This window comes from Kitasatospora sp. NPDC024654 (assembly GCF_055559155.1).
In genome coordinates this window covers 40,275-95,575 of sequence record NZ_JBVHLF010000015.1, presented here as the reverse complement: position 1 = coordinate 95,575, position 55,301 = coordinate 40,275, and the positions used below count along the sequence as shown (strand labels likewise).

The window sequence follows — 55,301 nt, the reverse complement described above, 5'->3', positions numbered from 1 at the left end:
GTTCGCCGACGACTACAACGGCCGTGACGCCGGCGGACATTACCGCAACGAGCTGGACGCCTACGCGGCGATCACCTGCGCGGACCACAGCGGCGAGGGCACCCCGTCGGACGGTCAGGTCCAGCGGGCGGTGCAGCAACTGCACGAGCAGGCACCGCTGTTGACCAAGCACTACACGACGGACGACCTGTTCGACCCGGACTGCCGCAACTGGCCCTTCAAGTCCACCGCGCAGCCGCACGCGATCAGGGCGGCCGGCAGCGCGCCGATCCTGGTGGTCGGCTCGACCGGGGACGACGCCACGCCGTACGCCTGGGCGCAGAAGCTCGCCTCGGGCCTGGCCAACGCCACCCTGCTGACCCGGGACGGCGACGGGCACACCGGTTACGGCAAGAGCGCCTGTATCCAGACGGACGTGAACGCCTTCCTGCTGGACGGGACCATGCCGCCGGCCGGGACGCACTGCCCGACCAGCTGACTGACGCGCGACACCCCCCGCCCGTGGTGGGCGGGGGTGTCGCGCGCGTAGGGGGTCAGTCCTCGCGGTGGTACAACGATGCCGGGATCGCCCGGTGGGTCCGGTCGGGCCCGTGGGGCCGGTCGGGACCTGGTTGTAGTGCTCCTCGTGCCCGCCACCCTTGCCGCCGTTGGCCTCCTGGCCGACCGGCCCACCCTTGCCGTGGTCCTCGCAGCACTGGTCGTCGCCCCCGCCGCGCGGCGGGTCGTGGTGCCCGCAACACTGGCCGTCGTCGCCTCGCCCGTCGACCGGGCGGAGCCGGCTCGTCCCCGCCAGCAGGTGAAGACGGTCCATGGAGGGAGTGATTGACGCGGTCGGCCGGCGGAACGAGCGATGGTGCAGCCCGTCACCGGAGTGGCCCACTCGAACCACGCGTTCGGACCAGCGCCCGCCGGCTCGTCCGACCAGGGAGAACCACCATCGTCGGAATACGATCAGCGACTGTGCGGCGGCTCGCCGAAATTCCCCTTCTCCGGCGCTAGACCTGCCCCCCTGCCGACCACCCCGACCACGGATCGAGAGGTACCGGTGGCCCGACCGAAGCCGTCCATCTCTCTCTGCGTGATCGTCAAGGACGAGGCCAGGGTGGCGTTGCCTGGCCCCCGTGCGCGATCCGGTGGACACCTGGGTGATCTCCGACACCGGCTCGACGGACGGCACCCAGGAGCTGATCCGCACCGCGCCGCACGGGATCCCGGGCGAGCTGCACCAGGAACCCTGGGTGAACTTCGGGCACAACCGCACGCTGAACATCCAACACGCCTACGGCAAGGCCGACTTCCTGCTGCTCATCGACGCGGACATGGTGGTCGTGCGGGACGGCGAGCTGCCCGCGCTCACGGAGCCGACTCCTATCTGCTGCGGCACGTCGCCGATCTGGAGTACCGGATCAAGCGGTTGGTCGGGGGGCGACCTCCACTGGCGCTACGAGGGTGCGACGCACGAATGCCTGACCACCGACGACCGGGACGTCTCCGCCCATCTCGCCGCGCTGGTGATCGGGCACTTCGCCGACGGCGGTTCGCGCTCCGACAAGTTCGAGCGCGACGCGCGACTGCTCCGGGCGGATCTGGACCGGGATCCCGGCAACACCCGCGCGGTCTTCCACCTCGCGCAGACCATGCGCGACCTGCGCAACACCACCGAGGCCATCGAGCTGTACAACCGCCTTGCGGGCATGGGTGGTTGGGTCGAGGGGGTCTACTACGCGCTGCTCCAGGTCGGGATCCTGAAGGCGGAGAGCGGCGACTGGCCCGGTGCGCTGGACGCCCTCGTCCGCGCCTGGGGGACCCGGCCGCAGCGCCTGGAGGCCTGCTACGAACTGGCTTCGCGGCTGCGGCCGATGGGCCGCTACCAGGTGGCGCACGTGTTCGCCCGGGCCGGCCTCGATCGCGACATGCCAGACGGCTGGCTGTTCACCCAGCCTGGGTCCACCGCTGGGGGATGTTGTTCGAGTACTCCATCACCTCCTACTGGGTCGGCGACCTGAAGGGCTCGCTGGAGGCCTACGGCCGGCTGCTGGCCCTGCCCGACCTCCCCCGCCAGTATCCTGAACAGACCACCAGGAACCGGGTGTTCGCGGTACGAGGCGCCTAGCGACCGAGGAACCGTTCGCCTCGTCGCCGCTGGCGGGCCCGATCGTGGCCCTGTCGCGCCGCAACCGCCCGGCGGCGCCTCCGCGCGGTCGGCTGACGTAGGCTCAGGGGCCATGCGCACTCTCATCGCTGGTGGACACGGTCAGATCGCCCTTCGGCTGGAGCGGTTGCTCGCCGCGCGTGGGGACGAGGTCGCGGGGATCATCCGCCGCCCGGAGCAGGCCGGGGACCTGCTCGCGGCGGGGGCCGAGCCGATCGTCTGCGACCTGGAGTCGGCCTCGGTGGCGGATGTCGCGCGGCACCTGGAGGGCGCGGACGCGGCGGTCTTCGCGGCGGGAGCCGGCCCGGGCAGTGGTGCCGCGCGGAAGGACACCGTGGACCGGGCGGCGGCGAGCCTCTTCGCGGACGCGGCCGAGGCGGCCGGCGTGCGCCGGTTCGTGGTGATCTCCGCGATGGGTGCCGACCGCGAGCCGGCCGAGGGCACGGACCCGGTCTTCGCCGCGTACCTGCGGGCGAAGGGTGCGGCGGACGCCGACGTCCGGGCCCGGCCGGGCCTGGACTGGACGATCCTGCGGCCCGGCCGGCTGACCGACGACCCGGGCACCGGGCTGGTCGCGCTGGCCGGGACGACCGGGCGCGGCGACGTCACCCGGGACGACGTGGCCGCGGTGCTGGCCGAGCTGCTGCTCGAGCCGGGCACCGCCGGGCGGACGCTGGAGCTGATCGGCGGCGAGGAGCCGGTCGCGGAGGCGGTCCGGGCCGTGGCCCGGAGGTGATGCTCAGACCGGCTGCGGCACGGTCAGGTGCTTGCCGAGCCAGCCCAGCGCCGGCGGGATCTCCCGGTTCCAGGTGTGGAAGTTGTGGCCGCCGCTGTCCAGGGTGATCGTGGAGAGCTGGGTCGGCGCCTTGAAGGCGGCGACCATCTCCTGGGTGTCCTTGTAGTTGTCCTCGTTCGGGCTGGTGGCGAGCAGCAGCGAGACCGGCGCCGCCGGGGCGTTCCGCAGTCGCCAGATCAGGTTGTTCTCCTGCTTCAGCTGCTCGCTGCCGCCGAACAGGTCACCGGTGGTCGGGTCGTTCGAGACGCTGTAGTCGGCGGAGAGCGCGATCGCCGCCCGGTAGGCGTCCGGCTTGCGCAGCGCGAACTTCAGCGCGCAGTAGCCGCCGGTGGAGTCCCCGATCACCGCGTGCGCCGAGGCATCCGGGGCGACCCGGAAAACGCTCTCGACGGCCTTCGGCAGGTCCTCGGTGAAGAAGGTCTCCACCTGCGGCCCGCCGGGGATGTCCATGCACTCGGTGTCCCGGTTGCCGACCACGGTGGGCGTCATCATCACCAGGACGGTCGGCGGCAGCTGCTTGTCCTGGATCGCCTGGAGCGTGCTGGTCGGGTACTGCATCAGCGAGATCAGCTTCTCGGCCGAGCCGGGGTAGCCGGAGAGCACCAGCGCCATCGGAAACCGCTGGTTGGCGTACGCGGGCTGGAAGTACTGCGGCGGCAGGTAGACGTAGCCGGGGTGGCTCAGGCCGGACAGCGCGCCGTGCACCTCGATCTTCTTGATCACCCCGGAGCGGTCCTCGGCCGAGCCCAGCGTGGAGTAGACCTTCTGCTGGCTGGTGACCGAGAGCGCGTTGCTCGGGGTGTGGTCCACCACCGTGCCCGGCCCGCCGGCGGTGCCGAGCAGGTCGGTCCAGGTGGTGTAGAAGCCGAAGTACGAGTTGGCGACCAGGCCCATCGCCACCAGCACCATCACCTGGGTGGCGAAGAACGCGCCGATCCGGCCGAGCAGCGCCCGCCAGCCGCGGCCGCCCAGCCTCGGCCACAGCCAGATGGTGGCGACGAAGGTGGCCACGGCCAGCAGACTGGCGATGATCTGCAGCGGGAGTCCGGTCAGCGCGAGCATTGGCTGATATTAATGGACGAAATCTGGAAGGTTTCGATCGCCCCCGAGTCTCCTGGGTACCCCGTGTGCGCCAGCTGTGCGCCTGATGAGCGCCTCCGGCGCGCCGTTGACCGGCTCGCCCGGGCGCGGGACCATGTTCAGCCACGACCGAACACCGCGCGTGGGCTCGGGTGGGACACGCACGAACCGCCGGGGGGGCGAGTCTTGCACGGTTCAGACTGTTCAGACGTTTCAGCGGCCAGACGCGCGCCCCGGTACGGCCTGCTCGCGCTGCCCGTCGCCGCCGCGTTGCTGGTCGCCGGCTGTACGTCCGGCTCGTCGGGGGCCGCGCCGGCGCCGGTCAGCCAGGCCCCGAGCCCGACGCCGACGCCGTTCGGCAGCACGCTGGCGCTCTGGCTCGACCCGGTCGACACCGCGCTCGGCCAGCTGGCCTCGGCCGGCAGCATGAACGACTTCGGCAGCGACCTCAGCACCCTCCAGCAGGCCACCTCGGCCGCCGAGCAGGGGCTGCGGCCCGGCGACGCGCCGGGACCGGTCAGCGACGCGACGAGCCGGCTGACCGCCGGACTGACCCAGCTCGACACCGATCTCTCCCAGGTGCGCAGCGACATTTCCAGCCAGAAGGTCTGCGCGCCCTCCGCCGCGCTGGTCGACACCGCCGGTTCGCAGGGCCTCCAGCAGATCTCCGGGGCGCTGCAGGACCTGGCGACGGCCGGCTACCCGGTCACCTTCGACCCGCCGCAGGCCGGTCAGCAGCAGAACCGGTCGCTGGAGAACGGCACGCTGGTCCGCGCGGGCGAGCGGGACGGCCTCGGTGAGCTGGAGGTGGACAACGGCGGCGGTTCCTCGGACGCGGTGCTCACGCTGACCCGGAACGGCAACGCCGCGTACTCGATCTACGTCGCCAAGGGCCGGACCGCCAAGCTCACCGGCGTCCGGGACGGCCACTACGACGTCTACTTCTCCGGCGGCACCGACTGGGACTCGAACGCCCGGCTGTTCACCCAGGACTGCGCCTTCACCAAGTTCGACGACGGCCTGGACTTCTCCACCACCGACACCACCTACTCGACCTGGACGCTGACCCTGCAACCGGAGGTCGGCGGCAACGCCAGCACCAGCGACGTCCCGGCGGGCTCCTACCCGGCGCCCTAGACCGACCAGGTCGGCCCCGGTTCCCGGGCGGGCTCAGCCCGCGCTGCGCGGGAAGCGCCGCTCCCAGTCCCGTTCGAACACCACCGCGCCCGCCTCCCAGCCGGTCAGCCGGTGCACGGCGGTGAACGACGTCGCGTCGCAGCTGAGCTCGGCGCTGGTCCGGAGCGTGACGTCCCAGCCCTGGTCGGGCCGCTGGAACCGGACGGTGCGCTCGGCGCGGGCGGTCGCGCTGAGCGGGTCGTCCTGCCGGATCCGGTAGCTCTCCCGGACCTCGTCGGTGCGGATCACGCCGTCCGGGTGGCTGTGCGCGCCGCCGAGGTCGGGGTCGGCCGCCAGTCGCCACTCGCCGGTCGCGAACTCGTGCGTCGCCAGTCGCTCCGGCCGCGCGTCGGTCCGGTGCGCCACCAGCACCTCCAGCGGCGCAGCCTGCTCGGGCGGCCCGAAGGTGATCGGCGCCCGCCCGATGTCGGCGGCCAGATGGCGGACGGGCAGCGTCAGCACGCCGTGCCCGGGGTCCACGCCGAACCCGGCGTCCGGCGGCTGCGGCCAGATCCAGGGCCAGTAGGCGGAGGAGAGCGCCAGCCGGATCCGGTGGCCCACCGGGAAGGCGTGCGCGATCGCCGTCAGCTCGACCTCGACCTCCTCCACCGCGCCCGGCTCCCAGGGCACCACCTGGTCCCGGCCGTGCCGGGCGGTGAGGTTGAGTACGCCCCGGGTGACCAGGGCGGACGAGCCGTCCGGCGCCACGTCGCAGAGCCGCGCCACCACCTGCCCGCGGGCGGCCGTGCCGCGCAGCCGCAGCCGCACCACGGGCCCGCCGAGGATCTCCACCCGCTCGGACAGCGGCGCGCCGTCGAAGCAGACCGACCGGCCGTCCTCGGCGCGCTGGTCGGGCGGCAGGTCGGCGGGGGAGCCGGTCGGGCACGGGCGTCCGGCGTCGATCCCGGTCTGCTGGGGCGAGCGGACCGGGACGTAGCGCTCGCCGGACGGGGTGCCGGCCGTGCGCAGGGTGTCGGCCAGGTCGTAGTGGATCTCCCGGACGTCGTCCGAGGGCCAGCCGTCCTCGCCGATCCACCGGCCGTCGCGCTCGGCGCCGGGCTCGTCGGGCGGCTCGGGCATCCAGCTGCGCAACGCGGGTTCGGCCAGCACGCCGGTGTCCAGGTCCTTGAGCCAGTGGTCCCACCAGCGCAGCGTCTCCTGGAGGAAGCCGATCGGGTGCCGCCGGTCCCGGTCCGGATAGTCGTGCGCCCAGGGGCCGATCAGGCCGCGCACCGGCGCCTCCAGCCGCTCGACCAGGCGCAGCACGGTGTCCCGGTGCGGCTCCGCCCAGCCGCCGACGGCCAGCACGGCGGCCCGGATCGCCCGGTAGTCCTCGGCGACGCTGCCGCGCCGCCAGTAGTGGTCCCGGGTCTGGTGGGCCAGCCAGCGGTGCAGCGGCGGCTCGACCGCGGCCAGCCGGGCCAGCCAGGCCTGCCGCCAGTCCGCGTCCGTGCCGGCGTACCGGGGGTCGGGCGGGGCGGCGGCCAGCGCCAGCAGCTCGGCCGAGCGGGCTGGCGGCCCCTCGGCGAGCAGCGAACCGCCGAGGTGGTGGCCGTCGTTGCGGTACCGGTCGTCGGTGGCGCAGACGGCGACCACGGCCCGCAGCGGTTCGGGGGCCAGCGCGGCGAGCTGCAGGCCGGCGGTGCCGCCTCGGCCGAGCCCGAACAGTCCCACCCGGCCGTTGCACCAGGGCTGCCGGGCCAGCCACTCGATCACCGCGACGCCGTCGGTGAGCTCGTGCGGGGCGTACTCGTCGCCGGCGAACCCGGCGGAGTTGCCGTGGCCGCGGGCGTCCACCCGCAGGCTCGCGTAGCCGTGGCCCGCGTACCAGGGGTGCCGCTCGGCGTCGCGGGTCGCCGTCCCGTCGCCGAGCCGGGCGGGCAGGTACTCCAGCAGCGCGGGCACCGGTGTCTCGGTGACGGGCCGCCAGAGCCGCGCGTGGAGTGTGCCGCCCTCGGGGAGCGGGATGCGTGGCTCCTCGCGGGTGATCCGGTTGGGGTACGAGCTCGGGTGCTGCATGCGGGCTCCGTGCGGCGGTGCGGGATGCCCGGCGGGCGGCCGGTAGAAACCGACAATAGTGGACATTTCACTGCACACGCCTGTTCGCGTGCGCGGCCTCCCGGCCGGACTCGCCATTGGCGCGTAGTTGCAAGACATTTGCAATTCGACTTGGCGGAGGGAAGGATGGCCCGGTCGCGCCGCCCCCGTACGCCCGAAAGAGGTCGCCGCCCATGAGCAGCGCGTCCGCGGCTCCCGCCGCCCGGTCCCGATGGACCGCCAGACTCACCCGTGACGAGTGGATCCGGCTGGCCGGCATGGGCGGCTTCATCCTGGCGCTGCACGTGATCGGCTGGTTCACCCTGCTGGCCGTCATCGCGCCCGAGCACTACCGGATGGGCGACCAGGTCTTCGGTGCCGGGATGGGCCTGACCGCCTACACCCTCGGCATGCGGCACGCCTTCGACGCCGACCACATAGCGGCCATCGACAACACCACCCGCAAGCTGATGGGCCAGGGCAAGCGGCCGCTCTCGGTCGGTTTCTGGTTCTCGCTCGGCCACTCGTCCATCGTCTTCGGCCTCTGCGCGCTGCTCGCCTTCGGCATCCGCTCGCTGGCCGGCGCGGTCGAGGCCGACGACTCCGCGCTGCACAAGACCACCAACCTGATCGGAACCAGCGTCTCCGGCGGCTTCCTGCTGCTGATCGGCCTGGTCAACCTGGGTGCCTTCAATGGGATCCTGAAGGTCTTCCGGAAGATGCGCGGCGGCCACTTCGACGAGGCCGAGCTGGAGCGTCAGCTCGACAAGCGCGGCCTGCTCAACCGGATCCTGGGCCGGGCCACCCGGGCGGTCAGCAAGCCCTGGCACATGTACCTGGTCGGCCTGCTGTTCGGGCTGGGCTTCGACACCGCGACCGAGGTCTCGCTGTTGGTGCTGGCCGGCGGTGCGGCGGCCTTCGCGCTGCCCTGGTACGCGCTGCTGGTGCTGCCGGTGCTGTTCGCGGCCGGGATGAGCCTGCTGGACACCATCGACGGCTCGTTCATGAACTTCGCCTACGAGTGGGCGTTCTCCAAGCCGGTCCGGAAGATCTACTACAACCTCACGGTGACCGGGCTCTCCGTGCTGGTCGCGCTGGTGATCGGCGCGATCGAGCTGATCGGGCTGCTCGCCGACCAGTACGACATCACCAGTGGCCCGATCGGCTGGATCGGCTCGCTCGACCTCAACCTGGTCGGGTACGCGATCGTCGGGCTCTTCGTGCTCACCTGGGTCGGCGCGCTGGCGTTCTGGAAGTTCGGCAAGGTCGAGCAGAAGTGGTCGGCGGGGATCCGGGAGGACGCGCCGGCCGCGGCTGCGGCTGCGACTCCCGCTCCGGCCTCGGCCTGCGCCGAAGTCGACTGAGGCTCGGCGGTCTTCCGGCCGCCGAGCGTCGACTCCGCTTCTCCATCGATTACTTGAGCGCGGCCAGGACGGCGTTCGCCATCACCTGCTCGCCGGTCGCGTTCGGGTGGAACGGTACGGCGGGCTGCTCGGGCAGCGCGCCCTCGATCCAGCGGTCGTCGGAGCAGACGTCGTGGCCCTGGGTCGGGGTGGCGGTGTCCACGTAGGTCGCGCCGTTGGCGGCGGCGGTGCTGGCCAGCATGGCGTTCAACTCGTCCAGGATGCCGTGCAGGTAGGCAACGTCCCCGACGGTGACTGGCTGCTTGCCCGCGCAGGTCGAGGCGTCCGCGGGCAGCACGGACGGGTAACCGACCAGCAGCACCTTGGCGTTGGGCGCCTTGGCGTGGATCTGCTGGAGCACGGAGGCGAGTTGGGGAGCCGCCGCGTTGATCCGGTCGACCAGGGTGTCGTCGTCGCTGTACTGCCAGGACCAGGAGAGCGTGCTCCAGTTCCAGACCCAGTGGCCGTGCTCGTAGACGTCGCGGCACGGCGTGCCGGACGGGTTGACCACCGCGCCCGCGATGCAGGTCGCGATGACGTCGCCGATGCCCAGGTCGGAGGTGCCGAGGTCGTTGCCGCCGATGCCGAGGGTGACCAGGCCGGTGCCGGCGTTCACCGCGTTGATCTGTGGGTCGTTGACCTTGATGATGGCGTCGTACTGCGACCCGGTGATGTCCTTGATCTTGGCCGCTGAGCAGGTGACATCCGTGTACGAGGAGGAATTGAGCGCGGCCGCCACCAGATGTCCGTAGTTGTGGTCCGAACGAAGGCAGAGCCCGTCCGACTGGTCGGGCACGCCGGCACCGGCGGCGTACGAGTCGCCGAGCGCGACGTAGTTGCCGTAGCCGGCGGCGGGCGCGGCGGCGGAGGCCGGGGTGGCGAGTGCGACCAGCGAGCCGGCCAGCGCGAAGCTGCCGAGGACGGTGGCGAGTTGACGGGCGGACTTCCGGGCAGGGCTGAACACGGTTCCTCCTGGGGGAGAGAAACGGGAACGGGTGGGGATGCCGAGCCGCGGCTACTGCTACTGGTTGGTAAGTTACCGTCAGGTTTCGTACGCGTCTATGGAAACAGTGGGCGAATTTCTCGCCGTTCCCCTTCGGGTGATTTCGAATTTCGCTCCGGCGTGAAGCGTTTTTAATTCCACGTCACCGTGTAGCGAAATTCGCTCCGCCCGCTCTGCCCCGAATCACCCGGTCGCCGGCAGATTGCGAGTCCGGTAGTCACGGCACCGGCCGGCCGTGGGTGACCGGAACGCCCGTTCGCAGCCCGGGCAGTTCTGGAGCGGCACGGGGATGGCCGTCGTGGTGTGCGGCCGACCCGCTGGCGGAGTCCGCCCGACCCTCCGCCTCTCCGGCCCCGGCCCCCCGCTCGGCACATCATGGGCGTACGTCCGGGTGCAGATCCTCCCGCCCGCGATCCGCTCGCGACGCCGCTCCAGGTAGCCGGCGGCCTCCAACTCCCGCAGCGCGCGGGCGATCAGGATCTCGCCCTCGCTGAAGTGCGCGCAAAGCGCCGCGATGCTGACCGGCGCGCCGTCGGGGAGGGAGAGGACGTACGTCGCCACCCCGAGCGCGATCGCGCTTCCGCCGCGCTGGGCAAGGCGGTTGGAGATCACGGTGAAGTGGGAGGTGAGACGGGTCCGGAGGTGGATCACGCCGGACGTGGGCGCGCAGGGCGCGTTAGACTCTGGAAGGTTCTGGCTTCCTCGTCATGGTCAGGCCCTCGGTCGGGAGTGCAAGTCCCGCCCGGGGGCTGTCCGCGTTCATGGGGTCGTGTGGCCGAGCGTACCTCCAGCTGACGGACCGTCCGGCCAAAGTCACCCGCGCGGGTGAACCCCTTGCCGGGAGAGTGGGCGGGAGGTTCTTTTCCCCAGTTCTTTCACTTGGAAGACCTCGTGCCCCACCGGCTCGCGGCCCACCACGACCCGGTGACGTCGGTGTCCGCCCGCGTGGGGCGGCTATTCGACCAGTGCCTGGGTGCCGAGGACGGCGAGGAGTGCGAGCCGTTCGGCGTCCTCGGTGCCGGGCTCGGCCGTGTAGACCACGATGCGCAGGTCGCCGCCCGCGACGCTGAGCACGTCGCAGTCCAGTGTCAGGGCGCCCACCTGCGGGTGGTCGACGGTCTTGCGCGCCGCGTCGTGCCGGCCCACGGCTCCGGAATCCCACAGCTCGGCGAACCGGCTGCTGTTCGCGCGCAGTTCCGCGACCAGACGTCGCAGCCGCTGGTCCGCCGGATACCGGCTCGCCGTCGCGCGTAGCCCGCTGACCTGCGCGATGTCGAGGGCGCGTTGGGACTGCGGGGTGTGGCGGACGCGGCTGCCCGAGCGGAGGAAGTTGCGCCACACCGCGTTGCGCTCGTTGCCGCGCTGCTCACCCATCAACGCCGTGTACGGCGGGTTGGCCAGCAGCAACGTCCACGCCGCGTCGAAGACCGCGACGGGCGTCCCGGTCAGCCTGTCCAGCATCCGCTGGACGCTCGGCGTGATGTAGGCGGGCACGGTGCCCTGGCCCGGTGGCACGAGCCCGGCGACGTTGAACAGATGCTCGCGCTCGGCTCCGGACAAGCGCAGGGCCCGGCCCAGGGCCTCGACGACCTGTTCCGACGGGCTGGTCGCCCGGCCCTGTTCGAGGCGGGTGACGTAGTCGACCGAGATCCCGGCCAGCAGGGCGAGCTCCTCGCGGCGCAGTCCGGGGACGCGCCGATGGCCGCCGACGGGTAGCCCGGCCGCCTCCGGGGAGACCCGGTCGCGCCAGCGCCGCACCGTGTGCCCGAACTCCTTGCTCGCCATGACACCACTCTGCACCGCCCCGCTCCGCTCTTCCTGGTACTGACAGTCCCAGGAAGACCGGACGCCTGGCTGACCGCGTGACTCCGCCGCATCGTGGAGGCATGACAACGACACTGATCACTGGAGCGAACAAGGGTCTCGGCTTCGAGACCGCCCGCCGACTCATCGCCGCGGGTCACACCGTCTACGTCGGAAGCCGGGACGTCGAGCGTGGCCGCCGGGCCGCCGAGCGGCTTGGGGCGCGGGTCGTCCAGCTCGACGTCACCGACGACGCGTCAGTGGCGGCCGCGGTGAAGACCGTCGAGGCCGACGGCGGGCTGGACGTGCTGATCAACAACGCGGGCATCGAAGCGGAGCGGGGTGACGACAACGTCGTGATCGGCGCCGCGGGCCTGACCGCCGACGTGATGCGCAGGACGTTCGAGACGAACGTCTTCGGCATGGTGCGCGTCACCCACGCGTTCCTCCCGCTGCTGCGGCGTTCGGCCGCGCCTGTCGTGGTCAACGTCAGCAGCGGCCTGGGCTCGCTGACCTGGGTCACCACCCCGGACACACTGGCGTACGCCTACCCGGGCGTCGCCTACCCGGCGTCGAAGACCGCGGTCAACATGCTCACCGTGCAGTACGCGAAGGCGTTCCCGACCATGCGGATCAACGCGGTGGAGCCCGGCTACACCGCGACGGACCTCAACGGGAACTCGGGCACGCAGACCGTCGAGGAGGGTGCCGAGATCATCGTGCGGATGGCCCAGGTGGACCCGGCCGGCCCCACCGGAGGCTACTTCGACGCCGAAGGCCCGCTGCCCTGGTAGCGATCCGATGGATATGTCGGCCCCGCCGCCGGCCGCCGTCGCGGGGTCTCGGCCCGGTCGGCGCCCGTGAAGGCCGACCGCCCGCCACCGCCCGTGCCCGACCGTCAACCCCCAGTTGACGGCGGGTGGCGTGGGACGCAGTATCGACCCCACTGTCGGGGTGGCTCTGGAGGATTGGCGCATGGCGCTCGATGCCGACGTGATCGTGATCGGGGCGGGGCTCGCCGGGCTGGCGGCCACGGTTGAACTGGCCGAGGCGGGACGGCGGGTGATCCTGCTGGACCAGGAGCCGGCCGCCTCGTTGGGCGGGCAGGCGCACTGGTCGTTCGGTGGCCTGTTCCTGGTCGACTCGCCCGAGCAGCGCCGGTTGCGGATCCGTGACTCGTGCGAACTCGCCTGGCAGGACTGGCAGGGCACGGCCGGCTTCGACCGCACCGAGGACCACTGGCCGAGCCAGTGGGCCCGCGCCTACGTCGAGTTCGCGGCCGGTGAGAAGCGCGCCTGGCTGCGCGCGCTGGGCGTGCGGCTCTTCCCGGCGGTCGGCTGGGCCGAGCGCGGCGGGTCGCTGGCCAGCGGGCCGGGCAACTCGGTGCCGCGCTTCCACATCACCTGGGGGACCGGCCCGGGCCTGGTCGAGCCGTTCGCCCATCGGGTCCGCGCGGCCGCCGCCAAGGGGCTGGTCGAGCTGCGGTTCCGGCACCGGGTCACCGGGCTGGCCGCCACCGCCGGGTTGACGGACACCGTCTCCGGCGAGGTGCTGGTGCCCAGCGGGGCCGAGCGCGGCACCGCGTCCTCACGCGAGGTGGCCGGCGCCTTCGAACTGCGGGCGCAGGCGGTGATCGTCACCTCCGGCGGCATCGGCGGCAACCACGAACTGGTCCGCAAGGCCTGGCCGGCCCGGCTCGGCGCGCCGCCCGAGCGGCTGCTCTCCGGGGTCCCCGCGCACGTGGACGGGCTGATGCTCGGAGTCGCCGAGCGGGCCGGTGCCCACCTGGTCAACGGCGACCGGATGTGGCACTACACCGAGGGCATCGAGAACTGGAACCCGATCTGGGCCCGGCACGGCATCCGGATCCTGCCCGGCCCTTCCTCGCTCTGGCTGGACGCCCGCGGGCGGCGGCTGCCGGTGCCGCTCTTTCCCGGCTTCGACACCCTGGGCACCCTCGAACACATCATGACCACCGGGTACGACCACACCTGGTTCGTGCTCACCCAGAAGATCATCGAGAAGGAGTTCGCGCTCTCCGGCTCCGAGCAGAACCCCGACCTGACCGGCCGCAGCGTCCGCGACGTACTGGGCCGGGCGCTGCCCGGTGCCCCGGCCCCGGTCGAGGCGTTCAAGCGGTACGGCGCGGACTTCGTGGTCGCCCGCGAGCTGTCGGCGCTGGTCCGCGGGATGAACGCCCGGACCGGGCAGGCGCTGCTCGACGAGGCGGCGGTGCGCCGCGAGATCGAGGCGCGCGACCGCGAGCTGGCCAATCCGTTCAGCAAGGACCTGCAGGTGACGGCGATCCACGGGGCCCGCCGCTACCTGGGTGACCGGCTGATCCGCACCGCCACCCCGCACCGGCTGCTCGACCCCGAGGCCGGGCCGCTGATCGCGGTGCGGCTGAACATCCTGACCCGCAAGTCGCTGGGCGGGCTGGAGACCGACCTCTCGGCGCGGGTGCTGCGCCCGGACGGCGGGGTGCTGGCGGGCGTCTACGCGGCGGGGGAGGCGGCAGGTTTCGGCGGCGGTGGGATGCACGGCTACCGCTCGCTGGAGGGCACCTTCCTCGGCGGCTGCCTGTTCTCGGGCCGCACGGCGGGCCGGGCGGCGGCGCTGGCCACCGCCTGAACTAGGGTCGGTCCGGCAGGCCGAGGCGGAGGTGCTCCACGTGGTAGACCGCCTGGTCGAGCAGCTGGGCCACGTGGTTGTCGTGCAGCGAGTAGACCACCGACCGGCCGCGTCGCTCACCGACCACCAGGCCGAGGTTGCGCAGCAGGCGCAGCTGGTGGGAGCAGGCCGACTGCTCCATCCCCACCGCGCCGGCCAGCTCGGTGGCGGCCCGCGGTCCCTCCCGCAGCTCGGCCAGGATCAGCAGCCGGGACGGGGTCGCCAGGGCCTGCAGGGTGCTCGCCACCCGTGCGACGTTGGCCGCGTCCAGGCGCATCCGAGGCACGGCGTTCTCTTCGGTGGTCGCGACTCCATGGCCCATGGCGGCATCCTACGTGTGTTGAGCTGATGAACGACCGCCGCCGAGCAGGCAACGCCCGGTGGCGGTCGCCCGTGTCCGAGGAGACGCCGATGAGCCGCCGCAGCAGCCGTGACCTACCCACTCCGCAGGACTCGCCCTGCACGGTGACGGTCTGCCGGGGCTGCTGCTGCGGCACGGAGGCCAAGCACCCGGGCGTCGACCACACCGGGCAGCTGGCCCGGCTGAAGGAGCGGGTCGGCGGCGACGGCCGGGTGCGCGCGGTGCCCTGCCTGGACGCCTGCGCCCACTCCAACGTGGTGGTGGTCAGTCCGTCGGCCGAGGGGCGCCGGGCCGGCGGGCGGCCGGTCTGGCTGGGCTGGGTGCTGCAGGACGACATGGTCGAGGAGATCGCCGACTGGGTCCGGGCCGGCGGCCCGGGGCTGGCGGAGCCGCCGGGCACCCTGGACCTCCAGGAGTTCACGGTCTCCCGGCGGGTGCGCGAGGGCCTGTCGGGGTGACGGATCGTCAAGGTGTCGGCTGGCCGGGGGAGGGAGCGTCACCGACGCGTACCCGGCCGTTCACCACGGTGGTCTTGTCGTTCGCCACCGGCTGCTGATTGGGTCGGCGCCATGGATATCCCGAACATGGGCGTGCCCGAGCGACTCGCCGCCCGGATGAGCATGGCCGAGCAGCATGAGTACCTGCGCAGCCGGTTCTCCCGGCGGAAGGCGCTGCGCGCCGGTGCGATCACCGTCGGCGCCCTGGCGGTGGGCGGGGCGATCAACAGCGGTACGGCGTACGCCGCGTCCGCCGCCGGGCCGACCCTGGTCACCGACCGGGCCTCCTCGGCCGTGGACGGCTCGCGGGTCGTCCCGGTCGGCCGTCACCTTCAGTTCGGCGCCGAGCCGGAGAGCGAGTTCCGGATCTCCTGGCAGGTGCCGGTGCCGGTGAAGACGCCCTTCGTGCGCTACGGCCGCACCCCGTGGGACCTGGAGTGCGAGGTCCAGGCGGAGATCCGCTCGCTGCACACGCCGGCGCTGGTCCCGGGTCAGACCCCGCTGGACCAGTACTACGTGCACGCGGCGCTGGAGGACCTGGAGCCCGACACCACGTACTACTACGGCGTGGGCCACCAGGGCTTCGACCCGACGCGCCAGCAGGCCATCTCCTCGCTCGGCACCTTCCGCACCGCGCCCTCGCGCGACCACCGCTGGGGCAGGGTCTACCAGCCGTTCACCTTCACCGCCTTCGGCGACCAGGGCGTCAGCGTTCACGCCGCCAACAACGACAACGTGATCCTGGCCCAGCAGCCCGCCTTCCACCTGCACGCCGGCGACATCTGCTACGCCGACCCGGACGGCCAGGGCCTGGACGCCGACAAGGTCGACTACAACGCGAAGACCTGGGACGCGTTCCTGGTCCAGACCGAGCCGATCGCCTCGAAGATCCCGTGGATGGTCGCCTACGGCAACCACGACATGGAGGCCTGGTACTCGCACAACGGCTACGGCGGCGAGGACAGCCGCTGGTTCCTGCCGGGCAACGGCCCGGAGCCGCGCAAGGCCCCCGGCGTCTACGCCTTCCGCTACGGCAACGTCGGCGTCGTCTCGCTGGACGCCAACGACGTCTCGTACGAGATCCCGGCCAACCTGGGCCTCACCGCGGGCCGCCAGACCAAGTGGCTGGAACGCACCCTCAAGGACCTCCGCGGCGACGAGACCGTCGACTTCGTGGTGGTCTTCTTCCACCACTGCGCCTTCTCGACCACCACCGCCCACGCCTCCGAGGGCGGGGTGCGCGAGGCCTGGGTGCCGCTGTTCGAGAAGTACCGGGTGGACCTGGTGATCAACGGTCACAACCACGTCTACGAGCGGACCGACGCGATCCTCGGCAACAAGGTCTCCAGGGCGGTCCCGAGCGGCGCCACCCTGGAGCCGGCGAAGGACGGCGTGGTCTACGTGACCGCGGGCGCCGCCGGCCGCAGCCTCTACTCCTTCGGCGCGCCGCAGAGCTACGAGGGCCACGAGGACCGGGTCGACGAGATCCAGACCTTCTACAACGCCAGGGGTCAGACCAGGGTCGCCGAGACGGTCGAGTGGTCCCGGGTCCGCTACCTGGGCTACTCGTTCATCAAGGTCGACGTCACCCCGGCGCGGCTGGGCCAGCAGTCCTCGATGAAGGTCACCGCGCTGACCGAGACCGGGCAACGGATCGACCACTACACCATCGTGCGCACGGTGGGCGAGGGCTGGGACAGCGGCTCGGACGACGACGGCGAGGGCGGCGGCTGGGGCTGGTGAGCCCGCGCCGACGCGCTGGTGGTCCGGGGCTGGCGCCCTGGTGATCCGGCCGATGACCGACGCCCGCTGACGGACGGGCGTCATGGGCGGTCCCTCGGGAGAGAATCTTCCCGGGGGGCCGTTCGGCTCCTCACAGAGGTCGCAGAAAGGGCACCACCGGATGTCACAGCAGGTCAGGGGAGTCATCGCACCGGGCAAGGGCGAGCCGGTGCGGGTGGAGACGATCGTGGTGCCCGATCCGGGACCGGGTGAGGCGGTGGTCAAGGTCCAGGCCTGCGGCGTCTGCCACACCGACCTGCACTACCGGGAGGGCGGGATCAACGACGACTTCCCGTTCCTGCTCGGCCACGAGGCGGCCGGTCTGGTGGAGAGCGTCGGCGAGGGCGTCACCGAGGTCGCCCCGGGCGACTTCGTGATCCTCAACTGGCGTGCGGTCTGCGGGCAGTGCCGGGCCTGTCGGCGCGGCCGGCCGCAGTACTGCTTCGCCACCCACAACGCCAAGCAGTCGATGACCCTGTTGGACGGCACCAAGCTCTCGCCGGCGCTGGGCATCGGTGCCTTCGCGGAGAAGACCCTGGTCGCCGCCGGGCAGTGCACCAAGGTCGACCCGGCCGCCTCGCCGGCTGCGGCCGGCCTGCTGGGCTGCGGGGTGATGGCCGGCCTCGGCGCCGCCGTCAACACCGGCGGGGTCGGGCGGGGCGACAGCGTCGCGGTGATCGGCTGCGGTGGCGTGGGCAACGCGGCCGTGCTGGGCGCCCGCCTCGCCGGCGCGGCGAAGATCATCGCGGTGGACGTCGACCCGCGGAAGCTGAACCGGGCGAGCGCGCTCGGGGCCACCCACACGGTGGACTCCTCGAAGAGCGACCCGGTCGAGGAGGTCAGGGCGCTGACCGGTGGTCACGGCGCCGACGTGGTGATCGAGGCGGTCGGCCGCCCGGAGACCTACAAGCAGGCCTTCTACGCCCGTGACCTGGCCGGCACGGTGGTGCTGGTGGGCGTGCCGACCCCCGAGATGACCCTGGAGCTGCCGCTGCTGGACGTCTTCGGCCGCGGTGGCGCGCTGAAGTCCTCCTGGTACGGCGACTGCCTGCCCTCGCGCGACTTCCCGATGCTGATCGACCTCTACCTCCAGGGCCGCCTCGACCTGGACGCCTTCGTCACCGAGACGATCGCCCTGGACGAGGTCGAGCAGGCCTTCGACCGGATGCACGGCGGCGACGTGCTGCGTTCGGTGGTGGTGTTCTGATGCAGGTCATGCCTCCCGAGCCGGAGATCGAACGCCTGGTCACCGCCGGCACCTTCACCCTGGACGGCGGCAGCTGGGAGGTGGAGAACAACGTCTGGATCATCGCCAACGACCGCGAGGCCGTGGTGATCGACCCCGCGCACGACGCCGAGGCCATCGCGACGGCGGTCGGCGACCGGCGGCTGCTGGCGATCGTCTGCACGCACGCCCACAACGACCACGTGAACGGCGCGCCGGCGCTGGCCGCGCTCACCGGCGCGCCGATCCTGCTGCACCCGGACGACCTGCCGCTGTGGAAGCAGGCCCACCCGGGCGACAGCCCCGACGAGGACCTGAGGGACGGTCAGCGACTCGTCGTCGGCGGGATCTACCTGCACGTCCGGCACACCCCCGGGCACAGCCCCGGCAGCGTCAGCCTGTACGTGCCGGCGCTGGACGCGGTGTTCACCGGGGACACCCTGTTCAAGGGCGGGCCGGGGGCGACCGGGCGGTCGTTCTCGGACTTCCCGACCATCATCCGCTCGATCCGCGAGCGGCTGCTCGACCTGCCGCCGGAGACCGTGGTGTACACCGGGCACGGTGAAACCACCACGATCGGCGCGGAGGCTCCGGACCTGCCGGACTGGATCGCCCGCGGGCACTGAGGTGGCGGGGCCCGGGCGGTGCGGTCCGCCCGGGCCCTGGGTTCACAGCGCGGCGAGTTGGGTGGTGAGGGTGTCGCTGTGCTGGAAGGTCAGGCCGGCCAGCGCGACGTGCTTCCAGCGGACCGTGCCGTCGGCGTCGAGGATGAAGACCGAGCGGCGCAGACCCAGGCCGGGTACCGCGATGCCGTAGGCCTTGGTGACCGTGCGCTCGGTGTCGGCGAGCAGCGGGAAGCCGAGCCGGTGCTTGCGCGCGAAGCGCTCGTGGCTGTCGAGGTCCTGCGGGCTGATGCCCCAGACCGTGGCACCGAGGCCCTTGAAGCGGTCCAGGTCGGAGGTGTACGAGCAGAGCTGCTTGGTGCAGACGGCGGTGTCGTCGCCCGGGTAGAAGACCAGCACGAGCGGGGCACCGGCCGCGTCGGCGAGCCGGTAGTCGCGGCGGTCGGCGGTGCCGCCCTCGCTGTCGCCGTCGAGGATGAGGCCGGGGAGGGTGAAGTCGGGGGCGGGCGAGCCGACCTCGGGGGACTTGGCCATCGGGGGAACCCTTCGTGGGCTGTAATGGATAGAACGTTCGTTCTTCCGATGTGCCGAATCGTAGCCCGGCGGCGGTGCCGGCGCCAGCACCACGGTCGGGGCCGGGCGCTCGTGCAGTACGGTCGGGGACGTGAGTACGTCTGCCGCCGCCAGCGCTTCCGCCGACGCCCCGCCCGTCCCTCGCCGGTCCGCGGCCCGCGAGCGCGTACTCGCGGCCGCCACCCGGCTGTTCTACGCCGAGGGGATCCACGCCGTGGGCGTGGACCGGATCATCACCGAGGCCGGCGTCACCCGGGCCACCTTCTACCGGCACTTCCCGGGCAAGGAGGACCTGGTCCGCTCGTACGTCGAGGAGTGGGACGCCCGGGTGCGTGCCGAGGCGGCCACCGTGCTGGCCCGGCTGACGGCGGAACAGGTGCTGCCGGCGCTGGTCGCCCGGCTGGCCGAGGAGATGTGTGGGCCGGGCTTCCGAGGCTGCCCGTTCATCAACGCCGCGGCCGAGTACCCGGAGGCCGACCACCCGGTGACCCTCGCCATCGCCGCGCACCGGCAGTGGTTCCGCGGCCTGCTGGCGCGCCTGCTCGCCGTGACCGGCCTGCCGGTGGAGGCGGCCGAGCAGCGCGCCGACGAGCTGGTGCTGCTGCGCGACGGCGCGATGGTCGGCGCCGCGCTGGGCGCCCCGACGCCGGTGGCCGCGACTCTGGAACGCGCGGTGCGGAAACTGCTCGGGGCCGGTTAGCGCCTGGAGCCGGGCCGGGGTCGTAAGCTCGCCGGTCATGACCGTGACGCGTTCCGCCCTGCTCTTCGTGCTCGCCGCCCTGTTGGAGATCGGGGGTGCCTGGCTGGTCTGGCAGGGCGTCCGCGAACACCGGGGCTGGGCGTGGATCGGCGTGGGCGTGGTGGCCCTCGGCGCCTACGGTTTCGTGGCGACCCTCCAGCCCGACAGCCACTTCGGCCGGGTACTGGCCGCCTACGGCGGCGTGTTCGTGGCCGGCTCGCTGCTGTGGGGCGTGCTGGTCGACGGCTTCCGCCCGAGCCGGTACGACGTGATCGGCGCGGTGATCTGCCTGGCGGGGGTGGCGGTGATCATGTACGGGCCGCGGGGGCGGTAGGGGTGGGTGCCCCTGGCGCCGGCGGTGGTGGGGTGCTGGGATGCGGTTGGCGGTGCGGTGGCGCAGGGTCGAGGCATGAGCGGTGTGATCGTGCTGATGGAGTTGGAGCCGAGTACCGAGGTGCTCAGCGGCGGCGAGGTCGACGTGGGGGCGCGGATCCGGTGGGTGCATGCCGCCCCGGCGGATCCGGAGGTGCCGGAGGACCCCGGACCGCTGACCTTCTGCGGCATCGACACCGGGCCGCTGGAGCGGGAGCCGTACGCCCCCGCCGCACCTGGTGACCCCTGGTACCCGCCCTCGCAGCGCACGCGCCGCTGCCGAGACTGCGAGGCCGCGCTGCGTGCGCGGTGAGGGGGTGGGGTGGCGGGAGCGGTCGGTGGTGGGGGCACGGGCGGACCGCGGGCCCCGGGTGGGGCACGCGGTCCGCGTGGGCGTGGGGCGGGCGGGTCAGGGGGCGGAGGTCAGGGTGCGGGGCTGGGGGACGAGGAGGTCGGCGAGCCGGGCGGCCGAGGTGCCCAGGCCGGTCGGGCCGCCGATCGGGGCCGGGGGGACCGGCCGCGTGGTGCCCGCGAGGGTGGCCGGGCCGCCCGGGGGCTGGGTGCCGGCCGGGCTGCCGCCCGAGGATGAGGGCGAGCCGGGGAACGCGGCGGCGGCCGCGCCGATGAGCGCACCCGCGACGGAGGCCGCGCCGGGCGGCGCCGCCAGGTCCGAGAACGGTCCGGAGGCGGTGAGCGCGCCGCCCACCGGCCCGGCCGGGACCCGGCCGGGCGGGCGGAACCGCGGCGAGGGCTGGTGCTCCAGGTAGGCCTCGCCGTACCGCAGGCAGTCGCGGTGCCAGACGTAGATGCCGGACAGCCAGTCCTGCAAGTCCGACACGTAGTTCCCGACGGCCGCGCGGGCGGCCGGGTCGAGGTCGAAGTCCTCCAGGAGCTGCGGGAGTTCGTGCGCCGCGATGTGCTGGAACTGTCGCATCCGGGACGTCATCAGATCGTTGACGACGGCCGCCGCCTGCGGGATGTCGCAGTTCAGGAAGGACTGCACCACCAGCACGGCGTTGTGCAGCTCGCCCTCGAACTGGATCTCCTTCTGGAACGAGAACATGTCGTTGAGAAGGCAGGCGTAGTCCGCGGCGGAGTTCTCCAGCGCGACCATCGGGCCGGCCCGGAACACCTCCTCCGGCACCGCGTTCGCCCGGGCGATCCGGCACAGACTCATGGTGAGGTCGGAGCCGAAGGTCTTGCGGCGCATCTCGATGTAGTCGACCGGGTCGGGGATCCGGTGCTGGGCCTGGTTGGCGAGTTCCCAGAGCCAGCTGGCCGTCATGTCCTCGACCGAGGCGCGGAACTGCTGCCGGGCACGCGGTGTCATCGCACCGGCCGTGCGGGCCCAGAGGTCGGCCAGGCCGCGTTCCAACGCCGTGGCGGCCGTGGCCGCCTGGGGGTCGCCGGGCCGCGCGTCGAGCGGCATCTGCGCGGCGAGCCGCTCCACGCAGAGCCGCGCACCGGTCAGGTCGCGTGAGTAGCCGAAGGCGCGGACGAGGTAGTCGTCGCCGTAGGTGCCCCAGACCAGCCAGTCGCTGGTCAGGGCGAGCTTGTCGGGGGTGGCGTCCGGGTCGATGCCGGCCGCGCAGAGCGGCAGGTCGTACTGGATGAGCTGCTCCTCGGTCCAGACGCCGGAGCTGAGGTCGCCGGGCTGCTCGTCCAGCAGGCCCGTCTCCCTGGCCCAGCCGCGGACATGGCGCCGCGAGGACTCCAGGTGCGGGCTGAGCCGGGGCGTGAACGGCAGGTAGAAGTCGGGCAGCGGGAGCGGGCCCACCTGCTGGTAGGGGACGTGGGTGAAGTTGCGCGGCCCGCCGGGCGAGGCCAGACCGAGCGAGCGCACCAGGTTGGCCGCCGAGGCCCCCAACCCGCCCGGGAGCAGGGCGAGTCCACCGAACGCGGAGTCGGCCCCGCGGGCTCCCGCGCCCGGTTGACCGTTCATGTAGCGGCTGGAGCGCATGTGCCATTCGTGGCCACCGGACTGCCAGTCCTGCAGCCCCTTGACGTATGCCAGCACGTCCGCGCAGGCCTTCGGATCGAGGCCGAACTCGGCGAACAGCGGGGGGAGTTCGGTCACCACGGTGTTCTCGAACTGGCGCAGCCGGGAGGTCAGGATCTCGTTGACCGCGTCGGCGGCCCGCTGCGTGGTGTAGCCGAGGAAGGTCTCCAGCACCAGTACGCCGTTGCTGAGTTCGCCCTCCTCCTCGGTCTCCCGCTGGTAGGAGAAGAGGTCGTTGCGCAGGTGCACGCCGTCCGCGAAGGTGTCCCGGAGGACCCGCAGCGGACGGCTGCCGGCGACCACCGCGGGGACCTCGGCGCCCACGGCGTGCTCGACCAGCCCGGCGGACCAGGGCGCGCCGCCGACCTTGCGGCGCATCTCGATGTACTCGACCGGGTTGGGGATCCGGCCGGCGTTGATGTTGGACAGCTCCCAGAGCGACTCGTTGAGCAGGTGCTCGGTGCTCTCACGGAACCGGGCCCGCCAGTCCAGCGACATGCTGGGGACCGTCCGGGCCCAGAGGTCGGCGAGGCCGGCCTCCACCGGGTTGGTCGGTTCGGGAAAGCCGTCGGCGAGGTCCATCGGCATGAACGCGGCCAGCCGGTCCAGGTAGGCCTTGCCGCCGGCGCGGTCCTGGCTGCGTTTGAAGGTCTCCAGGAAGTGGTCGTCGAAGAAGAACACCCAGACGTACCAGTCGGTCACCAGGGCGAGCTCGGCCGCGTCCGTGTCGGGGTGGGTGTAGGCGCAGAGCAGGGCGTAGTCGTGCGACTCCAGGTCGTGGGTGTCCCAGACGCCGGAGCCCTCCAGCATGCCCATCGCGCGGGCCCACGTCCTGGTGTGCGTCCGGGCGCTCTCCAGGTGCGGGTTGAGGCGCGCCGGGTGCGGCAGGTAGAACTCGGGCAGTTCGAAGGGTTGTGCGGTCGAAGCTTTCGAAGGCGTCGAAGGTCCTGTGGTCACTGTGGCCCCCCAGCGTGGTCGCTCGCGGGTGACCGTCGGCGCGGCACCCGGACCGGTGGCGCGCACGGCCCGGGTGCGGACCCGGGCCGTGCGACCGGCCCTGCCCAGTCTCGGCAGGAGGCTCCGGGACGTACAGCCGCGTGTGGCAGCGCGGGCCCGGCGTGCGGCCGGGGCTGCACGGGATCTTTCGAGCGAAGATCCACCGAATGCCTGCGCGCCGGGGGAGGACCGGCTAGGACTACTGCCGGTAGGTGGTCAGGAAGCGGCCGATCCGGCTGATCGCGGTCTCCAGGTCGTCCGCCCGGGGCAGCGTGACGAAGCGGAAGTGGTCCGGGCGCGGCCAGTTGAAGCCGGTGCCCTGGACGATGTGGATCTTCTCGCGGAGCAGCAGGTCCAGCACGAACCGCTCGTCGTCGTGGATCTCGTGCACCGCCGGATCCAGCTTGGCGAACGCGTACAGCGCGCCCTTCGGCTTGACGCAGCTGACCCCCGGCAGCTCGTTCAGCGCCCGCCAGGCGACGTCGCGCTGCTCGGTCAGCCGGCCGTTCGGCAGGGTGAGGTCGTGGATGGACTGGTGCCCGCCGAGCGCCGCCTGGACCGCGTACTGCGCCGGGACGTTCGGGCAGAGCCGCATCCCGGCCAGCATGGTGAGCCCCTCCAGGTAGTCCCTGGCGTGCTCCTTCGGACCGGACACCACCAGCCAGCCGCTGCGGAACCCGGCCACCCGGTAGGACTTGGAGAGCCCGTTGAAGGTGAGGGTCAGCACGTCGTCGGAGAGCGCGGCCAGGCAGTGGTGCTCGGTGCCGTCGTAGAGGATCTTGTCGTAGATCTCGTCCGCGAACACCACCAGACCGTGTCGGCGGGCCAGGTCCAGGATCCCCTCCAGCAGCTCCTTCGGGTAGACCGCGCCGGTCGGGTTGTTGGGGTTGATGACGACGATGGCCTTGGTCCGGTGGTTGATCTTGGCGGCGATGTCGGCCAGGTCCGGGTACCACTCGGCCTCCTCGTCGCAGAGGTAGTGCACCGGCTTGCCCCCGGCGAACCGGACCACCGCCGTCCAAAGCGGGTAGTCCGGGGCGGGCACCAGCACCTCGTCACCGTCGTCCACCAGGGCCTGCACGGCCATCGGGATCAGCTCGGAGACGCCGTTGCCGAGGTAGACGTCGTTGACGCCGACCCCGGGTACCCCGCGCTGCTGGTAGTACTGCACCACGGCCCGGCGGGCGGGCATGATCCCGCGCGAGTCGCTGTAGCCGTGCGCCTGGGGGAGATGGCGGATGACGTCCTGCAGGATCTCGGCGGGCGCCTCGAAGCCGAAGGCGGCCGGGTTGCCGGTGTTCAGTCGCAGCACGCTGTGGCCGGCCTCCTCCAGGGCGTTCGCCTGGTCGACCACCGGACCGCGGATCTCGTAGCAGACGCCCGAGAGCTTGCTGGACTGGCGATACTCCATTGCTGCGGCCTCCCGACCCTCACCCACGCTGGTGCTTTGTTCTACCAAGTAAGCGCTTGGAAAGTCCAACCTTTTGGCTATGCTGATCGCCATGTCACGTCAGTCACGCCGAAGCTACGACCAGTACTGCGCCGTCGCCCGGGCCCTGGACGCGGTGGGGGAGCGCTGGAGCCTCCTGATCGTCCGTGAACTGCTGGGCGGGCCGCGCCGCTACACCGATCTGCACGCGGACCTGCCGGGAGTGAGCACCGACATCCTGGCGGCCCGGCTGAAGCAGCTGGAGGCCGAGGGCGTGCTGCAACGGCGGCGGATGGAACCACCCGCACGGGGGATGGTCTACGAGTTGACGGCGCGTGGGGAGGCGCTGCGCGCGGTGGTGGCGGCGCTCGGGGAGTGGGGGATGGACGCGCTCGGCGCGCCCCGGCCGACGGACGCGGTGCGCGGGCACTGGGTGACGGTGACGCACGAGCCCGTCGGCTGAGGCCGGCGCCGGTCAGCCGGTCGTCGGGCGGCCGATCGGTCCGCCCCGGGGACGGGGTCAAGGCGAGAGCGACGGTGCCCGGTGGATGCCGAACTCGTGCCGGAGCGCCGAACGCGCCGCCAGGTACCCGCACATGCCGTGCACGCCGGGCCCCGGCGGGGTGGCGGCGGAGCAGAGGTACACCCCGGGCAGGGCGGTGCGGTACGGGTCCCAGCGGGGTACCGGCCGCAGCACGGACTGCCGCAGCGTGATCGCCCCGGCGGAGATGTCGCCGCCGACGTAGTTCGGGTTGTACCGCTCCAACGCGGCCGCGCTGCACGCCTGTCGGGCGATGACGGTGTCGGCGAACCCGGGCGCGTACCGCTCGATCGACGCCGTCACCAGCTCCGCCGGATCCGTGGGGTCGCCGTTCGGCACGTGCGCGTACGCCCACACCGGACGGGCCCCGCCGGCCGCCCGCCCCGGGTCGGTCGCCGCCGGGTCGACCACCAGCACGAACGGCCGTCCGCCGGGCAGCCCCCGGGCGACCCGGGTCTCCTGCCGGAACACCTCGCGCTGGGTGCCGCCGAGGTGCACCGTGCCGGCCCGGCCCACCCGAGGATCGGCCCAGGGGATCGGCGCCGAGACCAGGAAGTCGACCTTGGCGGCCCCGGGCCCGTACCGGAACGCGCGCAGGGCGCGCCGGTAGCGCTCGGGCAGCAGCGCTCCCGACACCCGCAGGAACTCCGTCGGCCCGAGATCCAGCAGCACCGCCCGGGCGCCGCGCAGTTCGCGCAGGTCGGCGACCCGGCGCCCGGTGGTGATCCGCCCGCCGTGCGCCGTCAGGTCCGCGGCCATCACCCGGGCGATCCGGTCGCTGCCGCCGCGCACCAGCGGCCAGCCGGTGCCGTGCGCCAGGTGACCCAGCAGCAGCGCCACCGCGGCACCGGTCGGCGAGGGCAGCCGGCCGACGGCGTGCGCGGCGACGCCGGCCAGCAGCGCCGGGGCCTGCTCGCCGGCGAACTGGTGGCGGGCGAGCGGCGTGCCGACGGTGGGGAGCCGCGCCGCCAGCAGCAGCGCGGCCACCGGGTCCGCCGGCAGGCTCCGCTGGCCGGACAGCATCAGGTCGACCAGCCCGCGGCTGTGCAGCAGCAGCGGCTCCATCAGGGCGCGCCAGCGCCGTCCGTCCGGTCCGAGCTCCGCGCAGGTCCGGCGCAGGCTCCGGTAGGCGAGCCCGGCCCGCCCGCCCGGGAGCGGGTGGGCGTAGCTCAGCTCCGGCACCAGCAGGTCGACGCCGCGCGCGGCCAGGTCGAACTCGCGCAGGAACCGGGACGCCCGGGCCATCGGGTGGGCGGTCGAGCAGAGGTCGTGCCGCACGTCGGGGCGGAAGAGCGCGGCCGACCGCAGCCCGCCGCCGACCTCCGGTGCCGCCTCGTGGAGCTCGACCGCGAGCCCGGCCCGGGCCATGGTGATCGCGGCGGCCAGACCGTTCGGTCCGGATCCGACCACCGCGACGTCCGGCCGGCCGTCCGTCATGGTCCGCGCTCCTCTCGACGGTCACAGTGATCATCCCGCCACCGGGTGCGCGGCGCACCCCGGTCGATCCGGGGCGCCGCCGCGCGCGTAGCATCGTGCCGCCATGGACGAGACCACCGCCCCCACCCGCTTCGCGAGCTACGTCGCCCTCGGTGACTCCTTCACCGAGGGCATGTGCGACGAGCTGCTCCCGGACGGCCACTACCGCGGCTGGGCCGACCGGCTCGCCGCCGCGCTGGCCGCCGAGGGCGGCGGATCCGGCCTCAGGTACGCCAATCTGGCGGTCCGGGGCAAGCTGATCGGCCAGATCTGCGACGAGCAGCTGGCAGCGGCCGCCGGGATGGGGGCCGAGCTGGTCACCCTGGCCGGCGGGCTGAACGACGTGCTGCGCCCCGGCTGCGACATCGCCGAGGTCGAGGCCCGGCTGGCGGCGGCGGCCGAGCGGCTGCTGGCCACCGGTGCCACCGTGGTGCTCTTCACCAGTACCGACCCGAGCCGCCGGATGGCCGGCAGCGCCCGGCTGATGCCCGCGATCCGCCGGCTCAAGGCCTTCGTCGAGGGGCTCGCCGCCGCGCACCCGAGGGCCGTGGTGGTGGATCTGTTCTCGGCCGGCTGCTTCGACGACCGGCGGCTGTGGGCCGAGGACCGGCTGCACCTCTCGCCGGAGGGCCACCGCCGGGTCGCCGAGGCGGTGCTCCAGGCGCTCGGCCGCCCGGGCGCCTTCGACTGGCGCGCCGCGCTGCCGCCCGCCCCGCCGGCCGGGCGGTGGCGGCGGGTGCGGTCCGACCTGCACTGGCTGCGGATCCACGTCGGCCCGTGGCTGGTCCGGCGGCTGACCGGCCGCTCCTCGGGGGACGGCCGGCCGGCGAAGCGGGCCGAGCTGCTGCCGTACGAGGGCTGACCGGCGGCGACCGGACTCTGCCGCTCCGAGGGGTGCGGTGAGTATGCTCGGCTGCCGTGACCACGACGTCGGGTAACCACTCTCAGCTGACCCCCGCTCAACTGACCTCCGCGACGGCGCGTTTCCGCTCCGCCCGCGACCTGCTGCTGCGGCCGGGCGCCGAGCGGTTCGCCTGGCCGGCCATCGAGGGCCGGTTCAACTGGGCGGTCGACTGGTTCGACGCGATCGCCCGCGGCAACGACCGGACCGCGCTGTGGATCGCCGAGGAGGACGGCACCGAGGCCCGCTACAGCTTCGCCGAACTGGCCCACCGCTCCGACCAGGTGGCGCACTGGCTGGTGGGTCAGGGGGTGCGTCCCGGCGACCGGGTGCTGCTGATGCTCGGCAACCAGGTCGAGTTGTGGGAGGCGATGCTCGCGGTGATGAAGCTCGGCGCGGTGATCATGCCGACCACCACCGCGCTCGGCCCGGCCGACCTGGCCGACCGGATCGCCCGCGGTGCGGCGGGGCACGTGCTGGCGAACGTCGCGGACACCGCGAAGTTCCAGGACCTGGAGGGGAGTTACACCCGGATCGCGGTGGGTGAGGGTGAGGCCGCCGGCTGGGCCCGGTACGCCGACGCCTACGCCCTGGCGGAGCCGTCGCCGTTCGAGGCCCGTACCTCGCCCGGCGATCCGCTGCTGGTCTACTTCACCTCCGGCACCACCAGCCGGCCCAAGTTGGTCGAGCACACACAGATCTCCTATCCCGTCGGGCATTTGACGACGATGCACTGGATCGGCCTGCGCCCGGGCGACGTCCACCTCAACATCAGCTCACCGGGCTGGGCGAAGCACGCCTGGAGCTGCTTCTTCGCGCCGTGGATCGCCGAGGCGACCATCTTCGTGTACAACTACGCCCGCTTCGACGCCACTCGGCTGGTCGAGCAGCTGCACCGGGCCCGGGTCACCACCTTCTGCGCGCCGCCCACGGTGTGGCGGATGCTGATCCAGGGCGACCTGTCGGCCGGCCCGGGCGCGTTGCGCGAGCTGGTCGCGGCCGGCGAGCCGCTCAACCCCGAGGTGATCGCGCGGATCGAGGAGCACTGGGGCCTGACCATCCGGGACGGCTTCGGGCAGACCGAGACCACCCTGCTGGTCGGCAACACCCCGGGTGCGCCGGTCAAGCCCGGCTCGATGGGCCGCCCGCTGCCCGGTGTGCCGGTGGTGCTGGTGGACCCGGTCTCCGGGAAGCCCGCCGACGAGGGCGAGTTGTGCCTGGACCTCGCCGAGCGGCCGCTCAACCTGATGACCGGCTACCTGGGCGACCCCGAGCGCAACGCGGAGGTGACGGCCGGCGGTTACTACCGCACCGGTGACGTGGCGAGCCGCGACGCGGACGGCTACATCAGCTACGTCGGCCGCACCGACGACGTGTTCAAGGCGTCCGACTACAAGGTCTCCCCGTTCGAGCTGGAGAGCGTGCTGATCGAGCACCCGGCGGTGGCCGAGGCGGCGGTGGTGCCGGCGCCGGACCCGACCCGGCTCGCGGTGCCGAAGGCGTACGTCGCGCTCGCGCCCGGCTGGGAGCCGGACCGCGAGACGGCGCTGGCGATCCTGCGGCACGCCCGGCAGAACCTGGCGCCCTACCTGCGGGTGCGCCGGGTCGAGTTCTTCGAGCTGCCGAAGACCATCTCCGGCAAGATCCGCCGGGTCGAGCTGCGGGCCCGCGAGGAGCACGGGCTGCCGGCCACGGCCCGGGAGTGGCGCGACGACCAGTTCCCCGAGCTGCGCGGCTAGCGCCCCGTCAGGCGGCCCAGGGCGGGGTGAGGACCGTGCCGTCGGCGAGTTCGGCCCGCAGGCCGAGCCGGGTGGTGACCCAGGCGCGGCCCGCCTCCCGCTCGGAGCCGTGCACGGCGAGGCGGCAGCCGGCGGGGGCGATCACCACGTCGCCGGCCCGGGCGGTGGTCCGCTCGTCGTCGATCGAGAAGGCCAGCTCGCCCGCCTGGACCAGGAAGACCTCCTCCCGGCTGATGGTGTGCGGTACGCCGCGGCTGCCGGCCGGGATCTCCAGCCGCCAGGCGGCGAGTTCGGTGCTGCCGGTGGCGCTGGTGGCGTAGGAGGTGAAGCGGGCGCCGTGTACCTCGTGGACGGCGCCCTCGGTGGCGGTGATGACGGGCATGGGAGTCCCTTCCGTGGAAGCAAATGGTCAAGCTACTTGCCTATCTCGTCAAGTGGCAGACTGGCCGCCATGACCGAAGCCCCCGACCCCGTGGCCCTCAGCCTCCCGCCGCTGGTGCTGAGCCTGGCGGCCGACCTGGTGCGCCGGATCGACGACGGGGTCCGCCGGCGCGGCTTCGCCGACCTGCGCCCGGCGCACGGCTACGCCTTCGTGCGGCTCGCCCCCGACGGCGCCACCGTCGGTGAGCTGGCCGAGCACCTGGACGTCACCAAGCAGGCGGCCAGCCAGCTGGTCGAGGAGCTGGTCCGCAAGGGCTACGTCGAGCGCCACCCGCACCCGGCCGACGCGCGGGCCCGGCTGATCGTCCTCACCGAGCGCGGCCGGGCCTGTACCCGGGCGGCCGAGGAGGCGGCGGCCGAGGCGGTCCGCCCGTGGCAGGCAGAGCTGGGGCCGGCCCGACTGCGCGAGCTGCGCGACGGACTGGCCCGGCTCGCCCCGTCCGGCCGGCTGCGCCCGCTCTGGTGAAACCGGCCCCGGAGGCTCAGCTGAGGGTGAGCCGGATCCCGACCGTGCCCTCGGTGCCGCGCCGGATCCGGCTGCCGAGCATGGTCAGCCGCCCGAGGATGCCGTACTTGCGGGCCAGCAGGGCGCGGTAGCGGGTGGTGCCCGCGGTGTCCAGCAGCTCGGCGCGGGCCGGCACCGACAGCCCGGTCGGCTTGCCCCGGACGTCGCACGGGCCGACCAGCACGTCCGGCCGGCGGCGGATCCGCTTGACCTTCCAGGAGTCGGTGGCGGTCCACACCCCCAGCGCCGGCCCGTCCCGGACCACCCAGACCGGGGTGGCCACCGGCGAGCCGTCCTTGCGATACGAGGTGACCAGCAGGTACTTGCCGCGGCTGAGCCGCTCCAGCTGCGCTTCGTCCATGGCCCGAACTGTACGGGCCTCGCGCCACACCGCCGGGGAAGGCGCGGAAGCTGCCAGAATGCAGGGCGTACCAGCAGGACCGGCAGTGCAACTCTGATCGACAGCGCAACTCTGGAGAAGGTGACCGGCTTCGTGACCACGCCAGCCGAGCAGGCAGCACAGGCAGCAGCGGCAGCCGAACGGGCAGTCGGGCGGCGGATCGCCGAGGAACTCGGTGTCCGCGAGGGCCAGGTGAGGGCAGCCGTCGAGCTGCTGGACGGCGGTTCGACCGTGCCGTTCATCGCCCGCTACCGCAAGGAGGTCACCGGCGAGCTGGACGACGCCCAGCTGCGCACCCTGGAGGAGCGGCTGCGCTACCTGCGGGAGCTGGAGGAGCGGCGCGCGGCGGTGCTGGAATCCGTCGAGGCGCAGGGCAAGTTGGACGACGCGTTGCGAGCGCAGATCCTGGCCGCCGACTCCAAGGCCCGGTTGGAGGACATCTACCTCCCGTTCAAGCCCAAGCGGCGCACCAAGGCGCAGATCGCCCGCGAGGCCGGTCTGGAGCCGCTGGCCGACCAGCTGCTGGCCGACCCCGGGCAGCAGCCGGCCGTGCTCGCCGCGACCTTCGTCAACGAGAACGTGGCCGACGCGCCCGCCGCGCTGGAGGGCGCCCGGGCGATCCTGGTCGAACGCTTCGCCGAGGACGCCGACCTGATCGGTGGCCTGCGCGAGCGGATGTGGACCCGTGGCCGGCTGGTCGCCACCGTCCGGGAGGGCAAGGAGCAGGAGGGCGCCAAGTTCGCCGACTACTTCGACTTCGCCGAACCCTTCACCAAGCTCCCCTCGCACCGGATCCTGGCGATGCTGCGCGGCGAGAAGGAGGAGGTCCTCGACCTGGAGCTGTCCCCGGAGGACGGCGAGCAGTCCGGCGACCTGCCCGGCCAGAGCGACTACGAGCAGCGGATCGCCGCCCGGTTCGGGGTCGCCGACCACGGCCGTCCGGCTGACAAGTGGCTCGGCGACACGGTCCGTTGGGCCTGGCGGACCAGGATCCTGGTCCGGCTCGGCCTGGACCTGCGCACCCGGCTGCGCCAGGAGGCCGAGGACGAGGCGGTCCGGGTGTTCGCCGCCAACCTGCGCGACCTGCTGCTCGCCGCACCCGCCGGCACCCGGGCCACCATGGGCCTGGACCCGGGCTTCCGGACCGGCGTCAAGGTCGCGGTGGTGGACGCCACCGGCAAGGTGGTGGCGCACGACACGATCTACCCGCACCAGCCGGCCAACAAGTGGGACGCGGCGCTGTCCACCCTGGCCGCGCTGGCCAAGGCGCACGCGGTCGACCTGATCGCGATCGGCAACGGCACCGCCTCGCGGGAGACCGACAAGCTGGCCGAGGAGCTCATCAAGCGCCACCCGGAGCTGAAGCTCACCAAGGCGATGGTCTCGGAGGCGGGCGCCTCGGTCTACTCGGCCTCCGCCTACGCCTCGCAGGAGCTTCCGGAGCTCAACGTCTCGATCCGCGGCGCGGTCTCCATCGCCCGCCGGCTGCAGGACCCGCTGGCCGAGCTGGTGAAGATCGACCCCAAGTCGATCGGGGTCGGCCAGTACCAGCACGACCTCAGCGAGGCGAAGCTGTCGCGCTCGCTGGACGCGGTGGTCGAGGACTGCGTGAACGCGGTCGGCGTGGACGTCAACACCGCCTCGGCGCCGCTGCTGACCCGGGTCTCCGGGGTGACGGCCGGGCTGGCCGACAACATCGTCGCGCACCGGGACGCCAACGGGCCGTTCCGCACCCGCAAGGCGCTCAAGGACGTGGCCCGGCTCGGGCCGAAGGCGTTCGAGCAGTGCGCGGGCTTCCTGCGGATCCAGGACGGGGACGACCCGCTGGACGCCTCGGCGGTGCACCCGGAGGCGTACCCCGTGGTGCGACGGATCCTGGCGGCCACCGGTGGCACGGTGCGCGAGCTGGTCGGCAACGGTGCGGCGCTGCGGGCGCTGCGGCCGGCCGACTTCGCGGACGAGACCTTCGGCGTGCCGACCGTCACGGACATCCTGGGCGAGCTGGACAAGCCCGGGCGCGACCCGCGGCCGGCGTTCCGCACCGCGACCTTCAAGGAGGGCGTCGACAAGATCGGCGACCTGGAGGTGGGGATGGTGCTGGAGGGCGTGGTGACCAACGTCGCCGCGTTCGGGGCCTTCGTCGACGTGGGGGTGCACCAGGACGGGCTGGTGCACGTGTCGGCGCTGTCGGCGAAGTTCGTCAAGGACCCGCGGGAGGTGGTCAAGCCCGGTGACGTGGTGACCGTCCGGGTGGTCTCGGTGGACGTGGCGCGCAAGCGGATCGGGCTGACCCTGCGGCTGGACGACGAGGTCGGGCGGCCGGGCGGCGGATCGGGTGGTTCGGGCCGCACCGAGCGCGGAGGCGAGCGCGGTCCGCGTCCGCCGCGGCAGGACCGGCGCGGGGGCGGCGGCCCGGGTGGCTCGGCGCCGATCGGCAACAGTGCGATGGCCGACGCGTTGCGGCGGGCGGGGCTGACCAAGTAGGTGCTGAGGCGTGGGAGGTCGGCAGAGTCGACTTCCCACGCCTCGTGACGTCCTACAGGGTGCCATCGCGGTGCGCCGCGGCGAACGCCACCAGCTCGCCCCACCAGGGCTCCCGCCCCCGGGACAGCAGCTCGCAGGCCTCCGCCACCGGCATCGCCCGGACCTCCTCGACCTGCTCGCCGTCCGCCGGGTTGGTCGGCGCGGAGTCGACCACCACCTCGGCCCACCCCCACAGCCAGGCCTTCTCCGGGTGCGGCTGCCACGGGCGGTACGGCTCCGGATGGTCCGTCACGCAGCGGTGCGCGCCGATCCAGCTGGCCGGCCCGAGCAGCCGCGCGCCGGCCTCCTCGCGCAGCTCGCGGTCCAGGCAGGAGCCGATGCTCTCGCCCGCCTCCCGGGTGCCGCCCGGCAGGAACCAGTGGCCGCGCGAGTCGCGGCAGAGCACCAGCAGGTCGCCGGTGAACCCGGCGAGGTGGATGTTGGTGATCAGACCGTCCGGCGGCAGCTCGGTGGAGAACTGGGCGTCCATCCCTCCCCACTCCCAGCGCTGCGGCGCGAAGAGCGCGGGGAAGCGGTCCTGTGGGCGGTTCGCGATATCGGTCGTTTCCGTCATCGGCCGATCCTAGTGGGCGTTTCCCACCGGCCGGCGCCCGCAAGACGGGGAGCGTCCACCCTCCCGTTCCGGCCGCCGATGCGGCAGGCTGGAGATATCAGTTACCCGCGAGTAGGGAGCAGCGCATGGCGCCGACCCACGAGGTCACCAACCAGGTACCGCCGCCGTACGGCCACAACACCGCGGAGGACCCGGCTCTGCTCGCCGCCCTGCACCGGGCCGGTGCCGGCTGGGCCGAGCCCGAGCTGCGCGAACTCGGCGCGCTGGCCGGCACCGAGCAGGCCGCCGAGTGGGGCCGGCTGGCCAACGAGAACGAGCCGGTCCTGCGCACCCATGACCGCTTCGGCCACCGGATCGACGAGGTCGAGTTCCACCCCGCCTGGCACCAGTTGATGGAGATCGCCGTCTCGCACGGCATGCACGCCGCCCCCTGGCAGGACGCCCGCCCCGGCGCGCACACCGCCCGGGCGGCCAAGTTCTACCTCTGGGGCCAGGTGGAGGCCGGCCACAGCTGCCCGATCTCGATGACCTACGCGGCCGTCCCGGCGCTCCGCAGCACCCCTGAACTGGCCGGCTGGCTGGAGCCGTTGCTCGCCTCCCCCAGCTACGACTTCGGCCTGCGCGAGCCGCACGGCAAGCGCGGCCTGATCGCCGGCATGTCGATGACCGAGAAGCAGGGTGGTTCGGACGTCCGGGCCAACAGCACCACCGCGGTGCCCGCCGCGGACGGCAGCTACCGGCTGACCGGCCACAAGTGGTTCACCTCCGCGCCGATGTCCGACGTCTTCCTGACCCTCGCCCAGGCGCCCGGCGGGCTCAGCTGCTTCCTGCTGCCGCGGGTGCTGCCGGACGGCTCGCGCAACGCGCTGTTCATCCAGCGGCTCAAGGACAAGCTGGGCAACCGTTCCAACGCCTCGGCCGAGTTGGAGTACGACGGCGCGGTCGGTTGGCTGGTCGGCGAGGAGGGGCGCGGCGTGCCGACCATCATCGAGATGGTCAACATGACCCGGCTGGACTGCACCCTCGGCGCCGCCTCCGGGATGCGGCTCGGTGTCCAGCGGGCGGTCCAACACGCGAACCACCGGCGGGCGTTCGGCAAGGCGCTGATCGACCAGCCGCTGATGCGCAACGTGTTGGCCGATCTGGCGATCGAGTCGGAGGCCGCCACCACGGTCGCGCTGCGGCTGGCCGAGGCGACCGACCGGGCGGTGGCCGGGGACGAGGGCGAGGCGCTGTTCAAGCGGCTCGGGCTGGCGGTCTCCAAGTACTGGGTGTGCAAGCGCGGTCCGGCGCACGCGGCGGAGGCGTTGGAGTGCCTGGGCGGCAACGGGTACGTCGAGGAGTCGGGGATGCCGCGGCTCTACCGGGAGGCGCCGCTGGTGTCGATCTGGGAGGGCTCGGGCAACGTCGCGGCGCTGGACGCGCTGCGGGCGATGGCGCGCAGCCCGCAATCGCTGGACGCCTACTTCGCCGAGGTGGACGCGGCGGCCGGTGCCGACCGCCGGCTGGACGCGGCGGCGGCCGGACTGCGCAAGCAGCTGGGCGACCTGACCGACCTGGAGTTCCGCACCCGCCGGCTGGTCGAGCAGCTGGCGCTGACCCTGCAGGGCGCGCTGCTGGTCCGGTACGCCGACCCGGCGGTCGCCGACGCCTTCTGCGCCTCGCGGCTGGCCGGCGACCACGGCGGCGCCTTCGGCACCCTGCCGGCGGGCGTCGACACCGAGGCGATCCTGCGCCGCGCGCAGCCCGTGGCGGGTTAGGGACTGCCCGGCGGGCAAGGGAGCAGGCCGGCTCGGTGGCCGCGGCCGGGGCCGGCCGCCCGCCGTCCACCGGCGTGCGGGGCCCACCCGGGAGCCCCGCACGCCAATGATGGGGTGACAGATTCTGCCAGCTGTCAGCTGACAGCTGCCACCCGTTTTCGACCGCGGTTGTTCGGCCAACCCGCTCAGCCGGCCGCCCGGCCGGTCGGCCGTTCGGTGATCCAGATCTGCAGCCGATCGGTCTCCGCCGGGGTGCTCGGTGGCCGCCGGTCGACCCGGTCCAGGCGGTAGCCGAGCTTGCGCGGGACGGCCGCGCTGGCGAGGTTGGTCTCGTCGCAGTGGATCTCCACCCGGACGATGCCGGGCAGTGCCAGCGCCGCCTCGGTGAGCGCGCGGGCGGCGTCGGTCGCGATCCCCCGGCCCGTGTGGGCCGCGTCCACCCAGTAGCCGATCTCCAGCGCGCCCGGCCCGACCCGGCCGTGCAGCCCGAACGCGCCGACGATGCTGCCGGGTTCGGCGTCCAGCCCGACCACGTACAGGAAGTCGGTGCCGTCCTCCCAGAGTTGCCAGCCGGCCTTGGTCATCTCGGTGCTGCGCTCCAGGGTCGGCGCCGAGCCGGCCCAGGGCATCCAGGGCCGCAGGTGTTCCAGGTTGCGGATCACCGCCGCGTTGGCCGCCGCGGCGTCCGCCACCGTCCGGCGGCGCAGCGAGACGCCGCCGGGCAGGGCGATCAGCTCCGGCGGTCGGCCGGTGGTGACCGGGGCGGCGGCTGCGGGCTCGTCGGAGGTTCGGCTCATGTCCCGCATGATGGCAGCCGGCCGTCCACCCTGACCAGCCGTTTCCGCGGTGCCCGGAGCGTGGTTCAGAGCCGGACCAGCACCTCGTCCAGCTCCTTGCGCCGCAGGTCCGGCACCCGGGCGCCGTCGGCCGGGTAGCCGACCGGGATGACGTAGGCCGCCCGCTCCTCGGCCGGCCGGTCGCACACCTCGTTGAGGAAGCGCATCGGGCTCGGGGTGTGGGTCAGCGTGGCCAGCCCAGCCTGGTGCAGCGAGGCCAGCAGCAGGCCGACCGCGATCCCCACCGACTCCTTGGTGTAGTACGGCCGAGGCGAGTCCGGCCCCTTGTGCACCTCGAAGACCACGATCACCGCCGGTGCGTCCTCCAGGAACGGCTTGTGCCAGTCGGTCCCGATCGGCGCCAGCGCGGCCAGCCACTCCGCCGAGGCCCGGTGCGCGTAGAACTCGCGCTCCTCGGCCTCGGCCGCCTCGCGCAGCCGCCGCTTGCGCTCCGGGTCGGTGATCACCACGAACCGCCAGGGCTGGACGTGGGCGCCGCTGGGCGCGGTGGCGGCGGTCCGGACCGCCCAGTCGATCACCCCGTCCGGGACCGGGCGGGTCGCGTAGTCGCGGACGGTCCGGCGCTGGGCCATCACGTCGTGGAAGGACCGGCAACGGTCCACCGCCTCGTGGGCCGGCACGGTCATCGGGCGGAGCGGGACGGTCGGGAGGTCCGTCGCGGGCGCTGTGCTGTCAGCCATGGTCGACAGCACAGCACACCACGGCCGCTCGGCGGAAGAGGTTCAGACCTCTCCACCCTGACGGTGGCCGATCAGAACTCGGTCACCCGGCCGTCCGCCACCGCGATCCGCCGGTTCACCGAGACCGCCTCCAGCATCCGCCGGTCGTGGGTGACCAGCAGCAACGTCCCCGGGTAGGAGGCCAGTGCCGACTCCAACTGCTCGATGGCGACCAGGTCCAGGTGGTTGGTCGGCTCGTCCAGCACCAGCAGGTTCACCCCGCGAGCCTGCAGCAGCGCGAGCGCCGCCCGGGTGCGCTCGCCGGGCGAGAGCGTGTCGGCCGGGCGGAGCACGTGCGCCGCCTTCAACCCGAACTTGGCCAGCAGGGTACGGATGTCGGCCGGCGCCAACTCCGGTACGGCGGCGCCGAACGCCTCCAGCAGCGGCTCGCCGCCGAGGAACAGTCCGCGTGCCTGGTCCACCTCGCCGACCACCACGCCGGAGCCCAACGAGGCGTCCCCGGAGTCGAGTTGGAGCCTCCCGAGGAGAGCGGCCAGCAGCGTCGACTTGCCCGCGCCGTTGGCCCCGGTGATCGCCACCCGGTCCGCCCAGTCGATCTGCAGGTCGACCGGACCGAAGGCGAACTCGCCACGCCGGACGGCCGCCTGACGGAGCGTCGCCACCACCGAGCCGGAGCGCGGGGCGTTCGCGATCTCCATCCGCAGCTGCCACTCCTTGCGCGGCTCCTCGACCACCTCCAGTCGCTCGATCATGCGCTGGGTCTGCTTGGCCTTGGCGGCCTGCTTCTCCGAGGACGAGACGGCCGCGGCCTTGCGGATCCTGTCGCTGTCGGGCTGCTTCTTGAGGGCGTTGCGCACGCCCTTGTCCGCCCAGCCCTTCTGCATCCGGGCCCGGGCCTCCAGGCCCGCCTTGGTCTCCGCGTACTCCTCGTACTCCTCGCGGGCGTGCTGCCGGGCCCGCTCGCGCTCCTCCAGGTACGAGTCGTAGCCACCGCCGTAGAGGTTGACCTGCTGTTGGACGAGGTCCAGCTCCAGCACCCGGGTCACCGTCCGGGCCAGGAACTCGCGGTCGTGGCTGATCAGCACCGTCCCGGCGCGCAGGCCCTTGACGAACGACTCCAGCCGGGCCAGGCCCTCCAGGTCGAGGTCGTTGGTGGGCTCGTCCAGCAGGAACACGTCGTAGCGGGAGAGCAGCAGCGAGGCGAGGCCGGCCCGGGCCGCCTGGCCGCCGGAGAGCGCGGTCATGGGCAGGTCGAGGCCGACCTTGAGGCCCAGCGAGTCGGCCACCTCCTCGGCCCGCTCCTCCAGGTCGGCGCCACCCAGGTTGAGCCAGCGGTCCAAGCAGTCCGCGTAGGCGTCGTCGGCGCCCGGCCGGCCCTCGACCAGGCCCTCGGTCGCCACGTCCAGCGCCGCCTGGGCGGCCGCCACGCCGGTCCGCCGGGCCAGGAAGTCGCGGACCGACTCGCCGGGACGGCGCTCCGGCTCCTGCGGCAGGTGGCCGACGGTGGCGGCGGGCGGGCTGAGCGTGATCGAGCCGCTCTCCGGCCGGTCCAGCCCGGCCAGCAGGCGCAGCAGGGTGGACTTGCCCGCGCCGTTGACGCCGACCAACCCGGTCACCTCGCCCGGCGCGACGACCAGGTCGAGCCCGGAGAAGAGGGTGCGCTCGCCGTGGCCCGCGCTGAGATCCTTGGTTACGAGAGTGGCACTCATGATGTCCCCGATCCTAAGGCGGGCCGGGGCGGGCCCGGGGAACGGCCAGGGAAAACCGGTTGTCGAGGCCGGCCGGGCGCCCGTAGCGTTGCCGTCGTCGGTTCGCCCGAACCGCTCGGGAACCCGTTCGCACCTCTGCCGGACAGGAGAAGGCCGTTGCTCTACTGAGGTCATGAGACACCGCTCCCGCGCTGAGTCCTCGCGCGGCGATCGAGCGTGCTGTCCGACCTCGGCCCGGAGCCGTCCGTTCCGTCCGCCTGTTCCGTCGCGTCCGCACGCCCCTCAGCGGTGTCTCCCGTGGTGCCCACCATCCCTTTGAGCAACCACCCAGGAGGCCCCCGTGGCAGCCACCACCTCCATCCTCTGCACCGACCTCAGCTTCGAGTGGCCCGACGGCACGACCGTGCTGGACCGCTTCCACCTCGCGGTCGGCCCCGGCCGCACCGGCCTGATCGGCCTCAACGGTGCCGGCAAGTCCACCCTGCTGCGCCTGCTCGCGGGCGACCTGACCCCGTCCGGCGGCAGCGTGCGGGTCGCCGGCGAGCTCGGCTACCTGCCGCAGGACCTCGTGCTGGACACCGCGCTGCGCATCGACGAGGTGCTCGGCATCCGGGCCCGCCGCGAGGCGCTGCACGCGATCGAGTCCGGCGACGTCGACGAGCGGCACTTCGGCACGCTCGGCGACGACTGGGACGTCGAGGAGCGCGCCCGCGCGGCCCTCGACCGGCTGGGCCTCGGTGGGCTGGACCTCGACCGGACCACCGGCGAACTCTCCGGCGGCGAGGCCGTGTTGCTCCGGCTGGCGGCCCTGCTGTTGGCCCGGCCCGACGTGCTGCTGCTCGACGAGCCGACCAACAACCTGGACCTCGCCGCCCGCGAACGCCTCTACGAGGCCGTCGCGAGCTGGGCCGGCGTGCTGGTCGTGGTCAGTCACGACCGCGAGCTACTGGAGCGGGTCGACCAGATCGCCGACCTGCGGGCCGGTGAAGTGACCTGGTACGGCGGCAACTTCGGCGACTACCAGCGCACCCTGGCGGCCGAGCAGGAGGCCGCCGACCGGCTGGTCCGGGTCGCGGAGGGCGACGTGCAGCGCCAGGAGCGCGAACTCGCCGAGGCGAACGTCAAGTTGGCCCGTCGGGTGCGCTACGGCAAGAAGATGCACGAGAACAAGCGCGAGCCCAGGATCGTGATGAACGAGCGCAAGCGGCAGGCCCAGGTGTCGGCCGGCAAGCACCGGGTCATGCACACCGAGCGGCTGGAGGAGGCCCGCGAGCGGCTCACCGCCGCCGAGGAGGCGATCCGGGACGACGCCGAGATCCGGATCGACCTGCCGCGCACCGAGGTCCCGGCCGGCCGTACCGTGCTCTCGCTGGAGGCGGTCCGCCCGGCCTTCGGGCCGAGCATCGCCCTCGACCTGCGCGGTTCCGAGCGGATCGCGCTGGTCGGGCGCAACGGCTCCGGCAAGTCCACCCTGCTACGGACCATCGCCGGCGAACTCCCGCCGCTGGCCGGGACGGTCAACGTACCGGTCCCGCTGCGGTACCTGCCGCAGCGGCTCGACCTGCTCGACGACGCGCTGAGCGTCGCCGACAACGTCAAGGCCTTCGCGCCCGGGATCACCGACAACCTGGTCCGGGCCCGGCTGGCCCGCTTCCTGTTCCGCGCCGGCCGGGCCGACCAGCCGGCCGGCACGCTCTCCGGCGGGGAGCGGTTCCGGGCGGCGCTGGCCGCGCTGCTGCTGGCCGACCCGCCACCGCAGTTGCTGCTGCTCGACGAGCCGACCAACAACCTCGACCTGGCGAGCGTGCGGCAGCTCACCCAGGCGCTGTCGTCCTACCGCGGGGCGCTCGTGGTGGCCAGCCACGACCTGCCGTTCCTGCGCGGGCTCGGGATCACCCGCTGGCTGCGGCTGGACGGGACGGGGTTGCGGCGGGTGGACCCGATGTGAGCGGTACCGGACGGGTACCGGCCGCGGTACCCGTCCGGTACCCTGACGGGCATGCCAGCTCTCAACATCGAGTACACGGAGACCGAACTGGCCGCGATCCGTGAGGCGGCGGCCGCGGACGGCAAGAGCGTGAAGGCCTACGTGCACGACCTGAGCGTGCGGGAGCAGCAACGCCGCACGTTCGTCAACCACGGTGTGGCGTTCTGGAACGCGCACCTGGCGGAGTTCGACGAGGCCTTCCCCGAGGACACGCCCGCCGCCAAGCGCCCCGCGGCGTGAGGATGATGCTGCACGTCGACATCCGCTGGTTGCTGGACGTCCAGGAGCAGGCCTCGCCGGAGGACCTGAGCGTCCGCGACTACTCCGCGCTGCAGGCCGCCGTCGCGCGGCACCGGGTGAACACCGCCCAGCTCGGCCACGATGCCGACCCGGCCTGGTGCGCCGCCGCCCTGATGCACACCATCGCGCTGCTGCGGCCGCTGCCCGCCCGCAACAACCTGTTCGCCTGCATGGCCACCGCCGCCTACATGCACGCCGCCAAGGAGGGCATCGACCCGCCGTACGGCGCGCTGGTGGAGCTGGCGCGCGACGTCGCCGAGGGAACGGCGGACGTGTTCGCGGCGGCCGACCGGATCCGCGACTGGCGGATCTGATCGGACCTTCGGCGGGGACCGGGCGCCGGGATCAGGCGGGTTGCGGGCGGAACCTCGCACGGAGCCTGGCGCGCACCGCCGTACCGAGCCGGTCCAGGCCGACCACGCCCGCCGCCAGGATGACGAACTCCACCGTCAGCTGGGCGATCTGCAGGGCGACCCAGCCGTAGCCGTGCCCGGTCGGGTCGAGGAAGAAGTACGGGTACTTGTTCGGGAAGCTCGGGAACAGCGCCGCCCGCAGCAGGGTCAGCGCCGCGTAGCCGAGCGGGAACGAGAGCCAGAGCGGCAGGTCCCGCCAACGCGAGGCGTTGCGCGGTTTGTTGCCGAGCCAGTCGCCGACCACCAGCACCGGCGTCACGTAGTGCAGGAAGAACGACGACCAGTTCGACAACCGGTCCGCCCCGGACCCGGAGACCAGGCCGGGCAGCGGGCTGACACCGTGGTTGAGCACGAAGTGCGCGACCAGCCCGGTGATCACGATGTAGAGCGTGACCGCGCCGCGCAGCCGTGGCGCGGGTCCGTCCACCGTGTCGCGTCTGAGCATCCAGTAGACGGCGCCGACGAAGTAGCCGAGGACCGCGACGTTGCTCTGGACCGTGAAGTACACCAGTGAGCTGGTGCCGAGGAGCAGTCCGAGCCCGGAGGAGGCGACGATGGCGAGCCGCCACCAGAGGGCGGGAGCGGTCCGGACGGACATGCGTTCACCAGGTTCGTCGATCGTCGGGCAGCCTTCGTCGGGCAGCGGGTCCGCCGTCCGAGTCCGGGTACTCTACCCACGGGTACGGCTCCGGGGGAGTCCTCCCGCAGGACGAAAACCCGACGCGGATCCCCTGGTCACAGCCCGTGTCCGGCGGCCTGGAGACCGCCGGTCTCAGTCGGTCGTCGGCTGCAGCGTCGCCGGTCCGCGCTCGGCGGCGCCTCTGCTCCTCGCCTGCCACAGCCGGTCCAGGGCGAGGGCACCGGGGCCGGCCACCGCGATGGTGAGGAAGATCCAGCAGTACAGCACCGCCGGCTCGCCGCCGTTCTGGATCGGCCAGAGCGCGTGCTGCTGGTGGACGGTGAAGTACGCGTACGCCATCGACCCCGAGCAGAGCAGTGCCGCCGGCCGGGCCACCAGGCCGATCAACACCAGTATGCCGCCGACCAGTTGGATCAGCCCGGCCCACCATCCCGGCCACTGTCCGACCGGTGTGCTGGCGCCCCCGTGCGTTCCGCCGAGGACCCCGAACAGGGTGGCCGCGCCGTGGCAGGCGAACAGCAGGGCGGCTACGATCCGCAGCAGGCCCAGCGCCTGGGCGGGCGCCGCGGCGACGACGCTGGCTGGAAGGCGTGGGACGGTGGCCATGGGGACTCCTCGGGTCGGGTGTGGGGGGAGTCGGGGGGCTGTCACTCGGAAGTCGAGCGAGCTCCAACTCTTTGACGTGACACCGTCATCTTGACGCCATGTCAGCCCGAGGGCCAGGCCTGACGGCTCTGAGGTTCTTCTGAATTCCCGTTCCGGGGCATCGCCGCCGGCCCGCTCCTCGCCTGTCGGCTGACGGAAGCCGTCATCTGTCAGCTGCTACCCGTCAGTCGTCACTCCTCGGGCCGACCACCCTTGTTACCGGCGAGTCACCGGCATACCATCGCGGGTGTTACAGCTCCACTGTCACGCTCGCGGGCGACGCGACGATGCGAGGAGACGACCAGGTGGTGACCAGCGGTGGCCGACGCTGACCAGGCGCGGGTGGCGGAGCCGGCCGGCCCGCTGGCCGGGGTGCGGGTGGTGGAGCTGGCAGGGATCGGCCCGGGCCCGTTCGCCGCGATGCTGCTGGCCGACCTCGGCGCCGACGTGGTGCGGGTGGACCGCCCCGGCCCGTCCCCGCTCGCCGGCGACCCGGCGCACGACCTGACCAACCGCAACAAGCGCTCGGTGCTGATCGACCTCAAGTCCCCCGAGGGTCCCGGCCTGCTGCTCGACCTCGCCGAGCGGGCCGACCTGCTGATCGAGGGCTACCGTCCGGGCGTGGCCGAGCGGCTCGGCGTCGGCCCGGACGCCTGCCTGGCCCGCAACCCCGCGCTGGTGTACGGCCGGATGACCGGCTGGGGCCAGAGCGGCCCGCTCGCGGCCACCGCCGGCCACGACATCGACTACACCGCGCTGACCGGGGTGCTCGGCATGATCGGCCCGGCCGACGGCCACGGTTCCGACGGCGACGGCCCGCCCAGCATCCCGCTCAACCTGCTCGGCGACTACGCCGGTGGCTCGCTCTACCTGGTGATCGGCCTGCTCGCGGCGCTGCAGCACGCCCGGACCACCGGCGCCGGCCAGGTGGTGGACGCGGCCATCGTCGACGGCACCGCCCATCTCACCACGCTCTTCTGGGGGTTGCGTGCCGAGGGCCGCTGGCGGGACCGCCGTGGCGGCAACCTGCTGGACGGTGGCGCGCCCTGCTACGCGATCTACCAGGCCGCCGATGGCGGGTACTTCGCGGTCGGCGCGCTGGAGCCGCAGTTCTACGCCGAGTTCGCCCGTCTGCTGGAGCTCGGCGAGGACGCGCCCGGCCAGTACGACACCGCCCGCTGGCCGGAGTTGCGGGCCCGGATCGCCACCCGCTTCGCTACCCGCGGCACCGCCGAGTGGACGGCCGTCTTCGCGGGTACCGACGCCTGCGTGACGCCCGTCCTGACGCTGGACCAGGCCGCCGTCCATCCACACCTGGTGGCCCGCGCCACCTACGTCGAGCGGGACGGCATCACCCAACCCGCCCCCGCCCCGAGGTTCTCCGCCACCCCCACCGCGCTGCGCCGTCCACCCGCCCGGCCCGGCGCCGACACCGCCGAGGTGGCCCGCGACTGGGGCCTGCCCGCCCTGGACCGGTGGAGCCGTCCCGCCCGCACGACCAACTCCTCCGAAAGGCAGCCATCGTGAGTACCGAAGCCTACGTCTACGAGGCGATCCGCACCCCGCGTGGACGCGGCAAGGCCAACGGTTCCCTGCACGGGACCAAGCCGGTCGACCTGGTGGTCGGCCTGATCCGCGAACTCCTCACCCGGCTGCCCGGGTTGGACCCGGCGGCGATCGACGACGTGGTGCTCGGCGTGGTCAGCCCGCTGGGCGACCAGGGCTCCGACATCGCCCGGATCGCCGCCATCGCGGCCGGCCTGCCCGACACGGTGGCCGGCGTGCAGGAGAACCGCTTCTGCGCCTCGGGCCTGGAGTCGGTCAACCTGGCCGCGGCCAAGGTCCGTTCGGGCTGGGAGGACCTGGTGCTGGCGGGCGGTGTCGAGTCGATGTCGCGGGTCCCGATGGGCTCCGACGGCGGCGCCTGGGCTATGGACCCGATGACCAACTACGAGTCGAGCTTCATCCCGCAGGGCGTCGGCGCCGACCTGATCGCCACCATCGAGGGCTTCACCCGGGCCGACGTGGACGCCTTCGCCGCCGAGTCGCAGTCCCGCGCGGCCAAGGCCCAGGCGGACGGGCTCTTCGACCGTTCGGTGGTCCCGGTCCGCGACCGCAACGGCCTGATCGTGCTGGAGCGCGACGAGTACCTGCGCCCCGGCACCACCGTGGAGACCCTGGGCGGCCTGAAGCCCTCCTTCGCCGGGATCGGCGAGGCCGGCGGCTTCGACGCGGTCGCGTTGCAGAAGTACCACTGGGTGGAGCGGATCGACCACGTCCACACGGCCGGCAACTCCTCCGGCATCGTGGACGGCGCCTCGCTGGTGGCGATCGGCACCCGCGAGGTGGGGGAGCGGTACGGGCTGCGCCCGCGGGCCCGGATCGTCTCGGCCGCGGTCTCCGGATCCGAGCCCACCATCATGCTCACCGGTCCGGCCCCGGCCACCCGCAAGGCGCTCGCCAAGGCCGGCCTGACCGCCGCCGACATCGACCTGGTGGAGATCAACGAGGCGTTCGCCGCGGTCGCGCTGCGCTTCATCCGGGAACTGGGCTTCCGCCCCGACCAGGTGAACGTCAACGGCGGCGCGATCGCGCTCGGCCACCCGCTGGGCGCCACCGGCGCGATGCTGCTCGGCACCGTCATCGACGAGCTGGAGCGCCGGGACCAGCGCTACGGCCTGGTCACGCTCTGCGTCGGCGGCGGCATGGGCATCGCCACCATCGTCGAGCGGCTCTGACCACCCCCGTCCCCTCCTGGAGAGAAACCCCATGACCGACGCATCCGTCGCATCCGTTGTCCGCTGGGAGCAGGACCAGGACGGGGTGGTCACGCTCGTCCTCGACGATCCCACCCAGTCCGTCAACACCATGAACGCCGCCTTCACCGCCTCCTTCGAGGCCGTGGTGGCGCGGCTGGCGGCCACCGAGGGGCTGCGCGGGGTGGTGATCACCTCGGCCAAGAAGACCTTCTTCGCCGGCGGTGACCTGCGGCTGCTCTCGGCCGCCGGTCCCGAGGACGCCGAGCAGGTCTTCGCCTCCTCGCTGCGGATCAAGCGCGACCTGCGCACCCTGGAGACGCTGGGCGTGCCGGTGGTCGCGGCGATCAACGGCAGCGCGCTCGGTGGCGGCCTGGAGCTGGCCCTCGCCTGCCACCACCGGATCGCGCTCGATGTGCCCGCCAGCCGGATCGGCCTGCCCGAGGTCACCCTGGGCCTGCTGCCCGGTGGTGGCGGGGTGGTCCGCACGGTCCGACTGCTCGGCCTCACCGACGCGCTGCTCAAGGTGCTGCTGACCGGCCGTCAGTACCGACCGGCCGCCGCCCTCGAGGCCGGCCTGGTGCACGAACTGGCCACCAGCCAGGATGAGTTGCTGGCCAAGGCGCGGGCCTGGATCGCCGCCCACGAGAGCGCCCAGCAGCCCTGGGACGTCACGGGTTACAAGATCCCCGGCGGCACCCCGGCAACCCCCGCGCTCGCCGCCAACCTGCCCGCGTTCCCGGCCGGTCTGCGCAAGCAGTTGGCGGGCGCCCCCTACTCGGCGCCACGCAACGTGCTGGCGGCCGCGGTCGAGAGCACCCAGGTCGACCTGGACACCGCGATGGTCGTCGAGGCCCGCTACTTCACCGAGTTGGTCTGCGGCCAGACCGCCAAGAACATGATCCAGGCGCTCTTCTTCGACACCCAGGCGGTCAACTCCGGTGCCAGCCGCCCGGCCGGGGTGCCGAAGCGCGAGGTGCGCCGGGTGGCCGTGCTCGGTGCCGGGATGATGGGCGCGGGCATCGCCTACTCCTGTGCCAAGGCGGGCTTCGAGGTCGTCCTGAAGGACGTCAGCCTGGACGCCGCCGAGCGCGGAAAGGCCTACTCGGCCGGGCTGTTGGAGAAGGCGGTGGCACGCGGGCGGTCCACCGCCGAGCAGCGGGACGCGCTGCTGGCCCGGATCACCCCGACCGCCGACGCGGCCGCGCTGGCCGGCTGCGACGCGGTGATCGAGGCGGTCTTCGAGGACGTCGCGCTGAAGCACAAGGTGTTCCAGGAGGTCGAGGGCCTGCTCGCACCCGACGCGCTGCTCTGCTCCAACACCTCGACGCTGCCGATCACGCTGCTCGCCGAGGGCGTCCAGCGGCCGGCCGACTTCATCGGTCTGCACTTCTTCTCGCCGGTGGACAAGATGCCGCTGGTCGAGATCATCAAGGGCGAGCGGACCGGCGAGGAGGCGGTGGCCCGCGCCTTCGACCTGGTCCGCGCGCTGGGCAAGACGCCGATCGTGGTGAACGACTCGCGCGGCTTCTTCACCTCGCGGGTGATCGGCCAGTTCATCAACGAGGGCGTGGCGATGGTCGGCGAGGGCATCGAGCCGGCCTCGATCGAGCAGGCCGCGGCCCAGGCCGGCTATCCGGCCAAGGTGCTCTCGCTGCTCGACGAGCTGACCCTGACGCTGCCGCGCAGGATCCGGGCGGAGGCCCGGCGCGCGGTGGAGGAGGCCGGCGGGGTCTGGCAGTCGCACCCGGCGGACGCCGTGTTCGACCGGATGGTCGAGGAGTTCGGCCGCCCCGGCCGCAGCGGCGGCGCGGGCTTCTACGAGTACGACGCGGACGGCAGGCGTGGCCGGCTCTGGCCCGGACTGCGCGAGCACTTCAGGGCGACGACGCCCGTGGACGTGCCGTTCGAGGACCTGCGGGAGCGGATGCTCTTCGCGGAGGCGCTGGACTCGGTCCGCTGCCTGGAGGAGGGCGTGCTCACCTCGGTGGCCGACGCCAACGTCGGCTCGATCCTGGGCATCGGGTTCCCGGCCTGGACCGGCGGCGTGCTCCAGTACATCAACGGCTACCCCGGCGGCCCGGCCGGGTTCGCCGCCCGGGCACGGCAGTTGGCCGCCGCCTACGGCGAGCGCTTCGCCCCGCCGGCGATGCTGGAGCGGATCGCGGCGGAGGGCGGCCGGTTCACCGACCGGTCCGCCGAAGCCTGACGGCCGCGTGCCCCGGCGGCAACACGCCGCGGGGGCACGCCCGTTCCGCCCACCTGCTACGCCCGACCGTCATGCCCGCTCGGCCAACTGCTCGGCCAGGGAACGGTGGAAGGCCGTCACCAGCGCCTGGGCGAGCAGTGGCTCGATCCCCCCGGTCAGCTCCCGCATCCGCGCCACCTCGGCCGGCGCCGGCCCGCTCTCCCGGAACGGCCGCCACACCGTCTCCCGGAACAGCCGGTGCAACTCCTGGGCAGCGGCCTGGCTGTGCAGCCGCACCACGGCCCGGGTGGCGACGATCACCTCCAGCGGGATCGGCAGGTCCAGCACCCGTGCGCCCAACGGCAGTAGGCCCGGATCGACCCGGAACACCCCGTCCCGGTCGGTCGGTTGCAGCGCGCCCATGGCCACCAGCCGGTCCAGGTCCGGCGCGGACAGCTCGCGGCCGACCCGGCGGGACAACTGCTCGACGCTCGCCTCCTCAGCCGACTCCGGCTGCCAGGCGGCGACCAGCGCCCGATGGATCGCCAGGTCCAACGAGCCGATGTCCGCCGGGAGTTGTGCCAGGTAGCGGTCGATCGCGGCGAGTGTGAGGCCCTGTCGCTGCAACTCCTCGATCAGCTCCAGCCGGTCCAGGTGCGCCACCCCGTACCAGCCCACCCGGCGCGGTCCCAACTCCGGTGGCGGCAACAGCCCGCGCCCGCTGTAGAACCGCACCGTCCGCACCGTCACCCCGGCCCGCGCGGCGAGTTCGTCCACCGTCAACCGCAGCGGCGCGGAATCGGACGGAGTCGGGGCGGGGGAGGGCGCCGGAGCTGCGACCATCGATCTCTCGCCTCCTGTCGTGCCAGACCAGGCTGGCACGACCCTGCTGGGACAGTCCTGCTGTGACAGTAGCAGTGCCCAACTCGGGCCCCCGGTACGCCCGGGGGCCCGGCCGGACGGCGCGGACCTACCGGCACCTGGTCATGTGCCGGTCGGTCGTGGACCGCGCGGCGAGGATCAGCCCACCAGGAGGCCGGCGTGGTGGCGGCGGGCCACCTCGGGGTGGGCGCGGAGGTAGCCCTTCAGCTCGTTGCGGCCGTACTCGGCGAAGAGCGGGTTGGCCGGGTCGGCGGTGGCACCGGGGGCGTGCTGGACGTGCGGGAAGTCCAGCGGCTGGATGTGGGCGTCCAGGCGCGGGTTGTAGAAGAACGGCACGGAGTACCGCTCCCGGCCACCGGGCGGGCTGACCACGCGGTGGTTGGTGGCCTTGAGGTAGCCGTCGGTGGCGACTTCGAGCAACTCGCCGAGGTTGACCACGAAGGCGCCCGGCATCGACGGGACGTCCAGGAAGCTGCCGTCGGGGCGTTCGACCTGCAGGCCCGGGACGCCGTCGGTGAGCAGCAGGGTGAGGAAGCCGTAGTCCTTGTGCGCGCCCACCCCCTGGCCGGCGCCGTCGGGCGCGCTGCCGGGGTAGCGGACCAGCTTGAGGCGCAGGTGCGGGTGGCCGGCGAAGACGTCGTCGTAGAAGTCGGGCTTGGCGCCGATCGCGGCGAGCAGTTCGTGCAGCAGTCGCTCGGCGACCGCGCTGAGCCGGTCGATCCAGTCCAGCGCGGCGGCGCGCAGCGTGGGCAGTCCGGCCGGCCACTGGTTCGGGCCCTCCAGCCACCAGTAGTCCGGCTCGCCCTCGGCCGGTCGGTGGACCGGGAGTTCGGCGCCTATGTCGAGCTGGTCGCGCCAGTCGCTGCGGCCGCCGGTGCGCTCGTCGCCGATCCGCGTGTAGCCGCGGAAATGAGGGGAGTTGAGGTTGCTGATGGCCAGCCGCTCGGCCTCGGGGAGCGCGAAGAAGGCGTGCATGGCGTCGGTGAGCCGGGCGGTCTCCGCCGCGGTGATGCCGTGGCCGGTCAGGTGGAAGAAACCGACCTCGGTGGCGGCCCGGTGCAGGGCGGTGTGCAGGGCGGCCCGTTCCTCGGCGCTGCCGGAGGCGGCGGAGAGGTCGATCACCGGAAGGGCGTCGAACGGGACGGCGGAGACGGAAGGGACAGAAGTGTGCTGCTGCGACATAAGGTGACATCCGCTGGGTATGCCCGGTCGGTTCCGGCGGTGGCCGGGAACGCCGGAGGCGCGGCGGGGTATGGGCGGCGCCCCCGGGACCGGGGTCCGAAGGTGAGGGTGGGGTCAGCGGTAGCGTCGACAGGACATGCTCGTGACGCGGAGCAGGTCCACGTGACGGCGACTGACCAGGAGAAGCAGGGGAAGCACGTCAACCAGCGTAGACGAGGCGCGGCGGTGGCCGGGAAGCGGTCTGCATGCTCCCCCATTATCGGGTCGGCCGGCTGGCCCGTCGATGGCCAGACCGGCCGTTTCGGCTCTGGCCGAAAATGCTCCCGGAACGGAAGAGTCCGGAACGGAAGGCCCCGGAGCGGAAGGCCCCGGAAGGGAAGGCGCGGGGGTGCCTACTGCCCGTCCCGGTACGCCTCCAGCAGCCGCAGCCAGACCTCGCTCACCGTCGGATAGGACGGCACCGCGTGCCAGAGCCGGTCCAGCGGCACCTCGCCCACCACCGCGACCGTCGCCGAGTGCAGCAGCTCGCCGATGCCGGGCCCGACGAAGGTGACGCCGACCAGGCAGCCGCGGTCCTCGTCCACCACCATCCGGGCCCGGCCCTGGTAGCCGTCGGCCTGCAGCGAGGCGCCGGCCACCTGGCCGATCTCGTAGTCGACCACCCGCACCCGCAGTCCGGCCCGCGCGGCGGCCGTCGCGGTCAGCCCGACCGACACCGCCTCCGGGTCGGTGAAGACCACCTGCGGCACGGCCGCGTGGTCCGCGGTCGCCACGTGCGCGCCCCAGCGGGCGGTGTCCACCGGCCTGCCGAGCGCCCGGGCGGCGATCGCCGCCCCCGCCATCCGCCCCTGGTACTTGCCCTGGTGAGTGAGGAGCGCCCGGTGGTTGACGTCCCCCATCGCGTACAGCCACTCGCCGTCCACCCCGCGGACCAGGCAGCTGTCGTCCACCTCCAGCCAGGAGCCGTCGGTCAGCCCGACGCTCGCCAGGCCCAGCGCGTCGGTGCGCGGCGCCCGGCCGGTGGCGTAGAGCACCTCCTCGACCTCCAGGCCCTCGCCGCTGTCCAGCCGCACGGTGACCGTGCCGTTCACCCGGTGCAGCTCGGTCACCGTGACGCCGGTCCGCACCACCACCCCGGCAGCGGCCAGCCCGGCGCCGACCAGTTCCCCGGCGAACGGCTCCATCCGCGGCAGCAGCCCGGCCCCACGGACCAGCATGGTGACCCGGGAGCCGAGCGCCTGCCAGGCCGTGGCCATCTCCACGCCCACCACGCCGCCGCCGACCACCGCCAGCCGGCGCGGCACCGTGGCGGCGCTGGTGGCGTCGCGGCTGGTCCACGGGCGGGCCTCGGCCAGCCCCGGCACGTCGGCGGGCAGCACCGCGCGGCTGCCGGTGCACACGGCCACGGCGTGTCGCGCGGTGAGCAGCCGCTCCCCACCGTCCGGCGTGCGCACCGCGACCCGACGCGGACCGTCCAGCCGCCCCTCGCCGCGGACCAGCACCGCGCCGGTCCCCTCCAGCCAGGCGACCTGCCCGTCGTCCTTCCAGTGCGCGACGAAGGAGTCCCGCCGGGCCAGCACGGCCGGGGCGTCCAGCGTGCCGGTGGCCGCCTCGCGCGAGCCGGCCACCGCCCGCGCGGCCCTCAGCGCGGCGGGCGGGCGCAGCAGTGCCTTGCTCGGCATGCACGCCCAGTACGAGCACTCGCCGCCGACCAGTTCGCTCTCCACCACGGCGGTGGTCAGGCCGGCCGCCCTGGTCCGGTCGGCGACGTTCTCACCGGTCGGGCCGCCGCCCAGGACGATCACGTCGAAGGTGTCCGGGCCGTTGCCGTCGTCGGTCACAGGGCTCACGTGCGCTCCTCGGGGTCGCTGGTCCGCCGCCGGTGGGCGGTCAGGCCATCCTGGCCCGCAGGCGCCCAGCTTGCCCGGCGGCGCGCGAGATCCGTGAGTACCCCGGCGCGCGTGGTGGGCGTGCGGGTGGCGAGGGCGCGCGGGCAGCTACAGTGCGCCAGCTCGTTGCAGCCGGGTGAGCGAGAGCCACCCCGGGAACACCGGCAGCACCAGCGTGATCAGCCGGAACAGCACCACCGACCCCAGCGCGGTGGCGTGCCCGAGCGAGGCCGCCGCCGTCAGCAGGGCGGCGGTGGAGCTCTCCACCGCGAGCAGTCCGGCCGGGGTGGGACTCGCCGAGCCGATCGCACTGCCGACCAGGTAGGCGACCGCGACCGCGGCGAACCGCGGGTGCCCGTGCCCGGCCCGCACGCTGCAGTACAGGCAGGCCACCAGCGTCATCGACACCAGCAGCTGCCCGATCACCCCGGCGGCCAGCCGCCCGGGCTGGCGTGACAGGTCGCGCAGCCGGGTGAGCGAGCCGGCGAGCAGCGTCCGCAGCCGGCCCAGCGCCCAGCGCCGCGCGGTCGGCGCCGCCAGCACCCCGGCCGCCAGCAGCACGAGCGCGCCGGCGGCGATCGCCAGCACCGGCCAGGGCACGTGCTGGTGGGCGGCCGGGTCGAAGCCGAGCAGCGAGACGAAGAGCATCAGCTGGAGCAGGTGCAGCCCGAGCCCGACCAAGGAGCCCACCCCCACGCTGGAGACCGCCTCACCCGGTGCCACTCCCGCGCGCTGCAGGAAGCGGGTGTTCAGCGCCATGCCGCCCAGCCCGCCCGGCGCGACCAGCTTCACGAAGGCGCCGGACAGCTGGACCAGCACCGTCCGCCCGAAGCCCAGCCGCTCCGGCACGAACCCGAGGAACCCCAGCGCCGCCGCCGGATAGCTGGCCGCCGCGGCCAGCAGCGCGAGCAGCACCCAACCCGGGTCCGCGCCCAGCACCACCTCGACCGGATCGACGTCCCCCCGCGTCCCCTGGAAGTACAGCAGGACGCCGAAGACGACCGCCCCCGCGACGGTGATCAGCGTCCGCGGCCTGAGCCGCCCGGCCAACCCCGCCCGTCCCGTCCGTCCCTCCAGGGCCGCCGACCGCGGCTGTCCGGCCGGCCGGGCCTCGGGCCCCGCCTCTGATATCTCCGAGATCCCCGTTGTCACGCTGCATGCTCCCACGCGGCCCTCGAGCCGGGTGGGCCGAAGTCGAACAGCGGGGATGTGGTGCACGTCGCACCCCTCGTGCTTGCTCAGGGCACCGTGGCATACTCCGACTCGTGACTGGCAGCCGGATAACGAGGACCCTGCGCGCGTTGGTGTTCGCCGCGCTGGCCGTTCCGTTGTCCGCGGCCGGCCAGGTGGTGGTCACCGGTCGTCCACTGCCGGTGACCCTGGTGTTCGCCGCCGGTGCGGTGGTCTTCCTGCTGGCCGCCGTGGTGTCCGGCACCGAGCGTGGCTTCCTGCAGATCGCCGCGGTGTTCCTGCCGGTGGAGCTGCTGCTCAACACCACCTTCAACCTCGGCCAGGACACCTGCTCACCGCCGACCGGCCGCTCGCACGGCATTGACCTGGTGGTCTGTGGCGGCGGCTCGGTGAGCGACGGCAGCAGCGTGCTGACCATGGCTCCGGCCCTGGTCGAGCTGTTGCTGCTGGTGGTGCACGTGCTGGTCACCGTGCTCGCCGCGCTCTGGCTGCGCTGCGCCGAGACCGCGCTGGCCCGGCTGCCCGAGCTGGTCCGGGCGCTGGCCCGGCTGGCGCCGGACGCGCTGCGCGCCCTGCTGCTCGCGCCGATTCCGGCCCGGCCCGCCCCAGGCGCACCGTTGCCGGAGCCGCGTCCCGAGTACGCGCCCGTCGAGGACCTTCCGCTCAGCCCGTCCCGCCGCCGCGGTCCGCCCGCCGGCTACGCGCTCGCCTGCTGACCGCCCTCCCCGCCCGGGGAGCCGCGGGTCCGGCGCGCGCGTCCGGCCCTCTTTTCCCCTTCGCGGACAGGACTGAGCAATCCCATGGGTAAGACCCCCAACGACAGCAAGCCCAACAAGAGCGGCAACCCGAGCAAGAACGGCCCCCGCGGCAACGGGGCCGACCAGGCGCGGGACCGGCGGCAGAAGATGCACGAGGCCCGGCTGCGCGAGCAGCGCGCCGAGACGATCCGGCGCCGGGTGGTGATCGGCGTCTCCTCGCTGGTGGTGCTCGCACTGGCCGGCGGTGTGGCGCTGGCGATCAACAGCGGCAGCTCCAAGTCGGGCAGCGCCGCGAGCAGCCCCTCCGCTCCGGTGGTCACCCCGGCCAACGTGAGCGGGGACGGCACGGTGATCGTCTACGGCAACCCGAACGCCCAGCACACCCTGCAGGTGTACGAGGACTTCCGCTGCCCGATCTGCAAGAAGTTCGAGACCACCGACGGCAAGGCCGTGCAGGCGCTGGCCGACGACGGCACCTACAAGATCGAGTACCACATCGCCGCGTTCCTGGACGACAACCTGGGTGGCAAGGGCTCGATCCAGGCGCTGGCCGCGGCCGGCGCGGCGCTGAACCAGAGCGTGGACGACTTCAAGAAGTTCCACGACGCGCTGTACGCCAACCAGCCGAGCGAGGAGACCGACGGCTACGGCAACATCAACACCCTGCTCAACGTGGCCGGCCAGGTCCCCGGCCTGAGCACGGACGCCTTCACCAACGCGGTGAAGGCCAACACCTACCTGCCGTGGGCGCAGAAGGTGGCCGCCAAGTTCAACACCAGTGGCGTCACCGGCACCCCGACCCTGAAGCTGGACGGCAAGCAGCTGACCCTCTTCGACAACAGCGGCAACCCGCTCACCCCCGACCAGTACACCGCCATGATCAAGCAGCAGATCGGCTGATGAGATGACGCTCCCCGCCGACGCCGACACCGGTCAGGTGTCGTCGTCCCGTGGCTACTCCGTCCTGCTCGTGGTGGCGGGGGCGATCGGCCTGGCCGGCGCCTTCGTCCTGACCACCGACAAGATCAAGCTGCTGCAGAACCCGAACTACGTCCCGAGCTGCAACATCAATCCGATCATCAGCTGTGGTTCCGTGATGCGCACCGAGCAGGCCTCGGTGTTCGGGTTCCCCAACTCGCTGATCGGGTTGATGGCCTTCGCGGTGGTCGTGACGATCGGCATGGGAGCGCTCGCCGGCGCCCGGTACCGCCGCTGGTTCTGGCTCGGCCTGCAGGCCGGGACGGTCTTCGGGATCGTGCTGATCCACTGGCTGATCGGCCAGACCCTGTACGTGATCGGCGCGGTCTGTCCGTACTGCATGGTGGTCTGGGCGGCGACGATCACGCTGTTCTGGTACACGCTGCTGCACAACCTGCGCACCGGCGTGATCCCGGTCTCCGACCGGCTGCGCCCGGTGGTCCGGGAGTTCCACCGCTACCACTGGGTGGTGCCGGTGCTCTGGTACGCGATCATCCTGCTGCTGGTGCTGAACCGGTTCTGGTACTACTGGAAGACGTTGGTCTGACCCTGCTCGGCAGGGGAGCGGGGGGGGGGGGGGGGGGGGGGGGGGGGGGGGGGGGGGGGGGGGGGGGGGGGGGGGGGGAGGAGGGGGGGGGGGGGGGGGGGAGGAGGGGGAGGGGGGGGAGAG

51 protein-coding genes and 2 pseudogenes (1 of these 53 only partly in view) are annotated in these 55,301 nt (G+C 73.0%); 31 read left to right on the top strand and 22 right to left on the bottom strand.

Annotated features, from left to right (window positions below; genetic code table 11):
• From ACZ38L_RS12385 to ACZ38L_RS12365, 5 genes are all read left to right on the top strand, one after another.
• Positions 1-478 carry the 3' end of an alpha/beta hydrolase gene (locus ACZ38L_RS12385; protein WP_465691948.1) on the top strand. The gene continues 1,097 nt to the left of window position 1, outside the view, so only the last 478 of its 1,575 coding nucleotides appear in the window; its start codon lies off the left edge, out of view; the stop codon is at positions 476-478.
• A 147-nt stretch (positions 479-625) separates the two neighbouring features.
• Complete coding sequence (locus ACZ38L_RS12380; RefSeq protein WP_465691946.1) at positions 626-826, top strand: hypothetical protein; 201 nt, start codon at positions 626-628, stop codon at positions 824-826.
• 295 nt (positions 827-1,121) lie between these two features.
• Positions 1,122-2,006, top strand: a complete 885-nt coding sequence (locus tag ACZ38L_RS12375; protein WP_465691944.1) for a tetratricopeptide repeat protein — start codon at positions 1,122-1,124, stop codon at positions 2,004-2,006.
• A complete protein-coding gene (locus ACZ38L_RS12370) occupies positions 1,961-2,113 on the top strand; it encodes a hypothetical protein (protein ID WP_465691942.1) in 153 nt (50 codons plus the stop codon). The genes ACZ38L_RS12375 and ACZ38L_RS12370 overlap by 46 nt, the downstream gene beginning before the upstream one ends.
• A 112-nt stretch (positions 2,114-2,225) precedes the next feature.
• Positions 2,226-2,888, top strand: a complete 663-nt coding sequence (locus ACZ38L_RS12365; RefSeq protein WP_465691940.1) for an NAD(P)H-binding protein — start codon at positions 2,226-2,228, stop codon at positions 2,886-2,888.
• 3 nt (positions 2,889-2,891) lie between these two features.
• On the opposite strand, the gene ACZ38L_RS12360 is transcribed toward ACZ38L_RS12365, so the two are convergent.
• Positions 2,892-4,010 carry an alpha/beta hydrolase gene (locus ACZ38L_RS12360; RefSeq protein WP_465691938.1) on the bottom strand — a complete coding sequence of 373 codons (1,119 nt, stop codon included), beginning with the start codon at positions 4,008-4,010 and terminating at the stop codon, positions 2,892-2,894.
• Between the two features lie 204 nt (positions 4,011-4,214).
• On the opposite strand from ACZ38L_RS12360, the gene ACZ38L_RS12355 reads away from it, so the two are divergent.
• Entirely contained in the window at positions 4,215-5,165 is a 951-nt protein-coding gene (locus tag ACZ38L_RS12355) for a hypothetical protein (RefSeq protein ID WP_465691936.1), read from the top strand.
• 33 nt (positions 5,166-5,198) lie between these two features.
• On the opposite strand, the gene ACZ38L_RS12350 is transcribed toward ACZ38L_RS12355, so the two are convergent.
• A complete protein-coding gene (locus tag ACZ38L_RS12350) occupies positions 5,199-7,223 on the bottom strand; it encodes a CocE/NonD family hydrolase (RefSeq protein WP_465691935.1) in 2,025 nt (674 codons plus the stop codon).
• A 212-nt stretch (positions 7,224-7,435) separates the two neighbouring features.
• Between ACZ38L_RS12350 and nicT the strand changes: the two genes are divergently transcribed.
• Entirely contained in the window at positions 7,436-8,605 is a 1,170-nt protein-coding gene (nicT, locus tag ACZ38L_RS12345) for a Nickel transporter NicT (protein ID WP_465691933.1), read from the top strand.
• A gap of 49 nt (positions 8,606-8,654) precedes the next feature.
• Here the strand turns inward: nicT and ACZ38L_RS12340 are convergent, their stop codons facing one another.
• The 3 genes and pseudogenes from ACZ38L_RS12340 to ACZ38L_RS12330 form a co-directional block, all read right to left on the bottom strand.
• Entirely contained in the window at positions 8,655-9,608 is a 954-nt protein-coding gene (locus tag ACZ38L_RS12340; protein ID WP_465691931.1) for an SGNH/GDSL hydrolase family protein, read from the bottom strand.
• A gap of 345 nt (positions 9,609-9,953) precedes the next feature.
• Positions 9,954-10,298 (bottom strand): annotated as a pseudogene (locus tag ACZ38L_RS12335) (hypothetical protein); the annotation flags it as partial.
• A 303-nt stretch (positions 10,299-10,601) separates the two neighbouring features.
• Positions 10,602-11,432, bottom strand: coding sequence for a helix-turn-helix transcriptional regulator (locus tag ACZ38L_RS12330; RefSeq protein ID WP_465691929.1), 831 nt, complete (start codon positions 11,430-11,432; stop codon positions 10,602-10,604).
• 101 nt (positions 11,433-11,533) lie between these two features.
• On the opposite strand from ACZ38L_RS12330, the gene ACZ38L_RS12325 reads away from it, so the two are divergent.
• Complete coding sequence (locus ACZ38L_RS12325) at positions 11,534-12,244, top strand: SDR family oxidoreductase (RefSeq protein ID WP_465691927.1); 711 nt, start codon at positions 11,534-11,536, stop codon at positions 12,242-12,244.
• 181 nt (positions 12,245-12,425) lie between these two features.
• Positions 12,426-14,081 (top strand): FAD-binding dehydrogenase, encoded by a 1,656-nt coding sequence (locus tag ACZ38L_RS12320; protein ID WP_465691925.1) that lies wholly within the window; start codon positions 12,426-12,428, stop codon positions 14,079-14,081.
• Between the two features lies 1 nt (position 14,082).
• On the opposite strand, the gene ACZ38L_RS12315 is transcribed toward ACZ38L_RS12320, so the two are convergent.
• Entirely contained in the window at positions 14,083-14,442 is a 360-nt protein-coding gene (locus ACZ38L_RS12315) for an ArsR/SmtB family transcription factor (protein WP_396561352.1), read from the bottom strand.
• Between the two features lie 89 nt (positions 14,443-14,531).
• On the opposite strand from ACZ38L_RS12315, the gene ACZ38L_RS12310 reads away from it, so the two are divergent.
• The 4 genes from ACZ38L_RS12310 (at position 14,532) to ACZ38L_RS12295 (ending at position 18,611) form a co-directional block, all read left to right on the top strand.
• Positions 14,532-14,939, top strand: coding sequence for a (2Fe-2S) ferredoxin domain-containing protein (locus ACZ38L_RS12310; protein ID WP_465691923.1), 408 nt, complete (start codon positions 14,532-14,534; stop codon positions 14,937-14,939).
• A gap of 111 nt (positions 14,940-15,050) precedes the next feature.
• Positions 15,051-16,721 carry a purple acid phosphatase family protein gene (locus ACZ38L_RS12305; RefSeq protein WP_465691921.1) on the top strand — a complete coding sequence of 557 codons (1,671 nt, stop codon included), beginning with the start codon at positions 15,051-15,053 and terminating at the stop codon, positions 16,719-16,721.
• A gap of 160 nt (positions 16,722-16,881) precedes the next feature.
• Entirely contained in the window at positions 16,882-17,967 is a 1,086-nt protein-coding gene (locus tag ACZ38L_RS12300) for an S-(hydroxymethyl)mycothiol dehydrogenase (protein WP_465691919.1), read from the top strand.
• Positions 17,967-18,611 carry an MBL fold metallo-hydrolase gene (locus tag ACZ38L_RS12295; protein ID WP_465691917.1) on the top strand — a complete coding sequence of 215 codons (645 nt, stop codon included), beginning with the start codon at positions 17,967-17,969 and terminating at the stop codon, positions 18,609-18,611. Before ACZ38L_RS12300 ends, ACZ38L_RS12295 begins: the two co-directional genes overlap by 1 nt.
• A 42-nt stretch (positions 18,612-18,653) precedes the next feature.
• On the opposite strand, the gene ACZ38L_RS12290 is transcribed toward ACZ38L_RS12295, so the two are convergent.
• Positions 18,654-19,142: a peroxiredoxin gene (locus ACZ38L_RS12290; RefSeq protein WP_465691915.1), complete on the bottom strand. Its 489-nt coding sequence runs from the start codon at positions 19,140-19,142 to the stop codon at positions 18,654-18,656.
• A gap of 130 nt (positions 19,143-19,272) precedes the next feature.
• Here ACZ38L_RS12290 and ACZ38L_RS12285 point away from each other — a divergent pair, with 130 nt between their 5' ends.
• The 3 genes from ACZ38L_RS12285 to ACZ38L_RS12275 all read left to right on the top strand — a co-directional run bounded on the left by ACZ38L_RS12285 (position 19,273) and on the right by ACZ38L_RS12275 (position 20,605).
• Complete coding sequence (locus ACZ38L_RS12285) at positions 19,273-19,881, top strand: TetR/AcrR family transcriptional regulator (protein ID WP_465691913.1); 609 nt, start codon at positions 19,273-19,275, stop codon at positions 19,879-19,881.
• 37 nt (positions 19,882-19,918) lie between these two features.
• Positions 19,919-20,254, top strand: coding sequence for a YnfA family protein (locus tag ACZ38L_RS12280; protein WP_396561338.1), 336 nt, complete (start codon positions 19,919-19,921; stop codon positions 20,252-20,254).
• A gap of 75 nt (positions 20,255-20,329) precedes the next feature.
• Positions 20,330-20,605, top strand: coding sequence for a hypothetical protein (locus ACZ38L_RS12275; protein ID WP_465691911.1), 276 nt, complete (start codon positions 20,330-20,332; stop codon positions 20,603-20,605).
• 96 nt (positions 20,606-20,701) lie between these two features.
• On the opposite strand, the gene ACZ38L_RS12270 is transcribed toward ACZ38L_RS12275, so the two are convergent.
• Positions 20,702-23,248: a terpene synthase family protein gene (locus ACZ38L_RS12270; protein ID WP_465691909.1), complete on the bottom strand. Its 2,547-nt coding sequence runs from the start codon at positions 23,246-23,248 to the stop codon at positions 20,702-20,704.
• A 238-nt stretch (positions 23,249-23,486) separates the two neighbouring features.
• Complete coding sequence (locus ACZ38L_RS12265; RefSeq protein ID WP_465691907.1) at positions 23,487-24,698, bottom strand: pyridoxal phosphate-dependent aminotransferase; 1,212 nt, start codon at positions 24,696-24,698, stop codon at positions 23,487-23,489.
• A 91-nt stretch (positions 24,699-24,789) separates the two neighbouring features.
• Between ACZ38L_RS12265 and ACZ38L_RS12260 the strand changes: the two are divergent.
• Positions 24,790-25,149 (top strand): annotated as a pseudogene (locus ACZ38L_RS12260) (winged helix-turn-helix transcriptional regulator); the annotation flags it as partial.
• 87 nt (positions 25,150-25,236) lie between these two features.
• Here the strand turns inward: ACZ38L_RS12260 and ACZ38L_RS12255 are convergent.
• The gene (locus tag ACZ38L_RS12255; protein WP_465691905.1) at positions 25,237-26,694 is read right to left on the bottom strand and encodes a phytoene desaturase family protein; all 1,458 of its coding nucleotides are present in this window, start codon (positions 26,692-26,694) and stop codon (positions 25,237-25,239) included.
• Positions 26,695-26,797: 103 nt separating this feature from the next.
• On the opposite strand from ACZ38L_RS12255, the gene ACZ38L_RS12250 reads away from it, so the two are divergent.
• Positions 26,798-27,595, top strand: coding sequence for an SGNH/GDSL hydrolase family protein (locus tag ACZ38L_RS12250; RefSeq protein WP_465691903.1), 798 nt, complete (start codon positions 26,798-26,800; stop codon positions 27,593-27,595).
• Positions 27,596-27,651: 56 nt separating this feature from the next.
• A complete protein-coding gene (locus ACZ38L_RS12245) occupies positions 27,652-29,373 on the top strand; it encodes an AMP-binding protein (protein WP_465691901.1) in 1,722 nt (573 codons plus the stop codon).
• A 7-nt stretch (positions 29,374-29,380) separates the two neighbouring features.
• Here ACZ38L_RS12245 and ACZ38L_RS12240 read toward each other — a convergent pair whose 3' ends face one another.
• A complete protein-coding gene (locus ACZ38L_RS12240; protein WP_465691899.1) occupies positions 29,381-29,755 on the bottom strand; it encodes a cupin domain-containing protein in 375 nt (124 codons plus the stop codon).
• A 69-nt stretch (positions 29,756-29,824) separates the two neighbouring features.
• On the opposite strand from ACZ38L_RS12240, the gene ACZ38L_RS12235 reads away from it, so the two are divergent.
• Positions 29,825-30,280, top strand: coding sequence for a MarR family winged helix-turn-helix transcriptional regulator (locus ACZ38L_RS12235; RefSeq protein ID WP_465691897.1), 456 nt, complete (start codon positions 29,825-29,827; stop codon positions 30,278-30,280).
• A gap of 16 nt (positions 30,281-30,296) precedes the next feature.
• Here ACZ38L_RS12235 and ACZ38L_RS12230 read toward each other — a convergent pair whose 3' ends face one another.
• Entirely contained in the window at positions 30,297-30,680 is a 384-nt protein-coding gene (locus tag ACZ38L_RS12230; protein ID WP_465691895.1) for a PPOX class F420-dependent oxidoreductase, read from the bottom strand.
• A 132-nt stretch (positions 30,681-30,812) separates the two neighbouring features.
• On the opposite strand from ACZ38L_RS12230, the gene ACZ38L_RS12225 reads away from it, so the two are divergent.
• On the top strand, positions 30,813-33,203 hold the full coding sequence (locus ACZ38L_RS12225) for a Tex family protein (protein ID WP_465691893.1): 2,391 nt from the start codon (positions 30,813-30,815) through the stop codon (positions 33,201-33,203).
• Between the two features lie 52 nt (positions 33,204-33,255).
• Here ACZ38L_RS12225 and ACZ38L_RS12220 read toward each other — a convergent pair whose 3' ends face one another.
• Complete coding sequence (locus ACZ38L_RS12220) at positions 33,256-33,816, bottom strand: NUDIX domain-containing protein (RefSeq protein WP_465691891.1); 561 nt, start codon at positions 33,814-33,816, stop codon at positions 33,256-33,258.
• A gap of 125 nt (positions 33,817-33,941) precedes the next feature.
• On the opposite strand from ACZ38L_RS12220, the gene ACZ38L_RS12215 reads away from it, so the two are divergent.
• A complete protein-coding gene (locus ACZ38L_RS12215; RefSeq protein ID WP_465691889.1) occupies positions 33,942-35,576 on the top strand; it encodes an isovaleryl-CoA dehydrogenase in 1,635 nt (544 codons plus the stop codon).
• 185 nt (positions 35,577-35,761) lie between these two features.
• Here the strand turns inward: ACZ38L_RS12215 and ACZ38L_RS12210 are convergent, their stop codons facing one another.
• The 3 genes from ACZ38L_RS12210 to ACZ38L_RS12200 all read right to left on the bottom strand — a co-directional run bounded on the left by ACZ38L_RS12210 (position 35,762) and on the right by ACZ38L_RS12200 (position 38,822).
• Entirely contained in the window at positions 35,762-36,373 is a 612-nt protein-coding gene (locus ACZ38L_RS12210; RefSeq protein WP_465691887.1) for a GNAT family N-acetyltransferase, read from the bottom strand.
• Positions 36,374-36,438: 65 nt separating this feature from the next.
• On the bottom strand, positions 36,439-37,113 hold the full coding sequence (locus ACZ38L_RS12205; protein WP_465691885.1) for a nitroreductase family protein: 675 nt from the start codon (positions 37,111-37,113) through the stop codon (positions 36,439-36,441).
• A 71-nt stretch (positions 37,114-37,184) separates the two neighbouring features.
• The gene (locus ACZ38L_RS12200) at positions 37,185-38,822 is read right to left on the bottom strand and encodes an ABC-F family ATP-binding cassette domain-containing protein (protein ID WP_465691883.1); all 1,638 of its coding nucleotides are present in this window, start codon (positions 38,820-38,822) and stop codon (positions 37,185-37,187) included.
• Positions 38,823-39,162: 340 nt separating this feature from the next.
• On the opposite strand from ACZ38L_RS12200, the gene ACZ38L_RS12195 reads away from it, so the two are divergent.
• The 3 genes from ACZ38L_RS12195 to ACZ38L_RS12185 are packed head-to-tail and all read left to right on the top strand — an operon-like array spanning position 39,163 to position 41,423.
• The gene (locus ACZ38L_RS12195) at positions 39,163-40,770 is read left to right on the top strand and encodes an ABC-F family ATP-binding cassette domain-containing protein (RefSeq protein WP_465691881.1); all 1,608 of its coding nucleotides are present in this window, start codon (positions 39,163-39,165) and stop codon (positions 40,768-40,770) included.
• 51 nt (positions 40,771-40,821) lie between these two features.
• Positions 40,822-41,049 (top strand): hypothetical protein, encoded by a 228-nt coding sequence (locus tag ACZ38L_RS12190; protein ID WP_465691879.1) that lies wholly within the window; start codon positions 40,822-40,824, stop codon positions 41,047-41,049.
• Positions 41,046-41,423, top strand: coding sequence for a toxin Doc (locus tag ACZ38L_RS12185; RefSeq protein WP_465691877.1), 378 nt, complete (start codon positions 41,046-41,048; stop codon positions 41,421-41,423). The genes ACZ38L_RS12190 and ACZ38L_RS12185 overlap by 4 nt, the downstream gene beginning before the upstream one ends.
• Before the next feature lie 31 nt (positions 41,424-41,454).
• On the opposite strand, the gene ACZ38L_RS12180 is transcribed toward ACZ38L_RS12185, so the two are convergent.
• A complete protein-coding gene (locus tag ACZ38L_RS12180; RefSeq protein ID WP_465691875.1) occupies positions 41,455-42,120 on the bottom strand; it encodes a Pr6Pr family membrane protein in 666 nt (221 codons plus the stop codon).
• Positions 42,121-42,294: 174 nt separating this feature from the next.
• Positions 42,295-42,768 (bottom strand): DoxX family protein, encoded by a 474-nt coding sequence (locus ACZ38L_RS12175; RefSeq protein WP_465691873.1) that lies wholly within the window; start codon positions 42,766-42,768, stop codon positions 42,295-42,297.
• Positions 42,769-43,170: 402 nt separating this feature from the next.
• On the opposite strand from ACZ38L_RS12175, the gene ACZ38L_RS12170 reads away from it, so the two are divergent.
• The 3 genes from ACZ38L_RS12170 to ACZ38L_RS12160 are packed head-to-tail and all read left to right on the top strand — an operon-like array spanning position 43,171 to position 47,772.
• Entirely contained in the window at positions 43,171-44,334 is a 1,164-nt protein-coding gene (locus tag ACZ38L_RS12170) for a CaiB/BaiF CoA transferase family protein (RefSeq protein ID WP_465692011.1), read from the top strand.
• On the top strand, positions 44,331-45,545 hold the full coding sequence (locus tag ACZ38L_RS12165; protein ID WP_465691871.1) for an acetyl-CoA C-acetyltransferase: 1,215 nt from the start codon (positions 44,331-44,333) through the stop codon (positions 45,543-45,545). The genes ACZ38L_RS12170 and ACZ38L_RS12165 overlap by 4 nt, the downstream gene beginning before the upstream one ends.
• A gap of 31 nt (positions 45,546-45,576) precedes the next feature.
• Positions 45,577-47,772, top strand: coding sequence for a 3-hydroxyacyl-CoA dehydrogenase NAD-binding domain-containing protein (locus ACZ38L_RS12160; protein ID WP_465691869.1), 2,196 nt, complete (start codon positions 45,577-45,579; stop codon positions 47,770-47,772).
• A gap of 69 nt (positions 47,773-47,841) precedes the next feature.
• On the opposite strand, the gene ACZ38L_RS12155 is transcribed toward ACZ38L_RS12160, so the two are convergent.
• The 4 genes from ACZ38L_RS12155 to ACZ38L_RS12140 form a co-directional block, all read right to left on the bottom strand.
• A complete protein-coding gene (locus ACZ38L_RS12155; protein WP_396561296.1) occupies positions 47,842-48,594 on the bottom strand; it encodes a MerR family transcriptional regulator in 753 nt (250 codons plus the stop codon).
• A 177-nt stretch (positions 48,595-48,771) separates the two neighbouring features.
• On the bottom strand, positions 48,772-49,815 hold the full coding sequence (locus ACZ38L_RS12150; RefSeq protein ID WP_465691867.1) for an isopenicillin N synthase family dioxygenase: 1,044 nt from the start codon (positions 49,813-49,815) through the stop codon (positions 48,772-48,774).
• 392 nt (positions 49,816-50,207) lie between these two features.
• Complete coding sequence (locus ACZ38L_RS12145; RefSeq protein ID WP_465692009.1) at positions 50,208-51,656, bottom strand: dihydrolipoyl dehydrogenase family protein; 1,449 nt, start codon at positions 51,654-51,656, stop codon at positions 50,208-50,210.
• A gap of 156 nt (positions 51,657-51,812) precedes the next feature.
• The gene (locus ACZ38L_RS12140) at positions 51,813-52,856 is read right to left on the bottom strand and encodes a lysylphosphatidylglycerol synthase transmembrane domain-containing protein (RefSeq protein ID WP_465691865.1); all 1,044 of its coding nucleotides are present in this window, start codon (positions 52,854-52,856) and stop codon (positions 51,813-51,815) included.
• A gap of 113 nt (positions 52,857-52,969) precedes the next feature.
• Between ACZ38L_RS12140 and ACZ38L_RS12135 the strand changes: the two genes are divergently transcribed.
• The 3 genes from ACZ38L_RS12135 to ACZ38L_RS12125 all read left to right on the top strand — a co-directional run bounded on the left by ACZ38L_RS12135 (position 52,970) and on the right by ACZ38L_RS12125 (position 55,178).
• Positions 52,970-53,611 (top strand): hypothetical protein, encoded by a 642-nt coding sequence (locus tag ACZ38L_RS12135; protein WP_396561290.1) that lies wholly within the window; start codon positions 52,970-52,972, stop codon positions 53,609-53,611.
• An 84-nt stretch (positions 53,612-53,695) separates the two neighbouring features.
• The gene (locus ACZ38L_RS12130) at positions 53,696-54,553 is read left to right on the top strand and encodes a DsbA family protein (protein ID WP_465691863.1); all 858 of its coding nucleotides are present in this window, start codon (positions 53,696-53,698) and stop codon (positions 54,551-54,553) included.
• Positions 54,554-54,557: 4 nt separating this feature from the next.
• Positions 54,558-55,178 (top strand): vitamin K epoxide reductase family protein, encoded by a 621-nt coding sequence (locus ACZ38L_RS12125; RefSeq protein ID WP_465691861.1) that lies wholly within the window; start codon positions 54,558-54,560, stop codon positions 55,176-55,178.
• The last annotated feature ends 123 nt before the right edge of the window (positions 55,179-55,301 follow it).

Excerpts from the sequence above, each read along its gene's own strand:
- ACZ38L_RS12370 (WP_465691942.1), top strand. The coding sequence starts at position 1,961 with ATGTTGTTCGAGTACTCCATCACCTCCTACTGGGTCGGCGACCTGAAG.
- ACZ38L_RS12365 (WP_465691940.1), top strand. The coding sequence starts at position 2,226 with ATGCGCACTCTCATCGCTGGTGGACACGGTCAGATCGCCCTTCGGCTG.
- ACZ38L_RS12360 (WP_465691938.1), bottom strand. The coding sequence starts at position 4,010 with ATGCTCGCGCTGACCGGACTCCCGCTGCAGATCATCGCCAGTCTGCTG.
- ACZ38L_RS12350 (WP_465691935.1), bottom strand. The coding sequence starts at position 7,223 with ATGCAGCACCCGAGCTCGTACCCCAACCGGATCACCCGCGAGGAGCCA.
- nicT (WP_465691933.1), top strand. The coding sequence starts at position 7,436 with ATGAGCAGCGCGTCCGCGGCTCCCGCCGCCCGGTCCCGATGGACCGCC.
- ACZ38L_RS12330 (WP_465691929.1), bottom strand. The coding sequence starts at position 11,432 with ATGGCGAGCAAGGAGTTCGGGCACACGGTGCGGCGCTGGCGCGACCGG.
- ACZ38L_RS12325 (WP_465691927.1), top strand. The coding sequence starts at position 11,534 with ATGACAACGACACTGATCACTGGAGCGAACAAGGGTCTCGGCTTCGAG.
- ACZ38L_RS12320 (WP_465691925.1), top strand. The coding sequence starts at position 12,426 with ATGGCGCTCGATGCCGACGTGATCGTGATCGGGGCGGGGCTCGCCGGG.
- ACZ38L_RS12315 (WP_396561352.1), bottom strand. The coding sequence starts at position 14,442 with ATGGGCCATGGAGTCGCGACCACCGAAGAGAACGCCGTGCCTCGGATG.
- ACZ38L_RS12310 (WP_465691923.1), top strand. The coding sequence starts at position 14,532 with ATGAGCCGCCGCAGCAGCCGTGACCTACCCACTCCGCAGGACTCGCCC.
- ACZ38L_RS12305 (WP_465691921.1), top strand. The coding sequence starts at position 15,051 with ATGGATATCCCGAACATGGGCGTGCCCGAGCGACTCGCCGCCCGGATG.
- ACZ38L_RS12300 (WP_465691919.1), top strand. The coding sequence starts at position 16,882 with ATGTCACAGCAGGTCAGGGGAGTCATCGCACCGGGCAAGGGCGAGCCG.
- ACZ38L_RS12295 (WP_465691917.1), top strand. The coding sequence starts at position 17,967 with ATGCAGGTCATGCCTCCCGAGCCGGAGATCGAACGCCTGGTCACCGCC.
- ACZ38L_RS12290 (WP_465691915.1), bottom strand. The coding sequence starts at position 19,142 with ATGGCCAAGTCCCCCGAGGTCGGCTCGCCCGCCCCCGACTTCACCCTC.
- ACZ38L_RS12280 (WP_396561338.1), top strand. The coding sequence starts at position 19,919 with ATGACCGTGACGCGTTCCGCCCTGCTCTTCGTGCTCGCCGCCCTGTTG.
- ACZ38L_RS12275 (WP_465691911.1), top strand. The coding sequence starts at position 20,330 with ATGAGCGGTGTGATCGTGCTGATGGAGTTGGAGCCGAGTACCGAGGTG.
- ACZ38L_RS12265 (WP_465691907.1), bottom strand. The coding sequence starts at position 24,698 with ATGGAGTATCGCCAGTCCAGCAAGCTCTCGGGCGTCTGCTACGAGATC.
- ACZ38L_RS12255 (WP_465691905.1), bottom strand. The coding sequence starts at position 26,694 with ATGACGGACGGCCGGCCGGACGTCGCGGTGGTCGGATCCGGACCGAAC.
- ACZ38L_RS12250 (WP_465691903.1), top strand. The coding sequence starts at position 26,798 with ATGGACGAGACCACCGCCCCCACCCGCTTCGCGAGCTACGTCGCCCTC.
- ACZ38L_RS12240 (WP_465691899.1), bottom strand. The coding sequence starts at position 29,755 with ATGCCCGTCATCACCGCCACCGAGGGCGCCGTCCACGAGGTACACGGC.
- ACZ38L_RS12235 (WP_465691897.1), top strand. The coding sequence starts at position 29,825 with ATGACCGAAGCCCCCGACCCCGTGGCCCTCAGCCTCCCGCCGCTGGTG.
- ACZ38L_RS12230 (WP_465691895.1), bottom strand. The coding sequence starts at position 30,680 with ATGGACGAAGCGCAGCTGGAGCGGCTCAGCCGCGGCAAGTACCTGCTG.
- ACZ38L_RS12220 (WP_465691891.1), bottom strand. The coding sequence starts at position 33,816 with ATGACGGAAACGACCGATATCGCGAACCGCCCACAGGACCGCTTCCCC.
- ACZ38L_RS12215 (WP_465691889.1), top strand. The coding sequence starts at position 33,942 with ATGGCGCCGACCCACGAGGTCACCAACCAGGTACCGCCGCCGTACGGC.
- ACZ38L_RS12210 (WP_465691887.1), bottom strand. The coding sequence starts at position 36,373 with ATGAGCCGAACCTCCGACGAGCCCGCAGCCGCCGCCCCGGTCACCACC.
- ACZ38L_RS12205 (WP_465691885.1), bottom strand. The coding sequence starts at position 37,113 with ATGGCTGACAGCACAGCGCCCGCGACGGACCTCCCGACCGTCCCGCTC.
- ACZ38L_RS12200 (WP_465691883.1), bottom strand. The coding sequence starts at position 38,822 with ATGAGTGCCACTCTCGTAACCAAGGATCTCAGCGCGGGCCACGGCGAG.
- ACZ38L_RS12190 (WP_465691879.1), top strand. The coding sequence starts at position 40,822 with ATGCCAGCTCTCAACATCGAGTACACGGAGACCGAACTGGCCGCGATC.
- ACZ38L_RS12180 (WP_465691875.1), bottom strand. The coding sequence starts at position 42,120 with ATGTCCGTCCGGACCGCTCCCGCCCTCTGGTGGCGGCTCGCCATCGTC.
- ACZ38L_RS12175 (WP_465691873.1), bottom strand. The coding sequence starts at position 42,768 with ATGGCCACCGTCCCACGCCTTCCAGCCAGCGTCGTCGCCGCGGCGCCC.
- ACZ38L_RS12160 (WP_465691869.1), top strand. The coding sequence starts at position 45,577 with ATGACCGACGCATCCGTCGCATCCGTTGTCCGCTGGGAGCAGGACCAG.
- ACZ38L_RS12155 (WP_396561296.1), bottom strand. The coding sequence starts at position 48,594 with ATGGTCGCAGCTCCGGCGCCCTCCCCCGCCCCGACTCCGTCCGATTCC.
- ACZ38L_RS12150 (WP_465691867.1), bottom strand. The coding sequence starts at position 49,815 with ATGTCGCAGCAGCACACTTCTGTCCCTTCCGTCTCCGCCGTCCCGTTC.
- ACZ38L_RS12130 (WP_465691863.1), top strand. The coding sequence starts at position 53,696 with ATGGGTAAGACCCCCAACGACAGCAAGCCCAACAAGAGCGGCAACCCG.
- ACZ38L_RS12125 (WP_465691861.1), top strand. The coding sequence starts at position 54,558 with ATGACGCTCCCCGCCGACGCCGACACCGGTCAGGTGTCGTCGTCCCGT.